Source organism: Burkholderia sp. SIMBA_051, assembly GCF_046534915.1.
Taxonomy (GTDB): domain Bacteria; phylum Pseudomonadota; class Gammaproteobacteria; order Burkholderiales; family Burkholderiaceae; genus Burkholderia; species Burkholderia ambifaria.
The window spans coordinates 56,954-114,624 of record NZ_JAWRXS010000004.1; the positions used below are offsets into that span (position 1 = coordinate 56,954).

A 57,671-nucleotide genomic window follows, 5' to 3' on the forward strand; every position below is an offset into this window, starting at 1 on the left:
CGCCACGGCCGACGTGCTGCTCGTCGACGATCTCGTGAACCCCGACGTGCTGCGCCACGCGCGCGCCGACGCCCTGATCGAGCACGTCGGCAAGCGCGGCGGCCACGCGTCGACGCCGCAGGAAACGATCGTCGCCGCGATGCTCGCGCATCTGCGCGCGGGCCGCAGCGTCGCGCGGCTCAAGGGCGGCGATCCGTTCGTATTCGGCCGCGGCGGCGAGGAATTGCTCGCGCTCGGCGCGGCCGGGTTCCCGGTCGAGGTGGTGAACGGCATCACGGCCGGGATCGCCGCCCCGGCCGCGCTCGGCATTCCGGTCACGCATCGCGGCGACGCGCAGGGCGTGATCTTCGTCACGGGCCACGGCGCGGGCGCGGACGAACCCGACTGGCGCGCGCTGGCCGCGACGCGGATGACGATCGTGATCTACATGGGCATTCGCCGGCTCGACACCATTGCAGCCGCGCTGCGTGACGGCGGCGTGGCCGGCGACACGCCGTGCGCGGCGATCGAGAACGCGACGCGTGACGGGCAGCGGCACGTGCTCGCGACGCTCGACACGATCGTCGAACGCGTGGGCGCGACCGGTATCGGTTCGCCCGCGATCGTCGTGATCGGCCGCGTCGCGGCGCTCGCCGACGATCCCGCGGTGCGCGCGGCGCTTGGCGGACGCGCATGATGCGCGTCGCGCTCGGCGTCGGCTTCCGCGCGGGCGTGACGGCCGCGCAACTCGATGCCGCGATCCGCGCGGCGCTGGCAAGCCACCCGGGCGCCGAGCCGGCGGTCGTCGCGACGCTCGCCGACAAGGCGCGTGCCCGGCCGCTGCGCACGCTGTGCGCGCGGCGCGGCTGGCCGCTCGTCGCGTTCGACGCGGCGCAGCTCGCGCAGTGCCCCGAACCGGCATTGAGCGGCCCGTCGGCCGCCGCGCTGGCGCGTTTCGGCGTCGCGGGCGTGGCCGAGCCGTGCGCGCAACTCGCGGCGCCGCAGGGCCGGCTGCTCGGCCCCAAATCCAGCCGGAACGGCGTGACGGTCGCGCTCGCCGGCCCGCTCTGAACCCTTTGTTTCGCTTTCGACAGGACGACTCCCGATGAAGACCGATGCCGAATCCCATCAGCGGATGGCCGAACGCCGCCGTGCCGGCCATGAAAAGAAGCAGGCTGCCGCCACCCAGGAAAAGGGCCTGCTGATCGTCAACACCGGCAACGGCAAGGGCAAGAGCACGGCCGCCTTCGGCATGGCCGTGCGCGTGCTCGGCCATGGCATGCGGCTCGGCGTCGTGCAGTTCATCAAGGGCGCGCTGCACACGTCCGAGCGCGACTTCCTCGGCGCGGTCGCGCAATGCGACTTCGTGACGATGGGCGACGGCTATACGTGGAATACGCAGAACCGCGACGCCGACGTCGCCACCGCCCGCAAGGGCTGGGACGAGGCGCGCCGGATGATCGAAAGCGGCGAGTACCGGATGGTGATCCTCGACGAGCTGAACACCGTGCTGAAGTACGAATATCTGCCGCTCGACGAAGTGCTCGCGACGCTCGTCGCGCGGCCGGAGTCGGTGCACGTCGTCGTCACGGGCCGGCATGCGCCCGATGCACTGATCGATGCGGCCGACCTCGTCACGGAAATGCGGCTCGTCAAGCATCCGTACAAGGAGCAAGGCGTGAAGGCGCAGCCCGGCGTGGAGTTCTGAGCGATGCCGGCCTGCCCCGCGCTGTTCGTCAGCGCGCCCGCGTCCGGCCAGGGCAAGACGTCGGTGACGGCCGGCCTCGCGCGGCTGCACCGCCGGCTCGGCCGGTGCGTGCGCGTGTTCAAGACGGGGCCGGATTTTCTCGATCCGATGCTGCTCGAGCGCGCGAGCGGCGCGCCCGTGCACGCGCTCGACCTCGGGATGGTCGGTGAAGCCGGCTGCCGCGCGCTGCTCGCCGATGCCGCGCGCAACGCGGATCTGATCCTGATCGAAGGCGTGATGGGGCTGTTCGACGGCACGCCGAGCAGCGCCGATCTCGCGGCCGCGTTCGGCGTGCCGGTCGTCGCGGTGATTTCCGCGAAGGCGATGGCGCAGACGTTCGCGGCAATCGCGTTCGGGCTCGCGCGGTTCCGGCCGGAGGTGCCGTTTCACGGCGTGCTCGCGAACCGCGTCGGGTCGCCGCGACACGCGGAACTGTTGCGGCAGGCGCTGCCGGACGACCTGCGCTGGCTGGGGCACGTGCCGGCCGATGCGGGCATCGCGCTGCCGGAACGGCATCTCGGCCTGCACCAGCCGGCCGACATCGGCGATCTCGACGCGCGGCTCGAGCGTGCGGCCGACGTGCTCGCGCAGACGGCGCTCGCCGACTTGCCGCCTGCCGTCTCGTTCGCGGAACCGGAAGCCCGCGCCCCGCTGCCGCGCGCGCTCGCCGGCAAGCGCATCGCGATCGCGCGCGACGCGGCGTTTTCGTTCATCTATCCGGCCAATCTCGCGCTGCTCGATACGCTCGGTGCGCAGCTGCGGTTCTTTTCGCCGCTGGCCGACGAACCCGTGCCCGACGCGTGCGACGCGCTGTTCCTGCCGGGCGGTTATCCGGAACTGCATGCGGCGACGCTCGCGGCGAATGCCGTGGCCGCGCGGACAATTCGCGCGCATGCGGCGGCCGGCCGACCGATCGTCGCGGAATGCGGGGGAATGGTGTATCTGTGCGAGTCGCTGACCGACGTCGAAGGCGCGACGACATCGATGCTCGGGCTGCTGTCAGGCCATGCGACGATGCAGCGCCGGTTCGCGGCGCTCGGCATGCAGCAGCTGGATACGCGCAGCGGGCCGATGCGCGGTCATACGTTTCATTATTCGCGGCTCGACACGCCGCTGGCGCCGGTGGCCGCCGCCGCCCGGCCCGACGGGGAACCCGGCAGCGGCGAAGCCGTGTATCGCACGGGTTCGATCGTCGCGACGTACATGCACATGTACTGGCCGTCGAATCCGGATGCGGCGATGGCGTTGTTCAGCGGGGCTGGGTTCTAGCTCGGCACATGCCGCGATTGAACCGATTCCCCGCATTCATCGTCACACCAGAAACGCCTCGGACAGCTTGACCCAGTACGACGCGCCGGTCGGCAGTACCGCGTCGTTGAAGTCGTAGCCGGGGTTGTGCACCATGCAGCCGCCCTCGCCGTCACCGTTGCCGATGATCAGGTAGCAGCCGGGCCGCTTCTCGAGCAGGAACGCGAAATCCTCGCTGCCGGTGAGCGGCACCATCTCGTCGATCAGATTCGCTTCGCCCACCCACTCGCGCGCGACGTCGCGTGCGAACGTGGTCATCTGCGCATCGTTGACGAGCACCGGGTAGCGGCGCTGGTAGTCGATCGTCGCGGTCGCGCCGAACACGGCCGCCTGCGCATGAACGACTTCCTTGATGCGCGCCTCGAGCAGGTCGCGCACCTCGGGCTTCAGCGCGCGCACCGACAGGCGCATCTGGGCGCGATCGGGAATCACGTTCGGCGCGTCGCCCGCATGGATCGCGCCGACCGTGACGATCGCCATGTCGAGCGGCGACACGTTGCGCGACACGATCGTCTGCAGCGCGATGACGATCTGCGCGCACACCACGACCGAATCGATCGCCTTGTGCGGCACCGCGCCGTGGCCGCCGCGCCCCTGCACGTCGACGATCACGGTATCCGACGACGCCATGAACGGCCCCGGCAGGAAGCCGAACTTGCCCGTCGGGAAGCCCGGCATGTTGTGCATCGCGAAGATCGCGTCGCACGGGAACTGCTCGAACAGCCCGTCGTCGAGCATTTTCTTCGCGCCGCCGAGCCCTTCCTCGGCCGGCTGAAAAATCAGGTTCAGCGTGCCGGAAAAGCGCCGCTCGCGCGCCAGGTGCTTCGCGGCCGCGAGCAGCATCGCCGTGTGGCCGTCGTGGCCGCACGCGTGCATCTTGCCGGGGATCGTGCTCTGGTACGGCAGGCCGGTCGACTCGTGGATCGGCAGCGCGTCCATGTCGGCGCGCAGGCCGAGGCGCTGCGTGCCGTTGCCGACCTTCAGCTGCGCGACCACGCCCGTGCCGCCGAGCCCGCGGTGCACCGTGTAGCCCCATGCCTGCAACTGCTCGGCAACGAGGTCGCTGGTCGCGAATTCCTCGAAGCCCAGTTCGGGGTGGGCATGAATGCGGTGCCGGATTTCGATCATTTCGTCGGCGAGGCCTGCGGGGATCACGCTGTGCGTCACGGTGTCGTCTCCTGGATTTGGTGGGGAATGTGCGGGCAAGGATAGTCCGTTGAGCAGCAACCGGACAGACAGAAAGTCGTCGTGGAGGCAACCGGGGGTTGCTAGCGCCTCATCGCCGCACATGAGAAATCGCCTGCTGGCGGAACCGGCCATCCGGGCGACTGCCGCGCATGAGCCGGATTCGCGACACTGGCTGTTCGGTCTCGATTTCTCAGGTGGGGGTTGCGTTGATTGTCGGTTGCCATTCCGGAATAATTCCGTCACATCAATGGGTTGAGCGTTCTTGTTCATTTTTTGACGGCTGTACATTTTTTGTGTACGCTGACAAAAAAGTGAACAAGCGATCCCTCCCGATGCCCGAGAACGCCACCCTGTCGATAGCGGAACAGCACGTGCTCGACGAAGCTTGCGCCGCGTTCGAACGCGCGACCCGACGCTTTAACGCACGGCCGGTGCGTGTGCCGGCCGCATCCCGTGCGCATGCCGACGCGATGATCCGCTTCGGCATCGGCGGGCAGACCTTCGAGATGCCGGCCGCCGTGAGCGTTGGCGTCGAATCGGTACAGGACGCCCGCGCGGCGCTGCATCGGCGCAGCGACGCCACGTTGTCTGGCGAGCGGCAACTAATGCTGGTCGCGCCATACGTGTCGGCCGAGCTGGCCGCCCGCCTGACCGATCAAGGCATCCCGTTTCTCGATACCGCCGGCAACGCGAGTCTGATCCTGCCGGAGGCGACCGTGCTGATCTCCGGCCGGCCGAAACCTTCCCGCACGCCGCGCCGGCAGGCGTCGCGCGCGACCACGCCCAAGGGGCTCGCCGTGATGTTCGCGCTCGCGACGCAGCCGGGCCTCGTCGCGCAACCGTACCGGGCGATCGCCGCCGCGTCGGGCGTCGCGCTCGGCACGGTCAATCTCGCGCTGGACGACCTGCTCGCGCGCGGCTTCGTCGCGCAGCGGCGCAATGGCGAGCGCCTGATGCCCGACTGGCCGCGCTTCGTGCAGGAATGGGTCGCGCTGTATCCGAGCCGCCTGCGTGCGAAACTGCCGGCCCGGCGGTTTGCCGCCGTCACGCCAGACTGGTGGCGCGACTTCGATTTCGCGGCCTTCGATGCGCGGCTCGGCGGCGAACCGGCGGCCGACCTGCTGACGCACGACCTGAAGCCAGCCGCGGTCACCGTCTATACGCACGGCGCCGTGTCGAACCGTATGCTGCTCCAGGCGCGCCTGCGCCCGGACGAGCACGGCGACGTCGAACTGCTCGAAGCGTTCTGGCCGCCGTCGCCGGCGCTCGACTGGCGCGAGCAGGACGTGCCGCTCGTGCCGCCGCTGCTGATCTACGCGGATCTCGTCTCGTCCGGAGACAGCCGCAATCTTGCCGCCGCCGAACACATCCATGACCGATACCTCGCCCACCCGCCCGCTTGAAGTCGACGTGCGCCGGCCGCTCGAGCCGGCGGCCGCCGCGCTGCTGCAGGCGGTCGGTATGACCTGCGTGCAACTCGACACGGCATTCGTCGTCGCCGGCGCAACCGCGCGCGACATCCTGATGTGGCATGTCCACGGCATCCGGCCGGTACGTGCGACGCGCGACGTCGACGTCGCGGTGTGCGCGGTGAGCTGGCCGTTTCACGAGCGGCTCGTCGATGCGCTCGTCGCGACCGGGCAATTCGCGCGCGCGCCGAAGCATCAGCAGACCGTCAACTCACGCATCATCGCCATTCGATGACGACCGTCTCCTCGACGCTGACGCCCCTGACCTCTGCAACCGTGGCGTGGCATACCGAGCACATGCACCGCCCGCTCGGCACGGTCGAGAAGCTCGGCAAAGAGCCTGCGTCACGCGAATACCTGCGCAGCATCGCCCCAGCGTCACTGCAAGGTATCAATCTGCGTGGCGGCTTCGATTTTCCGAACGCCGACTATGTGGATCGGTTCATCCCGAGCTTCATGGTGGCGCGTCGTCACCGTCGCACCACACACGTTGAGATCTCGTTGACGGCCCGATGGTCGAAGCTCTGACGACCGATACAGCCGCGACAGCCTGTAGAGTGGGTTGCAGAGTTGCTCCAAGGCGAGCATCACCTCGTTGACCAGAATTTTCTATGGCGTCGGCGAGCGAAAAACTCGGCGCCCGACAAATTTGTCGCCGAATCACCTCCTCTCAAGCCCATACGGTCACAGCACGGTTATCGCGGTGCTGATAAAGCTACTTGCATGGCGGCCGGCCATCTCAATAATTGACCGTCCGGTCGGTCGTGTCTACGATCGTGATTAATAAGCAGGTACGTAGATGCACACGCCGCTGAATCCGTGCGGTTCCATTGATATGGAACGCGTGGATTTGCTGAAAATTCCAATCTGAGAGAGAACACGATCAATGAGCGCCGAGCGTCAACCCTTGTCACTGTCCGAAGAGCGGCCAATGAATGCGAGACAGGCCATCGCAACGCTGGTCGATCCTGATACGTTCACAGAGTTGCACGGCCTGGTAGAACACGACTCGCGACACTTCGGCGCTGAACACCGCACGGTGCCGGGTGACGGTTTAATTGCAGGCCATGGAAAAGTCGACGGTCGCACAGTTCTCGTATATGCGCACGACCGCACGTTTCTGAGTGGCAGTTCCGGTCGTATGCATGCCGTGAAAATATCCAGCCTGCTTGATCTCGCCATGCGCATAGGCGCACCTGTCATCGGATTGAACGAATCGTCAGGCATCAGAATTCACGAAGGCGTTGATGCAGGCACCCAATTTTCCGATGTGTTTTACAAGACAGTGAAAGCATCCGGTGTTGTGCCGCAGATCTCGGTGATATTCGGTGACTGCGCCGGCGGCGCCTCATATACGCCGGCCTTGACAGATTTCGTTGTCATGGCCGGCGATGATGCTTCGATGTTCCTTACCGGACCATCCGTCATTCAGTCCGCGACCGGTGAAAGTGTCACCAAGGCCGAGATCGGAGGTAGTCGCATGCATGCTGAGGTTACGGGTCTCGCCCACTTCCATGCTGAAGGGCGACTTCACGCCCTCACCCTCACACGCGAGTTGCTCGGCTATCTTCCGCAGAACAATTCGACTCACCCGCCGTTCAGGGATGAGGGCGACATAGCATGTCGCGCAACCGAACAACTGGGGCGCATTATTCCTTCGGTTAATTCGGAACCCTACAGCGTGCTCGACGTAATCCGGGAAATTGCCGATAACGGCCAATTTCTGGAAATCCAGCGAGAATTCGCTCCAAATATTATTTGTGCCTTTGCTCACATTGCGGGTAGATGCGTCGGCATCGTTGCAAACCAGCCGGCCTGCAAGGGAGGGTGTCTGGATGTTAACTCATCCATCAAAGCGGCTCGATTCGTAAGGACGTGCGCTTCGTTTGACATACCGCTCCTTACGCTGATTGACGTGCCTGGGTATTTGCCCGGCCTGGAGCAGGAAACCGGTGGAATTATCGGTGCCGGTGCGAAGTTACTGCATGCGTACTGTGAGGCCAGCGTTCCCAAAATTGCAATCGTGTTGCGTAAAGCGTACGGAGGGGCCTATCCCACGCTCGCAAACGCGTCGGCGACAGACTTTATTTTTGCACTACCTCGAGCGGAAATTGCTGTCATGGGGCCGGAGGCGGCTGTATCCGTAATCTTCAGACGCGAACTCGAGAACGCCGAACACCCCCCTCAACGGCGATCCGAGCTGATTCGCGAATATCGTGAGGCCCACGCGAGCAGTGCATATTCTGCACGACGAGGATATATCGACAACATCATTGCTCCGGAAGAGGTCCGAAACACACTCATATCAAGTTTTGATTTGTTGTCCGAAAAAATCTCCAGTGACCCGAAGCGTCGCCACTCGAACATCCAATTGTGATGGACATGATATGAAAATCCCCCGACTTCCAGATAACGACTACAGCACGGATGCAATCGCGACCCGCCTTCACTGGTTGGAAGATTGCACCGGCCGATCCTTTCCGCACCTGTCCGGGAAAAGCTATCCGACCGAATTGGTAAACGGGACGTGCGAGAACGTTGTTGGCTTTGTTGGTGTACCGGTTGGCGTGGCCGGGCCTGTCAGAATTAACGGTGTTCGTGCGCAAGGAGATTTCGTCGTCCCGCTTGCGACAACGGAGGGCACTCTTGTTGCTTCGTTTTCGCGCGGCATGCGCATTATTACGGCCAGCGGCGGATGCAATGTTGTTGCACCTGAGAGCTCCAATGCGTCAACCGAGGGAAACGTATATCGTTTTCTGGGCGATGCGCTGACAAAAGTCTCTGCTGTCGTTCTTCGAGACGCATCTCTGGCAACGCGTTTTGATGCGTGGTTTCGAGCCAATGCCGCTGCAATCGCCGACGCCGCGAACGCCACAAGCCGTTATGCGCGGTTGAGAGAAATCAGCCCGCTGTTCCAAGGCGAACTAGTGGGCCTCTCGTTTGTGTACGAGACCGGACAGGCAATGGGGCTGAATATGGCAACGAAAGCCAATGAGGCAGCCTGCCAATACATCTTGGCCAATGCCAGAGATCTGGTCTGTGACTACTACAACACCCTCGGTGGCGACAAGCGATTTGTGCCAGATGAAGCGAAGGGACGCTATGTCGCAGCCAATGTTCTCATCCCGAAAGAGGTAATCGAGGAAACAATGCGCACAACCGCCGTGCGAATGAGTCGGTTCCTCGGTGCGTGCAACACCCTTCTCGCGCAGCGCGGGGTAACCGCCCCCAACATACACGTTTCAAACGCGCTGACAGCGTTATTTATTGCATGCGGGCAAGACCCTGCGTTCGTTACCGTGTCGTTTAGGAACGCCTGCACTGCATTTGAACCACGAGAGAACGGCGATCTACTCGCGTCGGTCACCCTACCAAACATGATCGTTGGCACCGTGGGCGGTGGCACTCGCCTTCCTGTGCAACAGGAATGTCTCACGATGATCGAATGTGACGGCGATGCACGCAAGCTGGCGGAAATAGCCGCATCCGTAGCCCTCGCTGGAGAGATTTCGGTCGCCGGAGCCATCACGGCAAAGGAGTTCACGCGGGCACATACTACGCTCGGTCGCGGCGTGAGCGACGCGCCAGTGTCTGTGGGAGCGAAGGCATGATCCGAAAGCTGCTGCTGTGCTGCCGCGGAGAAATCGCAATGCGATTTGTTCGAACCTGCCGCGAGCTTGGAATCGAAACGACTGTTGCCTACCCGGTTGAAGACATGGGAGCGCCGTACGTAATGGCTGCGAATCAGCGCATTCCTCTGCAGGCTCGCACGCCATCCGAAGCGATCCCCGAAGTCATCGCTGCAGCGAGGTTCGCCCAGGCGGACGCGATCGCGCCAGGATACGGCCCGCTTGCGGAAAACGCTGAGTTTGCCGAACTCTGCGCTGCAGAGGGTTTTGTCTTTGTCGGCCCCAATGCGAACGCAATCCGTCTCTCGGGCGACAAGTTACAGGCCAAGACGGCAGCTGAACAGGCTGGCGCGCCCGTGATTCCAGGCGCGATGATGCCGAAGGACGCCGAGACCTGCGTGTCAATTGCGCGGCGGATCGGTTTTCCGGTCATATTAAAAGCTGTATTGGGTGGTGGCGGACGCGGAATCCGAGTCGCCCACGACGAGAAGGAATTTGTCACCGCACTTCAGGAAGTTCGGCGTGAGGCATACAGTGCCTTCGGAAGCGACGAGGTATACATCGAGCGATTTCTTGGCGAACAGGTTCGGCACATTGAGGTTCAGGTAGTTGCGGACCAACATGGGCGGGTAGTACACCTGGGCGACCGGGAGTGCAGCGTCCAGAGGCGTCGTCAGAAACTGGTCGAGGAAGCGCCTGCACCAAATCTGGACGACCATATTCGCCAGAGCTTGCACCTTTCGGCGTTGAATATCGCAAAGACAATTGGATACGACAGTGCAGGCACCGTTGAGTATCTCGTCGACCCGAGTGGAAGTTTCTATTTCATCGAGATGAACGCCCGCATCCAAGTCGAGCATTCGGTGACGGAGTCTATTTGCGGCATCGACATTGTGGAGCAAATGATCCGTTCGGCTAGTGGCCAGCCCATGACGCTTGAACAGGAAAGCATCCACTTCGCTGGTCACGCCATTGAATTCCGGATATGCGCAGAGGATCCGCTGGAGAATTTCTTCCCGGCTGCAGGCGCGGTGTCGTCCTACATCGTTCCGGAGGGGCCAGGGATTCGTGTCGATTCCGGGGTCGCGTGCGGCACGGTGCAGTCCCTGCGTTTTGACAGCCTGTGTGCGAAGATCATCGCCCACGGTCGGGATCGTTCGCAGGCCCTATTCCGTGCCACCGAGGCCCTGCGGGAACTCCGGGTAACAGGGTTTCCAACAAACGTTCCCTTTCACCGCTGGTTGCTCCAACATCCAGACTTCGCACGTGGCGTCTATAACCTGGGATTGGTGGGTGAGTACAGCGTCACCCCAGCACAGAAAGCGGCGATCCGCATGGAGTTGGCCGTTATTGCCGCTATATCGGCCTTCCTGACGAAGCGCATGAAGCCGTCCGCTGAATCGGTGCGACAGAATCCGGCCGCGTCGCTCTGGCGACGACGTAACGAGCCGCGCTCGTACGTTGACTCAATCTAGGAGTGTACTCGTGTCGAATTTCAACAAAACAGGACGCCGTAGATCTGCCGTTTTCAATGTCACACGTGAAACTGAACCGAACGAACTCGTTGAAATAACACCTGATAGTCAAAATGCGAATATTATCGACGCGACTATTGGCGAGACGAAGTTCCGGATTGAGATACTGCACCTCAACAAGCGAACAGACGAGCCGGGCGTGCCGAACCATTTGTACTCCACGGTAAATGGAGTTCCGCGCGAATTCACTCTCAGCAAGGCCGCCGATGGCCGGACACATGTGCTCGCTGATGGCTATTCATCCAACTTTGCGGTTCAACCGGGCACGAAGCGGGCGCCCTCCATGTTGCAGCCCGGTAAGCCAGGCCAAAAGTCGCCGCTGATTACCTCTCCGATGCCGGCTACCGTGCTGGAAGTTCTCGTCGAGGTGGGCAGCCATGTCCGGTTCAATCAACCCGTGATGCGCGTGGAAGCCATGAAAATGATTACCACGCTGACTGCCCCCGTTGCCGGTATTGTGCGAGAGATCACCGTTGCGGAACGCCAGACTGTTGCGGCCGGCCAGACATTGGCTCGGGTAGAAGAATAGACCGTGGCGGCTATAGCGACATTGCAGCGCGCCTGAAGCACACCGCCGATTTACATTAAAGCTGGAGTACACACGTGACTCTCGAAAAACGCATTGCAACGCATGTAATTAACGCAACTCCTGAAAGCGTCGGCCCGTTGGCCATTCAGACCGCCCATACGTCGCTGATCGACATACTCGGCGTAACGCTGGCTGGATCATGCGACCCTGGAGTAAAACTTCTTGCCGATATCGTTGAGCAATGGGGCGGTGCAGAACAATGTATCGTTCTGGGACGCACCCGTGCCCTGCCGGCGCCTGCTGCCGCGCTGTTAAATGGCGCGGCTTCTCGGGTGTTCGACTTTGATGACGTGGTCGATTCCTTGGGGACACACCCGAGCGTGGCGATTTTCCCACCTCTGCTCGCCGTGGCCGAACTGTCCCGCAAGCCAATCAGTGGACTTGAGTTTCTGATGGCGTTCGCCATCGGACAGGATTTGTCCGTCCGGTTTGGAAACGCTCGCCATCAAACACTTCTCGAAAGTGGTCGTTACGACCTGAGCAAAGTGATCGCGGCAACAGCGGCAGCCGGCAAGCTGTTTGGGTTGGGAGAGGACGCGCTTGTTCATGCAATGGGGATCGCGTACACATCGGCTCTTGGCGAAACACAATGCATGATTGACGGTGCATCGGCTGTCTTTTACCAGCAAGGCCTCGTTGCATCAAATGCGATAAAGGCAGTTTTGCTTGCTGCCGCCGGGTTTAGCGGCGCAAAGCAGTTTCTGACTGGCCGCTGGGGCTACTATTCTGCTTTCGAGCCGGGTTCGAACCTTGCAATTATTGAGGATCGCCTCGGCACGGACTTCAAGAACGTTGACCATATCGCCTTCAAGCCATATCCGACGTGTCGTCCAAATACATCAGCCGTGGCACTCGCCCGCTCCATCGTTGGGCAGAAAACATATTGCGCAGATGAAATCGATCGTATTGAAGTCAGGACAAACCAGCAGATTCGGGACCTGGTGTGTTTGCCTATCGAGCAAAAGCAATCTCCGTCCAGCGTAGTGGAAGCCAGATTTAGCGTCGCATATAACGTCGCAACTATTCTGCACGCCGGAGATCTATTCGTAGACGATTTCACCGACGATGCCATTCGGCGTGAAGAAATCTTGGCGATCAGCCGGAAGGTGCAATCACTACACGACCCGGAATGCGAAGACGTCCAGCTTGGGGCGCATGGGAGAATCAAGATCGACATCTACCTTAAAAATGGGACGTCCATGAAGGGCTCCATCGACTATCCCAAAGGAAATCCCAAGAACCCGATGACCCCAGATGAGATTGATCAAAAATTCATTAAATGCGTCAAGCACACTGGGGATGCGCGACTGATCCAGAACGCCTGTGCGATCCTGTCGCTGCTGCACAGACTTCCTCGCGGCAAGGACACCATAAGCGACCTCACATCACTGCTCTGATCCGGGTCAAGCAAGTTGAGACCTCGAATCCGACGTTTCAGGGAAATTTCATGCAAATGAATTCAAGCTATAAGGTAGGCGAAAGCACCTCGCAACTTGTTACGTTCGATGTCGATTCCGTACGTCAGTTTGCAACGCTGGCCGGAGACATGAGTCCCCTGCACCACGACGAAGCGTTTGCAAAAACAACCAGGTTCGGCGGCCTGATCGTGAGCGGCACACACTATTCCGCGATGATGATGGGAATGGTCGCGACTTTTCTGACAGAGCGCAGAGCAGGTCTCGGCCTGGAGTTCGAGTTCCAGTTCCGCAAGGCGGTCGCGGTAGGCGAAGCCGTCCGGATGGAATGGCACATTGTGGCAGTCGAAGCCAACTCCAAGCTCAAAGGTGACGTTATTACGCTCGAAGGTTCGTTGGTCAACGAGAACGGGGACGTTTGCGTTCTCGCCAAATCGAGAAGCCTCAGCATGCCGAAGGAATCACTCGCCGCGGAGTAGCATCCCGCCCGGCCCGGGCAACACCGCGGTCACTCAAACGTGCTGCCGCGCGACAACACCGCCATCGTGTATTCGCCGCCCTAGGCCGAGGCTGTCCAGTCTTCGAGCGACAACCCCGCGACACGGCTGAATTCGCGACTGTTGTTCGTTACAAGCACGGCACCGGCCGCGATCGCATGACCGGCGATCGACGCGTCGTTCGCGCCGATCGGCGTGCCACGTGCGGCAAGGTCGACGCGAATCGCGGTCGTTGCATCGACCGCCGCGGTATCCCACGACAGCACGCCATCCAGCCGCGAAACAAAGGCCGTCACGAGTTCCGCATGCTTCGGCGAAGCCTTTCTGCCGACTGCGCCGAACCGCATCTCGGCATAGGTGATCGCCGACACGACGATCCGGTGCTGCGCATTGACGCACGACTGCAACCGGGACAACACCGCGGACGGCCGCTCGCGCATGATGAACGAACAGATATTCGTATCGAGCATGTAGAGCGTCGTCACCGGTTCGACTCCGTCGGTGCATCGTCATCGGCGCCGGGCAGGTCGAAACGACCAAGTTCGACGACCGTCGGGCGTTCGACGAGGAAGTCGGCATCGGCCCGTGGTTCAGTCGCGAACGACAGCCACGTCGGCCGCACCGGACGCAGCAGCAACGTGTCGCCCTCGCGGCGGATCTCGAGTTCCGTCACACCCTCGAACTCCATGTCCTTCGGGATGCGGATTGCCTGGTTACGGGCGTTCTTGAAAATGGAAACGGTGCGCATGAGCCACTCCACAGGAGTACGATGCGCCCATTTTATGCATATGCCGGCATATGTCAATGTCGGGGAACGTGCTCCGGGGATCGCGCCCGATGCTATCGCGGGTGTGCTTGCCATGTCGGTTCGACCTGTGGGTGATGAGGATGCAATCCATTCTTCCTCATGCCGCCCGCCCGATCCATATCCCGAACGGCCGATGTCGGCGGCTCTTCAACCCACGCGAAACGTCGTCGCTTGCGAATTGACGCATCGACGCATCGACGCTTCGCGCCCCCGCTCCATCACGGCAACCGGAAAGTGTCAAAGAACGTTTCGCGCTCCATCACGGTGAGCGCCGCCCGCTTGTGCGGGAAGTCGAACTCCTTCAGCGTGTAGAACCCGAGCCGATGCATGTACGCGATATGCCGCACGTGATCGACGCGCGGCTCGCCGACGAGCCGCTGCGTGCGCGGTTCGTCGACGAACATGTAGTGCAGCACCCCGCTCCACCATGCATGCAGCTTGCCCGCGCTCTGGAAGCGCGAGTCGCCGATCAGCAGATGCAGCCCGCGATCGTAGTCATGCGCGTCGTAGAACGGCGCGAGGCGGTCCTCCTTCGCCCAGTAGAACTCGAAATAGCCGAACGGCGTGTCGTCGAAATAGCCGATCATCGGATGCATGTGCGGATCGGCGAGCCGCTCCGCGAGATACGCGGCGTGCTCGTCGCGCGTGCCGCGCTGATCCCAGAAATGCGCGACGCGATCGAGGTTCATCCAGTCGCTGAACAACTGTGCATGCTCGTCGATGTCGACGGTGCGCAGGCTGAACGTCATCCCGACCTGCGGCATGTAGCGCGCATAGATCTCGCCGGCCGGCGACGGCGGCCGCACCGGATGCCGGTGGCCGTTCGTGATCGCGTAGTGCAGCGGCATCCCGCCCGATGCAGGCGCCTTCAGCCATGGCTGCGGGTTCTGCCAGAACGTCGCGCGCGATGCGCTCAGGCGCAGCCGGTCGCCGGCGACCTGCGCGCCGTCGATCACGCCCTCGCGCACCGCGCGCGCGACGTACGACGCGACGGCCGCCGGCGCGGCGCCGCCGAGCGGCACCGACACCGTCGCCGCGTCGTGCCGCGTGTCCGTGTTGAACAGCGCGACGAATTCCGCGAGCAGCGCGCCCGGCGGATCGTCGGGCCGCCACGCGTCGAGCGTGCGCTCGGCGGTGGCCGCCGCATGCGCGGGCGCCGCGCCGTCCAGCGCCGCGGCTACCTCGCCTTCGACGGCGTCCGCCGTGCCGGCCGGTTTCGTGAGTGTGTCTTCCATCACAGTGCTCCCGCGTCGTGGCGGTCGGCGAGGATGTGCAGCCCCCGCTCGAGCGCCGGAAACAGGCTGCGCTGGAAGTTGTTCCAGCGCAGTTCGAGAATCGTGTCGTCCGGCGCGATCGGCGTGTCGAGCACGTCGCAGATCACCTCGCCGGAATCGATGCCGTTGTCGACGTAGTGGAACGATGCGCCCGTCATCGTCACCGGCTCGACGCGCGACGTCGTGCCGCTCGCCCAGTCGACCCGTTCGCCGCGCGCGCCGTGCAGCGCATCGAGCGTCGCCCACGCGCCGCGCCGCTGGTACGGCGAATCGTCGGCCGTGATGCCGGGGTGGATGTTCGCGATGCGGCGGTGAAAGCGCGCGCCGGGGCGCACGAGCTCGTCGAGGATCACGAGCAGCCCGTCGAGCACGACCACGTCGGCGTCGAGTTCGAGCAGGCGTTCGAGCAGGCGGCGCTCGAACGCCTGCTTGCCCGTCACGCGCTCGCGCGCGTCGCGCGGCAGCCGGCGGTACGTCGACGCGATCGTGCAGAACAGTTCGTCGACCGGCCGGCCCTGCACGGTCAGCCCGTCGGGCAGGATCCACGGGCGGCCCGGCGTGCGCGCGAAGCCGTAGTCGGCGACCTTCGCGCGATCGGCGGGCGAGCCTTCGTCGTCGTCGACGATCACGCCCTTGAGCGTGTAGCGCTCGCCGAGCGGCGAGTCGTTCAGGCGCTCGACGAGGAATTCGAGCGGCGCCTTCATGTAGCGCGTGCCGCCCTGGTAAGCAACCGGCTGGCCGGCGCGATCGGCCGCGCCATTGCGCAGCGACTGGATGTAGACGAGATTTTTCTTCGGCATGGAGGCGTCGTGGAAAAAGCGGACGACGGCGCCGCGGCCCGCCCCCACCGGCCCGAAGGCCGGCCGGCGCGCCGCGGCGCGCGGCGTCACCAGTTGTATTTCGCGGTGGCGATCACCGTACGGTCGGTACCGAAAATGCACACGCTCGTCGACTGGCAACCGCTGATGTAGTGGCGGTTGAACAGGTTCGTCCCGTTCACGGCAAAGCGCCAGTTACGCGTGTCGTAGTGCACGCCCGCATCGAACAGCGTGTAGCTCGATACCGTCAGCGAGTTGTCCGCCGCACCGGCCGCCGCGCTCTGGTAACGCACGCCGCCGCCGAGGCCGAAGCCCGTGAGCGGCCCCGTGTGCCACGTCCAGTCGGCCCACAGCGACGCCATCTGGCGCGGCCGCGGAATGTCGACCGGCCAGTTGTTCAGCGATGCGTCGTTGGCCTTCACGTTCTTCACGTCCTGGTACACGTAGGACGCGATCAGCGACAGGTTCCGCGTGAGCTTGCCGGTCGCGCTCAGCTCGATGCCGCGCGAACGCACTTCGCCGGTCTGGATCGACGTCGTACCGGACGGATCGAGATTCAGCGGCGTCGACGTGAGCACGTTGGTCTGGTTGATCTGGTAGATCGCCGCGTTCAGCATCAGGTTCTTGCCCGGCGGCTGCCAGCGCAGGCCGGCCTCGATCTGCTTGCCGCGCGTGGGCTGCGGCAGGCCGCCGCCGTACAGGTTCACGCCGATCAGCGGGTTGAACGACGTCGCGTAGCTGATGTACGGCGACAGCCCGTAGTCGCCCTGGTACGTAAGGCCCACGCGGCCGGTGAACGCCGTGATGTCGGCCTTCGACTGCGTGCCGCCCGCGCGGTCGTCCAGCCGCTGGTTGACCCAGTCCTCGCGGCCGCCGAGCGTCAGCGTCCAGCGGTTCCACTTGACCTGGTCCTGCACGTACAGCCCGAACGTGTTCATCGTCGTGTACGTGTTGGTACGGTACGTGGTGTTCGGCGGCGAGAACACGGACAGCGTGACCGGCGTGTAGACCGGGTTGTAGATGTTCAGCGTCGGCGCGGCGGCCAGCCATTCGCTGTCGGTCGCGGTCTGCCGGTTGTACTGGAAGCCGAGCAGCAGCGTGTGCTCGAGCGGCCCGGTGCCGAAGCGGCCCTGCAGGTTGTTGTCGATGTCGAAGCGGCTGTAGTTCGTCTGGAACACGCCGGCCCAGCGGTTGATGTCGGTCAGGCTGCCGTCCGCGAAGCCCGCGCCGAACACCGACCCGTTGTCGAGCGACAGGTGCATCCAGCGCACGTTCTGCCGGAACGTCCACATCGAGTTCAGGTTGCGCTCGAACTGATAGCCGAGCGACCACTGCTTCTTGCGGTAGTAGTTGAAATTCGGGTCGCCGCCGTAGACATCCTTGTCGATTTGCCCGTTCGGGTTCGGCAGTACCGTGCCTTGCGCCGGCAGGAAGTTCGACGAGATGTCGCCCCAGTCCTGCAGGTACGTGGCCGACAGCGTCAGCGACGTATCGGCGTCGGGGCGCCAGCGGAACGTCGGTGCGAGCGCGACGCGCTGGTCGTTGTTCGGGCCCGTCAGCGCGTTGCCGTCGCGCGCGACGCCGACGAACCGGTATGCATACTTGCCGTCCGCGTCGAGCTTGTCGCCGACGTCGATCATGAACTGCTTGCGCGCATAGTTGCCGAACTGCACGCCGGCTTCGCGCACGCGCTCGCCGTCGGCCGTCTTGGTCTGCACGTCGATGATCGCGCCGGGGTCGCCCGCGCCGTACAGCACCGACGTCGGCCCGCGCAGCACGGTGATGCTGTCGATCATGTACGGATCGACGCGCCAGCTCGACAGGTTCAGCGTGTTCGGCACCTGCAGGCCGTTCACGTAGGCCGTCGGCGTGAAGCCGCGCAGCGCCGCGTACCAGTCGGAACGGTTGTCCGACCCGTACGACGAGAAGCCCGGCACGTAGCGCAGCGCCGCGTTCACGTCGGTCGCGCCGGTCATCTCGATCTGCTGCGTGGTGACGACGTTGATCGTCTGCGGAATTTCATTGATCGACGTATCGGTCTTGGTGCCGGTCCGGCTGCGCTTCGCGACGAGACCGACCGTGCCGTCGCCTTCCGAGCCCGCGTTGACGTTGATCGCCGGCAGCGTGCCGGTCGCCGGGCCGTTCGGCGAGCCGTTCGGCGCGCTGGTCGCCCCAGCCGCCGTACCGTTGCGCGCGCTGTCGGCCGACGTCGCCGCACCCGCGTTCACGGCCGGCGCCGTCTGCGCGAATGCGTGCCCTGCCGCCATCCCGAACGTCACGCTCGCCGCGGCCGCGATCGCACGCAAACGCGTGCCTGTTGCCCACTCCATCTTTCTCTGCTCCACTTTTTTGATGCGGTCTCCGACCGCTCCTTTGTCAAAGAGCGAAAGCCATGCGGCCCGCGCTCGCCCCGTTTTGATGTCGTTGTTCATGCAGTGCCCGGGCCGCGCCATCGTCATGGGCGGGCGCGATCCCGTCTTCGAGCGACGCGCAGATCTCGTCCGCGCGGCGTGCCAGCACCGACAGCAGCGTGTCGGACAGGCCGTGACTGTCTTCGCAGCAGCCTTGCAGGTAGATGCGCGGCGCGAAGTGCTCGGGCGTCGCGAGCAGGTAGTCGCGCGTGACGTCGCCGCGCGTGAGCGCATCGCCGAGGTGCGGCGCGAGCCCTTCGAGCAGCGCCGAATGCGTGTCGCGCCGATAGCCGGTCGCGAGCACCAGCGCGTCGAAGCGCTCGACGCGCGTCGCGCCGTTCATCCGGTCGCGCAGCGTCAGCTCGATGCGGCCGTCGGCGGTGCGCACCGCGCCTTCGATCGCGCTGTTCGCGAGCAGCGCATGACGCGGCGTGCCGTCGATGCGCTGCAGGTACAGCATTTCGTAGATCTGCTCGATCAGCGGCCGGTCGACCACCGCGTAGTTGGTGTCGCGGTAGCGCTCGAGCAGCGCGCGGCGTGCATCGTGCGGCTGCGCGTAGACGACGTCGGTGAACTCGGGGCTGAAGATCTCGTTGACGAACGGGCTGTCGTCGGCCGGCTTCAACGCGCCCGCGCGCATCACGAGGTTCGCGTCGACATGCGGGAAGCGGCGCGCGAGATCGATGAACACCTCGGCTGCGCTCTGCCCCGCGCCGATCACCGCGACGCGGCGGCGCTCGCCGTCGGGGGACGCGACCAGCCGGTCGATGTCGGTCAGGTACGACGACGAATGGATCACGCGATCGCGGCCGAGCGCGGCGAACGCATCCGGCACCGCCGGCGTGCCGCCGACGCCGACCGACAGCGCACGCGTCACGCGCTGGCGCTCGCGGCCGGTCGCGTCGCGCGACAGCACGCGCAACGCGTCGATCCGCGCGCCGTCGCCGCGCACCGGCTCGATCGCCATGACGGTCTCGCTGTAATGGACGTGCGCGTCGAACGCATCGGCGACCCAGCTCAGGTAGTCGTGGAATTCGACGCGGGTCGGATAGAAGTTCTTCAGATTGACGAATTCGTTCAGCCGGCCGCGTTCGAACAGGTAGTTGATGAACGTGTAGCGGCTCTTCGGATCGCGCATCGTGACGAGATCCTTCAGAAACGAGATCTGCATCCGGCAGTCGTCGAGCAGCATGCCGCGGTGCCAGCCGAATTCGGGCTGCCGCTCGATGAAGCAATGGGCGAGCGGACGCGCCGCGCGCCGCTCCTCCAGACGGATGGCCAGCGCCAGATTCGACGGCCCGAAGCCGACGCCGATCAGGTCGAATACGGTTTCTCTCTGCATGTCTCTCAGCTCCCTTGTCGGTGAAACCGGCCCGTCAGACGTGACGGCCGGAAAAGAAGGTCTCGCGCAGCGTGCGCATCCACAGCGGCTGTGCGTCGGCGAGCGTCAGACGGCGCTGCCGCGCGAAGCCATGCCGCGCGAGGGTGTCGACGACCCGCGCGCGGCCGGGCGGGACCGCGCAGCCGACCGCTTCGGTGCGCGGGTCGTCGAGAAACAGGTAATGCACGACGGACGGCAGCCAGCCGGCCACGCAATGCGGGCCACGCCAGCGCGATTCGCCGACCAGCATCCGCAGCCCGCGGTCGTAATCGCGCGCGCCGACGTGCGGCGCGAGCGGGTCTTCCTTCAGCCAGAACGCCTCGATATACGCGAACGGTTCGCCGTCGAAGCAGCCGACGAGCGGCGTGACGTGCGGATCGGCATCGGGCGCCGTGCCGTGGGCGCCGGGCTGCGTGCCCGGCCAGCCGTCGCGCACGCGCGGCTCGTCGAACCAGCGCGCGACGCGTGCGGCGTCCTCGCCCGGTTGCCAGCCGCGCAACGTGAAGCGCACGCCGAGCGCCGGCAGGTCGCGCGCATACACGTCGCCGCGCGGCGCGGGCGGCCGGCGCGGATGACGCCGGCCGTCGGTCAGCATCGGCAGCGTCGCGCACGGCAGCGGCGTGCCGACGCGCCACAGATCGGCCTGCTGCGCCCAGCCTTCGCGCATGCACAGGCCGCCGTCGGCGAGCACGCCGCTCGCGCGCAGCGCATCGAGCGCGACCGCCGGCCACGCGGCCGGGTCGAGCCGGATCGCCGCGCGGCGCGCGTCGTCGGAAAACGCGGCGGCGAGCGCGGCCAGCAGCGCACGGCGCTGGTCGGCCGGCGCCGCGCGATGGTTGTACGCGACGAGGCGCAAGGTGCCGTCGTCCGCGAGTTGCGCGCGCAGCAGCTGCGCGCCGATGCCGTCGCCCTGCGCGACGCGGATCTCCGCGTCGTCGCGTGCGGCAAACAGGCCGTCCGCGAACGCGAGACGGCACGTGTCGGGCATCGTGAAGCCGTCCGGACGCACTTCAGCCAGCATCGCGCACCTCCTGCTCCGTTTCGGCCGAAGCCTCGATTCGCGCGGCGAGCGCCGCGAGCGTCGGCGACGCGAACACGTCGGCAACCGTCAGCGCATGACCGGCGCGGCCGGCCGCGTCGACGAAGCGCACGACGTCGAACGACGTCGCACCGGCCTCGAACAGGTCGGCGTCGGGTGCGGGCGCGGCCGTCGCGAACGTGTCCGACCACAACGCGGCGAGCGCGGCCGCCGCGTTCGGTGCGGCGTCGCTCGACGCCGTGACGCGCGGCGTGACGCCCGCCGGCGCCTGCGCGGCGAACAGCGCATCGGGCACCCCGAGCGCCGCTTCCGGCGCACCGGCAAAACGCGCGACTTCGTCGTGATAGAGATCGACGAGCGCATCGACGAAGCGACCGTCGAGCAGTTCGTCCGCATACGAGAACGCGGCGCTCACGCGCCCGTCCGGATGCTCGACGACGTCCAGCTCCAGCGTGAACACCACGCGATGGCGCACGTCGTTGAATTCGGCGAGCGCCAGGCCGGCCCAGTCGCGCGCGGCGGCGCCGGTCGGGCGCAGGTAGTTGAACATCACCTGGAACAGCGGATTGGCGTGCGCGGCACGCGGCGCGCGCAGCGCCGCGACGACGTCGGCGAACGGCACGTCGGCATGCGCATACGCGGCAAGCGCCGTATCGCGCACCTGCGCGAGCACGTCCGTGCGGCTGGCCGCCGCATTGAGCCGCGTGCGCACGACCACGGAATTGATGAACAGGCCAAGCGCATCGCGCGCCGCATCGCCCGTCAGCTCGCGCGTCGACGCGAGCACGCCGACCGGCTGGTCGGCCGCGCCGGTCACGCGGAACAGCGCGGTGTTGAGCGCCGCGTGCAGCAGCATCGGCAGCGTCGCGTGCGCGGCCGACGCGGCGTCGCGCGCGGCACGGATCAGCGCCGCGTCGAACTCGAACGCGATGCGAGCCGCACGCCATTGCGGGACGGCCGGCGCGTTGGCGCGCCGCGGCAGCACGGACGACGGCAGGTCGGCCAGCGCGTCGCGCCAGTACGCGACGCGGGTGGGATGGCACGGCGCGGGCAGCACGAGCGATGTGTTTTCCGTCGTCGACGCTACCGGTGCCGCCGCAGCCGAAGCGTCGCCCCGCACGAGCGCGACATAGCGCGCACGCACCGCGTCGAGCCACAGCTCGATCGAATCGCCGTCCGACACGATGTGATGGATCGTCACCGACAGCACGTGATCGTCCGCGCCGAGCCGCAGCACGCGTGCGCGCCACAATGGCGCGTCGGCCGCGAGATCGAACGGCGCGAGCGCATCGGCGTCGGTGAGCGCCGCCGCGCGGGCGAGCGCGTCGGGTTGCGCGGACAGGTCGACGAGCGGCAGCGCGACGGTTGCCGCGGCGTCGATGCGCTGGCCCGGCAGCATGCCGTCGCGCGCGACGAGCCGTGCGCGCAGCGCCGGATGCGCGGCGGCCGCCGCCGAAAACGCCGCGCGCAGCGCATCGACGTCGAGCGGACCGCGCACGCGCAGCGCGACCGGGATGTTGTAAGCGGCGCTGTCCGGCTGCGCACGCCACAGAAACCACAGGCCGAGCTGCGCGGGCGACAGCGGCCATACGCCATGCGCATCCGGTTTGACCACCGCGACGCCCGGCGCCGCGGCGCCGGCGTGCGCGGCACGCGGCGCGTCGGCCACCTGGCGCGCGTATTGCGCGAGCACCGGCGCTTCGAACAGCGCCCGCACCGGCACGTCGCGGCCGAGCCGCTCGGCGACACGCGTCGCGACGCGCACCGCCGCCAGCGAATGGCCGCCGAGTTCGAAGAAGTGATCACCGCGGCCGACGCGTTCGACGTTCAGCACGTCGCGCCAGATCGCCGCGAGCGCGGCTTCGTCGCCGTCGTGCGGCGCTTCGTATGCGCGTTCGACGCGCACCGGGGCCGGCAGCCGCGCACGGTCGACCTTGCTGTTCGCGTTGCGCGGCAGCGCATCGAGCACGATCAGCTGCGCGGGCACCATGTAGTCGGGCAGCGTGCGGCGCAAGTGCGCGTCGAGGGTCGCGGCCTCGACCGGCTGGGCGGCGGCCTGCGCATCGGCGCTCAGTTCGACGTACGCGACGAGCTGCGCGTGCGCGCCCTGCCCGTGCACGACCGCGCACGCTTCGCGCACCGCGTCGTGCGCGGCCAGCTGGGCCTCGATCTCGCCGAGTTCGATGCGCAGCCCGCGCAGCTTCACCTGGTGATCGACGCGGCCGATGAAGTCGAACACGCCGTCCGCGCGGCGTCGCACGAGGTCGCCCGTGCGGTACAGGCGCGCACCCGGCGCGCCGTACGGATCCGGCACGAAGCGCTCGGCCGTCAGCGCGGGACGATCGAGGTAGCCGCGCGCGACGCCGATCCCCTCGCCGCCGAGGTACAGTTCGCCGATCACGCCGACCGGCAGCGGATGCAGCCGCTCGTCGAGCACGTGCGCGGTGCGCGCGCCGACCAGCGTGCCGATCGGCAGATAGGCGGCGTCACCCAGCTTCGCGAGATCGTCGCCGGGACGGAACATCCACAGCGTCGGCGTGATCACGGTTTCGGTCGGGCCGTAGCCATTGACCACGCGCACGTTCGGCATCGCGCGGCGCAGCATCGCGAACGCTTCGCGCGACGTCGCTTCGCCGCCGACGGTCAGCGAGCGCAGCGTCGGCGGCGCCCCGTGCGCGAGCGCCCATTCGGCGAGCTGAGCCGCGCAGCCGGGCGGCACGTAGGTCATCGTCACGCCGTCGCGGATCATCATCGCGCAGGTCTGCGCGGGCGGCCACAGCACGTCGGCCGTCACCGACACGGCGGCACCCGACAGGTATTGAGAAAACCAGCCTTCGTGCGCGCCGTCGAAGTTGACCGACTGGAACAGCAGGAACACGTCGTTCTCGCCCGCGCCGTAGCGCTCGGCAATCGCCACGCAATGCCGTGCGAAGGCCGCGTGATCGACGATCACGCCCTTCGGTTTGCCGGTCGAGCCCGACGTGTAGATCGCATACGCCGCATGGCCGGGCAGCACGTCCGGCAGCGCGACGTCCGCCGCCGCGTCGAGCGCGTCGACTTCGTCCGCGCGCCAGATGCGCAGTGCCGGCAGCTCGGGCAGCGAGGCGACGCTCGCGCCGTCGGTCAGCACGTGCGCGATGCCCGCATCGCCGACGATCTGCGCGAGCCGTTCGCGCGGATGAGCCGGATCGAGCGGCACGAACGCGGCGCCCGACTTCAGCACCGCGATCAGCGCGACCAGTAGATCGACCGACCGCTGCAGCGCGACGCCGACGCGCATTTCGGGCCGCACGCCGGCCGCGACGAGATTGCGCGCGATGCGGGCCGCGCGCGCGTCGACCTCGCCGCGCGTCAGCGCGCGATCGATGTCGGCGACGCCGCGTGCGTCGGGCCGGGCCTGCGCATGCGCGGCGATGCGCACGTGCACCGGCACGAACGGCTCGGCTTCGGCCGCGCCTGCCGGTGCATTCCACGCGAAGAGTTGCGCGCGTTCATCGGCCGGCAGCCAGTCGAGGTCGCCGATCGGCAACTCGGGGCGAGCGAGCGCGTCGCCGAGCAGCGTGACGAAGCGTGAGGCGAGCCGCGCGATCGCGTCCGCATCGAACAGGTCGAGCGCGTAGATGAATGCAGCATCGAACGTGCCGTCGGGCGTCGCCTCGACGGCCAGCGTCAGGTCGAATTTCGCGGACGGCGTGCCGGACGGCAGCAATGCGGCCGACGCCGTGCCGAGCGCCGGCAGCGCGCGGCGCTCGCCGTACGCGGCCATTACCTGGAACAGCGGATGGTGGCTGGCGCTGCGCGGCACGCCAAGCGCGTCGACGACCTGCTCGAACGGCACGTCCTGGTGCATCTGCGCATCGACGAGCGCGCGCTGCGTGCGCGCGACCAGCGACGAGAAATCACCGTGCGCCGGCACGTCGACGTCGATCGCGAGCGTATTGACGAAGAAGCCGATCAGGCCGGCCGTTTCCGCGCGCTCGCGATTCGCGGCCGGCACGCCGACGCAGATCCGCGTGTCGCCGGTCGCACGCGCGAGCAGCGCGTCGAGCGCCGCGAGCAGCACCGCGAACGGCGTTGCGCCCGATGCGGCCGCGAACGCACGGAGCCGTGCACCGATATGGGCGTCGAGCGAAAACACATGACGCGCACCGCGCGCGCTGCGGCGTGCGGGCCGCGCGGCCGCACCGGGCAGCGTGAGCACGCCGCGCTGCGGATCGAGCCGTTCGCGCCAGAACCCCAGCTGGCGATCGCGCTCGCCGGCATCGAGCCAGCGGCGCTGCCACAACGCATAGTCCGCGTACTGGATCGGCAGCGGCGCGAGCGGCACCGGCTTGCCCGACGCATACGCGCGATAGAACGCCGCGAGCTCGTCCAGCATCACGCCCGACGACCAGCCGTCCGACACGATGTGGTGCACGGTCAGCGCGAGCCAGTGATGCGTCGCGTCGAAGCGGATCAGGTGTGCGCGCACGAGCGGCGCCGCGCCGAGATCGAACGCATCGGCTTCGTCGGCCGCGGCGACGCTTTCGGCGCGCGCGACGCGCTGCGCATCGGGCACTGCCTCGAGATCGGTCTCGCGCCACGGGCAGCGCAGCGGCGGATGAATCGTCTGCGCGACGCCGTCCTCCGCTTCGTCGAAGGTCGTACGCAGCGCTTCATGGCGCGCGATCAGCGCATCGCACGCGAGCCGCAGCGCGTGCGCGTCGAGCGGGCCCGTCAGCGCGAGCCGCTCGGTGATGTGATATGCGTCCGGCGCGTCGATCAGCCGCGCGTGCAGCCACAGCCGCGTCTGCGCGAACGACGCCGGCACGCGATCGCTGCGCGGCGTGCGCGGCGGGATCGGCAGCACGCGAAAATCGATGCCGGCCGCGCCGAGCTTGTCGATGAACACCGCGCGCTGCGCGTCGGGCAGTTGCGCGAAACGCGTCGCGAGCGCGAGCCAGTCGGGTTGAACCTTCGTCATCCGTCGTCCTTATTGGGTTTCCAGTTCGCCGAGCAGCGCGTCGATCGCGCTCGCCGCGTCGGTCTCGCCCTGTGCCGCGCAGGCCGCGTCGATCGCATCCGCGCAGCGTGCGAGCGTGCGGGTGTCGAACAGCGTGCGCAGCGGCAGCGCGAGACCCCAGTGCAGGTTCGCCTGCGCATGGGCCTGCGTCGCGAGCAGCGAGTGGCCGCCGAGCAGGAAGAAATCGTCGTCGCGGCCGATCGCGTCCACATGCAGCACGCGCTGCCAGATCGCGGCGAGCGCGCGCTCCGTGTCGGTCGCGAGTTCGACGGCCGCGGCCGCCTCGCGCACCGGCGCCGGCAACGCATGGCGGTCGCACTTGCCGTTCGGCGTGACCGGCAGCGCGTCGAGCTCGATCAGTTGCGACGGCACCATGTACGCCGGCAACTGCGCGCGCAGCGAATCCAGCAGTGCCGCCCGGTCGAGCGAAGCCGCGTCGCCGCGTGCGACATAGCCGATCAGCTGCTCGTCGCGCACGATCACGACCGCGTCGTGCACGCCCGGCGCCATGCGCAGCAACGCCTCGATTTCACCGGGCTCGATCCGCTGGCCGCGCAGCTTCACCTGCGTGTCGACGCGGCCGAGGTAGTCGAGTGCGCCATCGGCGCGGCGCCGTGCGAGGTCGCCGGTGCGATACATGCGCGCGCCCGGCACGAACGGATCGGGCACGAAGCGCTCGGCGGTCAGCCCCGGGCGGCCGAGATAGCCGCGCGCGAGGCCCGCGCCCGCCAGATACAGTTCGCCGGTCGCGCCGGCCGGCACCGGCTGCCATGCCGCGTCGAGCACGTGCAGCTGCAGGTTCGCGATCGGATGGCCGATCGGCACCGCGACGGCGTTCGCGTCGTCGGGGCCGCAGGTCCAGTGCGACACGTCGATCGCGGCTTCCGTCGGCCCGTACAGGTTCACGAGCGTCGCGTTCGGCATGAGCCGTGCGACCTTCGCGACGAGTTCGGGCGCGAGCGCTTCGCCGCTCGCGACGATCAGGCGCACGCTGTCGCATTGCGCGGCGGCCGAGAAATCGTCGAGATACGCGGCGAACGCGGCCAGCATCGACGGCACGAAGTGCAGCACCGTCACGCCGTGCGCATGGATCGCGGCCGCGAGGCGGGCCGGATCGCGGTGGTCGCCGGGCGCGGCGATCGCGAGCTTCGCGCCGATCGCGAGCGGCCACACGAATTCCCATACCGACACGTCGAAGCCGAACGGCGTCTTGTGCAGCACGACGTCGTCGCGCGTGAGCCGGTACGCGTGCTGCATCCACGCGATCCGGTTCGCGAGCGCGCCGTGCGAGTTGCCGGCGCCCTTCGGCTTGCCGGTCGAGCCGGACGTATAGATCAGGTACGCGAGCCGGGCGTCGTCGATGTCGGTGTCGGCTGCGGCTTCGTTCGCTCCGTTCGCTTCGCCTGCTTCGTCGGCGAGCAGATCGGCCACCGTCAGCAGCTGCGTCGTCGCGTCGTCACCGAGCGCGGCCTCCACCTGCTCGCGCAGATGAGCCTGCGTGATCGCGACCGCCGGCCGCGCGTCGCGCAGCAGGTATGCGATGCGCTCGGCCGGATAGTCGGGATCGACCGGCAGGTACGCCGCGCCGGCCTTCAGCACGCCGACGAGCGCCGTCACCATGTCGAACGAGCGCTCGACGCACAACGCCACGGGCGTATCGGGCCGCACGCCGCGCCGGCGCAATGCGGCGGCGACGCGCGTCGTGTTCAGGTCGAGTTCGCGATAGGTCGCGCGTTGCACGGCGCCGTCGGCATCCGCGTATTCGAGCGCGATCGCGTCGGGCGTCGCCTGTGCGGCGGCCGCGAATTGCAGATGCAGCGGCTGCCGCTGTGCGTGCGGCCACGTCCGCGCGGTGTCCTGCGCGCGCGCCAGTGCGGCGCGCGCCGCGTCGTCGGCGATCGACAGCGTGCCGAGCAGCGCATCCGGCGTGCGGGCCAGCGCGTCGAGCGCGCATGCGAACGCGCGGTGCCAGGTCTCGACCTGGTGCGCATCGACGCGCGCGGTGTCGTAGCCGTAGTCGATCGTCAGCTCGGCACCGCTCTCGATCACGAGCGTCAGCGCGAAATCGGTCGCTTCGATGCTGCGCACGTCGCTCAGCGCGAGCGCGCGCGGATCGGCGTCGCGCACGGTCTCGTCGACCGGATAGTTCTCGAATACGACCAGCGTGTCGAACAGGGCGCCGCCGGCGCCGCGCGCCCAGCGCTGGATATCGGCGAGCGGCGTGTGCTCATGCTCGGCGGCGGCCGCGTTCTCGCGTTGCAGCGCCTGCAACCAGTCGGCCGCGCGCTGCTGCGGCGCCGGCGCCGTGATCACCGGCAGCGTGTTGATGAAGAGGCCGAGCACCGTGTCGACGTCCGCGAGCGCATCGGGACGACCCGCGACGGTCGCGCCGAACGCGACGGCCGGCTGGTGGGTCATGCGCTGCAGCGCGAGCGCCCACGCGCCCTGCACCAGCGTGTTGATGGTCAGCTTCAACGCACGCGCCGTTTGTGCGATGCGCGCCGTCGCATCCGCATCGATCGTCGCGCGCCACGTGACCATCTCGGCGTCGGCGCGATCGGCCACGCGTTCGGCGATCAACGTCGGCGCGTCGAGCCGCGCGAGCCGGTCGGTCCAGAAGCGTTCGTCCGCGGCACGATCGCGGGTGCCGAGCCACGCGATGAAGTCGCGATAGCGCAGCGCCGGGCGGCTCGCGAACGGCGACACCGCATCGGGGTCGCGATAGTCGCGCAGCACGTCCGCGAGCAGCCGCGCGGTGCTCCAGCCGTCGAGCAACACGTGATGACGCGTCCAGACGACGCGCCACGCGTCATCCGTCACGCGGATCAGCGTGAGCCGCATCAACGGCGGCTCGCGCCAGTCGAAGCCGCGGGCGCGGTCGGCCGCGAGCCACGCGTCGAAATCGGCGTCGAGCGTGTCGTCGCGCGTGCGCCAGTCGAGCTGCTCGACCGGCATCTGCGCATGGCGATGCACGCATTGCAGCGGCGCGGCCTCGTCGGGCATCACGCTGGTGCGCAGGATGTCGTGGCGCGCGACGGACGCGCCGAACGCGGCCGCGAGCCGGTCGGCGTCGAGCGCCGTCGCGATCGCGACGAGCTGGTTCACGTAGCTGGCGTGCCCGGGCGCGAACAGCGCATGGAACAGGATCCCCTGCTGCATCGGCGACAGCGGATACACGTCGTCGATCGTGCGCCAGTCGAGCGGCGCGCGTTCGATCGCGGCCTGCGTGAGGCCGGCGGCCTGCGCGAGCGGGAAATCGCCCGGCGTCGCGCCGCCGCCGCGATGCGCGACCCGCGACGCGCAGGCATCGGCGAGTTCGCGCAGTGCGGCGGCAAAGCGCGCCGCGAATGCGTCGATCGTCGCGCGCTCGAACTGCGGCGCGCCGTATACCCAGTGAACCTTCAGCGTGCGTGCGCCGTCGCGGTCGGTATCGAGGTACGCATGGATCGCGAGCGTGTTGCCGAGCGGGCCTTCACGGTCGCGCTCGATGCCGATGCCGCCGAAGCGCGGCACGAGCGTCGCGTCGCGCGGCGCGTCGAACTGGCCGAGATAGTTGAACGTGACGCGCGGACGCGGCACGGCGGCCAGCGCCGCACGCGTCGCCGCATCGCCGTAGTGCGCGAGCACGCCGAAGCCGAGCCCCTTGTGCGGCACCGCGCGCAATGCATCCTTGACCGCGCACAGCGTGTCGCGCGCGGTGGCTTCGACCGGCAGCGTCACTGGATAGTGGCTCGTCAGCCAGCCGATCGTGCGGCTCGCGTCCGCATCGTCGAACAGCGCCTCGCGGCCATGGCCTTCGAGTTCGACGCGGCACGACGCGGCGCCGCCGGCACCGGCCAGCGCCATGGCGAGCGCCGCGCCCAGCAGTTCGATCGTCTGCGTGCGATACGCGGCGTGGGCGTCGGTCAGCGCGGCGCGGGTCAATGCCGCGTCGATCGTCTGCACGACGACGGCCGCATCGGCGTTCGTCGCCGGTGCGTCGGGATGATCGGGCACGAGGTCGTCGCCCCGGGCCATGCCGGCCCAGTATGCGGTTTCAGCGACGAACGGCGAGGCGGGCTGCGTCGCGGCACGCGCGAGGCGGGCGGCCCATGCATCCGCGCGCAGGCCCGGCTGCGACAGGCGAGCCGGCGCGCCCTCGCATGCGGCGCGATACGCGGCGTCCAGGTCGTCGAGCAGGATGCGCCACGACACACCGTCGACGATCGCATGGTGGATCGCCAGATACAGTTGCGTCGAACCGTCCGGCAGCCGCGCCGCGCACGCGCAGGCGAGCGGCCCGCGGCCGAGGTCGAGGCGGCACTGCAATGCGTCGAAGCGCGCCAGTGCGTCGGCTTCGTCGCGGGCTGCGACTTCGACGAACGGCAGCGCGTCGTACGGCTTCGCCGCATCGCTCGCGTGCCACTTGCCGTCCGCGCCGCGCGCGAAGCGCTGACGGAATGCGTCGTGATGGGTCAGCAACGCATCGAACGCACGCGCGAACGCATCGGCGTCGAACGGGCCGCGCACGTCGAACGCGACCGACTGGTTCCAGTGGCCTGGATGCGGCACGTCGAGCGCGAAGAAACGCTGCTGCGCGGGCGTCAGGATCGCCTCGGCAGCCGGTGCGGACTGCGCCGGCGCAGGCGTCGGCGTTGCAGCAGCGGCGTCCCCGGTCTTCGCGATACGTGCGAGTTCGGCGACCGTCGGGCCGTCGAACAGCTGCTTCGGCGTGAAGCGCACGCCGCGCTTGCGGGCGCGCGCGATCACCTGCAGCACGAGGATCGAGTCGCCGCCGAGTTCGAAGAAGTTGTCGTCGCGACCGACGTGCGGCGCCTTCAGCACCGCTTGCCAGACTTCGGCGAGCGCCGTCTCGACCGGGCCCTGCGGCGCGTCGCCTGAGGCCGTCGCCACCGGCGCGGCCGCCCGTTCGCGCAGCGCCGCGCGATCGATCTTGCCGTTCGCGGTCACCGGCAGGCCGGCGAGCGCGACGAATTGCGCGGGCACCATGTAGTCGGGCAGCGTCGCGCCGAGCGCCGCGCGCACGGCGGCCTCGTCGAATGCCGCGCCGTCACGCATCACGACGAACGTCGCGAGCCGCAGGCGGCCGTCGTGCTCGATCGCAAGCGTCTCGGCCTGCGCGATCGGGCCGGCCGCGCGCACCGCCGCGCTCACCTCGCCCGGCTCGACGCGATAGCCGCGAATCTTCACCTGATCGTCGATGCGGCCGAGGAACGCGAGACGGCCGTCCGTGCGCAGCCGCACGCGGTCACCGGTGCGATACAGGCGTGCACCGGGCGTGAACGGATCGGGCACGAAACGCTCGGCGGTCTGCGCCGGCCGGTTCAGGTAGCCGCGCGCCACGCCCGGCCCGCCCAGATACAGCTCGCCCGTCGCACCGGCCGGCACGCACGCGCCGAACGCGTCCAGCACCAGCGCGCGCGCATTCGGCAGCGGCACGCCGAGCGGCACGCCGCTCGCCGGATCGCGCGCATCGGCCGCGATCGACGCGGTGTCGCAGGCAATCGCGCCGACGGTCGCTTCGGTCGGCCCGTAATGGTTGATCACGCGGCAGGCCGGCGCGAGCGCGGCCAGGCGCGCAACGAGCGCCCACGTCAGCGTTTCGCCGCCGGTCACGAGCGCGTGGCGCGGCAGCACGTCGGCCGGCACGCGCGCGTCGAGCAGCGCCTGCAGATGGCTCGGCACGATCTTCAGCACGCCGACGTCACGGCCGCGCATTTCCTGCGCGAACAGGTCCGGATCGAACGCGCACGCGGCCGGCAGCAGATGCAGCGTGCGGCCCGCGCACAGCGCGCCGAACAGCGTCGTGTGGCCGAGGTCCGCGGCGACGGTCGACACCATCGCGAACGATGCGTCCGGCGCGAACGCGAGTTCGTCGAGCATCCCCTGCACGTAATCGGCCAGTGCGCCGTGCGACACGACGACGCCCTTCGGCGTGCCGGTCGAGCCCGACGTATAGATCAGATAGGCGCCCTGTTCCGGATGCGGCGCGACGCGCACGCCGGCCGCATGGGCGAGCGTCGCGTCCTGCGCGAGCGTGTCGACGTCGAGCGGCTGGACGTCGGTGCCGGCCGGCCACGCGGCCACATCCGCGACGAGCGCGCGGCGTGCGCCGCAATCGGCGGCCGCGGCCGCCAGGCGCGCGGCCGGCTGCGCGGGGTCGAGCAGCACGGCCAGCGCGCCGGCCTTCAGCGCGCCGAGCAGGCCGACGACGAAGCGCGCCGAACGCTCGATGCAGACGATGACGGGCGCTTCGGCCGTCACGCCGTGCAGTTTCAGTGCGTGCGCGATGCGGTTCGATGCGTCGTCGAGTTCGGCAAACGTCAGCGACGCCGACGCATCGGCCAGCGCGACGCGATGCGGATAGGCGGCCGCCTGCCGCGCGAATGCAGCGACGATGTCCGCGTGTTCGACGCTCAGTGCACGGCCGTCGCGCGGCTGGCGCGTCGCCGGCGACGCATCGCACGGCAGCGCGGCCGTCGCGCATTGCGGTTCATGTGCGGCGCACGCGAGCAGCGCCGCATAGCTGTCGAGCCATGCGCGCGCGGTATCGGCGTCGATGCAGTCGGTCGCGTAGGCGGCGACGAGTTCGATCCCGTTCGCGTCGTCGGTGAAGTCCAGCGCGAAGTCGAAGCGCGCGGCGAGATCGGGGCCCGGCGTCGCCACCGCGGTCGCGCCCGGCAGCACGCTGTCGTGCCGCGCATCGAACTGCTGCGCGAATTTCACGCGCAGCCATTCGTCGCCGCGCTTGACGGGCGGCTTCACCGCATCGACGACGCGCTCGAACGGCACGTCCTGGTGCGCGACCGCGTCGAGCGCCGCCGTGCGCGCCGCGTCGACCAGCGCGCGGAACGGCAGCGTCGGCGCCACGCGCACGCGCAGCGCGACCGTATTCAGGAACAGGCCGAGCAGCGCGCGGGTTTCCGGGCGCTGACGATGCGCGACCGGCACCGCGACGACCACGTCCGTTTCGCCGGTCAGGCGCGACAGCCATGCGTCGAGCGCGGCCAGCAGCACCGTGAAGACGGTGGCCTGCGCGTCGCGCGCAAGACACCGCACGTCGGCCGCGACCGCGTCGGGCAGGCGGACCGACACGCGCGCGCCCTGCAGCGTGCGCGTCGCGCCCGGCTGGCGGTCGACCGGCAGCGCGAGCGGGCCCGGCACGTCGCGCAATGCGCGGCGCCAGTAGTCGAGCTGACGTTCGCCTTCGCCGCCGGCGAGCATGTCGCGCTGCCAGTCCGCGTAGTCGGCATACTGGATCGGCAGTTCGGGCAACGACGGCTCGCGGCCTTGCGCGTACGCGCGGTACGCGGCCGACAGCTCGTCGAATGCGCAGCGCGAGCTCCAGCCGTCGGTGATCGCGTGGTGCGCGGTCAGCAGCAGCCGGTGGCGATCGTCGGCGAGCACGACGAGCGTCGCGCGCAGCAGCGGCCCGCGCGACAGATCGAACGGCGCGCCGGCGTCGCGCTCGGCAATGCGGGCCGCTTCCGCGTCGCGTGCCGCCGGCGGTTGCTCGCGCAGGTCGAGCGTCGTGATCGCCACCGGCAGATGTGCATGGATACGCTGCATCACGATGCCGTCGTCGTTGTCGACGAGCGTCGTGCGCCACGCGTCGTGCCGCTCGATCACGTGGTCGAGCGCGCGCTGCAGCGCAGCGCGGTCGAGCGCGCCGTCGATCGTCCAGTGCGCGGCGATGTGATAGGCAGCGCTTGCGTCGCGCGTCTGCGCGAGTACCCAGAAGCGTTGTTGCGCGAGCGATGCCGCGCGATCGACATACGGCACATCGCTATCGGCCGGCGCACGGCGCGCGGCGATCGCGGCCAGCGGTTCGCCCGTTTCGCGTTCCGCGCGATCGACGTGCGCGGCGAGTTCGGCCAGTGACGGATCGGCGAACAGCATGTCGAGCCGCAGGTTCACGCGCAACGCGGCGCGAATCGCGGCCTGCAGTTGCATCGCGGCGAGCGAATCGGCGCCCAGCGCGAAGAAGCGGTCGTCGCGCGACGGCGTCGTGTCGAGGCCGAGCAGCGTCTGCCAGAAGCCGGCAATCTGCGCTTCGGTCGGCGTGCGCGGTGCGTCGCCCGCCTGTTGTTCGGTGTCGCGCGCGGCGGCAATGCGCTCGCGCAGCGCGGCACGGTCGATCTTGCCGTTCAACGTATACGGCAGCGCATCGCAGCGCACGAACCGGTGCGGCTGCCACGCGGCCGGCAACTGCGCGCCCACGTGCGCCTTCAGCGCCGCATCGTCGGCGGCCGCGCGCAGCGCGACGCACGCGATCAGCCGCGTCGGCCCGTTGCCAGTTTCGGCGATCACGGCCGCGTCGGCCACGGCCGGATGCGTGCGCAGGCACGCGGCGATTTCCGCAGGCTCCACGCGCACGCCGCGCACCTGGACCTGGTCGTCGAGACGGCCGAGATAATCGAATGCCCCGTCGGCGCGCAGCCGCGCGAGGTCGCCAGTGCGGTACACGCGCGCACCGGGCTCGCCGTGCGCATCGGGAATGAAGCGTTCGGCCGTCAGCGCCGGGCGGCCGTGATAGCCGCGCGCGATGCACACGCCGCCGAGGAGCAGCTCGCCGCCCTCGCCCGACTCACCGGCCTCGTCGCCATCGATGCGCGCGACACGCGGACCGATCACGCGGCCGATCGGCAGCGACGCATACGCATCGTTGGCGGCCAGCTCGGGCGTGTCGCCCGGCTCGACCGGCCACAGCATCGGCGAAATAACGGCCTCGGTCGGCCCGTAACCGTTGATCAGGCGCACCGACGGGAAGGTGCGGCGCACGAATTCGAATGCCTGCTGCGGCAGCGCTTCGCCGCCGAACGCGAGCACGCGCAGGGCCGGCGGCACGCCATCGCGCGCAGCGAGCGCCGCGAATTCGCGCAGGTAGGCCGGCGGAAACGCAGCGACGCTCACCGATTCGCGCACCATCAGCGCATGGGCGGCGTCCGGCGCGAACGGCTGCGGCGGCGCAATCGTCACGCTCGCGCCGACCGCGAGCGGCGCGAGCCAGCATTCGTGCGCGGCGTCGAAATTGACCGACGCGAAATGCAGCAGGCGGTCGCCGCCTTCGATCGGCAGCGCGGCCGCGAGCGCGTCGCAATGCGCGGCGAGCGGCCCGTGCTCGACGACCACCGCCTTCGGCGTGCCGGTCGAGCCCGACGTATAGATCATGTAGGCGGCCGCGCGCGGATGCACCGGCACGTCTTCGTCGTCGGCGTACGCGGTGGCATCCGCGCCGTCACCGGTGGCCGACATCGCGTCGAACGCGTGTTCGAACGGCGCGCCGAGCGCCGCGCGGCCGGCCGCATCGACGATCCCGTGACGCAGCTGCGCATCGCGCACGATCCAGTCGAGGCGCGCGGCCGGATGACGCGGGTCGAGCGGCACGAACACGCCGCCCGCCTTCAGCACGGCCAGCAGCGCGACGAACAGCTCGCACGAGCGTTCGACGCAGACGCCGACCCGCACTTCCGCGCCGACCCCGGCCGCGCGCAGTTGACGGGCCAGGTGCGACGCACGCGCGTCGAGCGCGCCGCGCGACAGGCGCAGGTCGTTCTGGAAAGGCGCGGCGAGCGCGGGTGCGTCGGGCGCACGGCGCGCCAGTTCGCGAATTCGATGGTGCAACGCAGTCGGGAAACTCGTCATGTGCGTGAAGTCCTTCGGTCCGGCCGCTTCGGCCAAGTCTCGGGGCCGCAAGGGGCGGCTTCACTGGTGTGACGAACGGCGCGGCCGGTTTTTTACCGTTTTGCGTGCAAAGTCCAAATAGATGCATTTTTTGACGATGCGGCTAAATATTTGCGCGGCCCGTTCGTCTATCAGGAAGGAAAGCCGCAACCGGGCCCGGCCCGCGCGCTGCTTTCGCGTCAGTCTTGCCGTTTCCGCACGGTTTGCTTGCCCTTCATTTACCGACGTTGCCGATGACAGCCGCCCACGAGCCTTCTTCCCCGCCGTCCCTCGACGCCTCCCCCGGCCGCCCCGCGGCCCGCCTGATCCTCGCGCTGCTGCGCGAAAGCCGCGCGTCGCTCGCGCTGGCACTCGTCGCCTGCGTGCTCAACGGCGTCGCGAGCGTGCTGCTCGTCGCGACGCTGAACCGCGCGCTCGCGCAGCCCGGCGCGGCCGATGCGTCGCTTGCGTGGCGCTTCGCGCTGTGCGCGGTGATCGCGCTCGTCACGCGGATCGTGTCGGGCACGCTGTTCGCCCGGCTGTCGCAGGACACGATGGCGCGGCTGCGCGTGCATCTCGCGCGGCGCGTCGGCGCGGCCGAGCTGCGCGACATCGAGCGGATCGGCGCGGCGCCCGTGCAGTCGGTACTGACCGACGACGCGACCAACGTGTCGATGCTGTTCTTCGCGCTGCCGAACCTGGTGATGCACGGCTCGATCGTGTTCGGCTGCCTCGGCTATCTCGCGTGGCTGTCGTGGCCGGTGTGCCTGCTCGCGCTGACCGCGATCATCGCGGGCTCGCTCGGCTATCACACCGGCGATCGCCGCGCGATCGCGTCGCTCGAAGCGGCCGGCCAGGCGCAGGACCGCCTGTTCGGCTATCTCGGCTCGCTGTTCTCCGGCGCGAAGGAGCTGAAGCTGCACGACGCGCGCGCGCGCCAGTTCGTCGACGGCCAGCTCGGCGCCGCGATCGGCGAGGTGCGCGACCACCGTCGCCGCGCGTTCAGCGCGTATGCGGTCGGCGTCGGCTGGATCATCTTCCTGTTCTACGTGTTCCTCGGCGCGGCCGCGTTCTGGCCGCAGCTTGGCGTGCATGCCGATGCCGGTACGGCGGCCGGCTACGTCGTCGTGTTCCTGTTCATGCTGGTACCGCTCGACGGGCTGCTGAACAATCTGCCGACCGTCAACGCGGCGCGCGTGTCGCTCGGGCGCATCGAAGGCGTGATGGCCGAGTTCGGCGCGCTGCGCACGGTGCCGCCGGCCAGCGACGCGCCCGACGTGCCGCCGGCCGGCGCCGTCACGCTGCGCGGCGTCACGCATGCATACTTCCACGAGCGCGACGAGCGGATGTTCCGCATCGGGCCGATCGACCTGACGATCCGGCCGGGCGAGCTCGTGTTCATCGTCGGCGGCAACGGCAGCGGCAAGACGACCCTCGCGAAGGTGCTGACCGGGCTCTACGAGCCGGAGGAAGGCACGATCGAGGTCGAGGGCCGCACGATCGGCTGGCGCGAGCGCGCCGCGTACCGGCAGCGCTTCAGTGCGGTGTTCAACGACTTCCACCTGTTCGATGCGCTGCTCGGCATCGTCGATCCGGACGATCCGGCGCGCACGCAGGCCGATGCGCGCGCGAACGCGCTGGTCGCGAAGCTCGCGCTCGATCACAAGGTGAAGGTCGTCGATGGCGCGTTCTCGAACCGTGCGCTGTCGACCGGGCAACGCAAGCGGCTCGCGCTCGTCGTCGCGTATCTGGAAGACCGCCCGTTCTACCTGTTCGACGAATGGGCGGCCGACCAGGATCCGTCGTTCAAGGCCGTGTTCTACGAGCAGCTGTTGCCCGAGCTGCGCGCACGCGGCAAGGCCGTGATCGTGATCACGCACGACGACCGCTATTTCGATCTCGCCGATCGGCTGCTGAAGCTCGACAACGGTCAGATCGTCAGCGACACGACGCCCGCGCGTTCACGCGCACAAGCGGGTGTCGATGCGCTGAGTGCGTAAGCATGGTGTGAACACCAGCCGCCTGCGCGCAGTGGTTGCGGCGCGCGGGCGGTGTCCGGTTGGAAGGATCGGGAAGGTTTGGAAAATCGGGAAAGGCCACGGGAATGTTGCAGCCCGTTCGGGCAGCATACGGACGGCAAACGCGGTTCCGACCACACCGCCCCGCCCGCTCACGACGCGCTGCTGCCGTTCAACGCACGACGGCCGGCAGCTTCAGCATCGTATCGGTCATCACGTCGGCCAGCTTGAGCGCCGACATCGGCCCGCCGAACCCCCAGATATTGCGCTCGATGAGCGCGATCCGGTGGTCGCGCAACGCGGGCACGAAACGCCACACCGGCGAATCGAGTTTCGACGACAGCGGCACGTCCATCCCCGTTGCGGTGACGAACAGCACGGCGAGATCGCGCTGCCGGAGCAAATCGGCGGACGTCACGTAAACCGTGCCTTCCCGCGTCGGTTTCTTCGGCCACGGATCGAGCCCGAGCGCGCGCGCCAGTCCCGCCGACGTGCTGTTGCCCGTATAGGCCCAGTAGCGGTCGGGCAGACCGAGATCCTGCAGCAACGCGATGCGCTCACCACTGCGCCCCGCCGCCTTGAGCCGCGCCGCATTGCGTGCGATTCCCGCGTCGAGTTGCGCTTCCACCGCTTTCGCGCGCGCGTCGCGCCCGGTGACGGCGCCGATCGTCCGGAAGATCTCCCGCATCCAGTCGAGCTGCGTGACGGGCACGCCGTCTTCCGACACGTTCGGGCTGAACTGGAACAGGATCGTCGGCGCGATCCGGTCGAGCGCGGCGAAGATCGGCGCATGCCGGAAGCCGACGCCGATGATGAGATCGGGCTTCACCGCGGCGATCGCCTCGAGCCCCGGCTCCTGGCGCGAGCCGATGTCGGTCACGTGCGCGAGCCGGTCGCTCCCGTAGCCGAGCCAGCCCGGATAGAACGCCGTATCGGCCATGCCGACCGGCACGAGGTCGAGCGCGATCACGCTTTCCGCGAACATGAAGTCGAGCGCGACCACGCGTTGCGGCCGCACGGGCATCGTCGCGCTCGCCTGCGATACGACGGGGTTGCCGGCGAGCGAGCGGCCCTGTGGCGAGGCCGTGCTGCCCGGCCCGCCGTGCGCGTCGTCAGCGAATGCGACGGCCGGTGCAACCAGCGCGCCGCAGCACGCGGCGCCGAGCGCGGCCAGTGCGCCGAGCGCATGGCGGCGGCCGGCACGCGTCACCGGATCGCGTCCTGCCCGGTCAGCGCCGCGTCGTCCATCGTCAATAGCAGGGGGCAGCTTCCACACAGTTGCGTTTCTCCAGGAATTTCATAGCGCAGGCAGCACACGCGGCGTGCGCGAAACGGTGTCGGCAGCAGCGGCGAGCGCGGCACGGCATCGCGCACCGGCAGGCGCAGCGGATTCGGCTCGCCGTGCACGCAGGACGCGCCGAACAGCCAGTCCGCATCACGAACGGGATCCGCCACGCACGGCAGCGACCGGTACGTGTCGAGCAGATAGTCGAGCAGGTTGCCCGCGTTGCTCCACAGCACGCGCGGCGTGACGCGGCCCATTGCCGCGAGCAGGTCGATCACCGCGCCGAGATGCGCGACGAGCCCCGCATAGCGCGGCGCGGGCTCGCTGCACGGCGCGCCGAGCGCGTCCGGCGCGAAATACAGCGCGGCCGGCATCCCGTCGTCGAGCGCGACGAACGTGCGCTCCGGCGCCATGTCGAGCGGCCGGCCGAGCGTCAGCGCGGCCACCACGCCGGCGGGCGCCGCGCGGCCGAAGTAGTACTTGCTCCATTGCGACATCAGCGCGCGCGCATGCTGCGCCGGATCGCCGCCGTAGTGGCACACCATCGCGTCGAGCACCGCGTCGCGATGCTCGGGCAGCGCGCTCACGGGCACGACGATCCGGCCCGGCGCGTGCGTGTCGTCGGGCATCCCGAGCCATACGACGTCGAGATGCTCGGCGAACGGTTCCGGCGCGAACGCGGAAAAGCGCGTGGCGCATGCGCCGTCGAGCGCCGGTGTCATCGCCCCGTGCGCCGGGCGCGGCGCCCCTCGAGGATCAGCAGGCCGAGCAGGTACGGCGCGCCGATCAGCGCGGTCAGCACGCCGGCCGGCACTTCGCGCGGCGCGACGACCGTGCGGGCCGCCAGATCGGCGAGGCCGAGGATCAGCGCGCCGCAAGCGGCCGCGAGCCACAGCCGCGTGCGATGCCGGCGTGCGCCGAGCATCGACGCGACGTGCGGCGCCATCAGCCCGATGAAGCCGACCGGCCCGACGGCCGCGACGGCCGCGCAAGCCGCGAGCGTCGCGATCGTCAGCGCGAGCGGCCGCAACGCGGCGACCGGCAGCCCGAGCGCGGCCGCCTGGTCGTCGCCGAGCGCGAGCATGTCGAGCGGCCGCGCGAGCCACGCGAATACGGGAACCGCGAGCACGCACCACGGCAGCAGCATCGACACCTCGCCCCAGCTGCGGCCGTACGTGCCGCCGACGAGCCAGACGACGAAGCGCGCGGGCTGCACGCTTTCCTGCGTGATCAGCCATTGCGCGAGCGTGGTCCACAGCGCGCCGATCGCGATGCCGGTCAGCGCGACCGCGAGCGGTGCGTAACGATGCCGATGATTCAGCGCGAGCGTGATCGCGAGCGACAGCCCACCGCCGATCAACGCGGCCGCGGCAAGCGTCACGTGGCCCATCAGCGGCCACGTCGACAACGCGAACAGCGTGACGAGCCCCGCCCCCTGCGTGACGCCGAGCACTTCGGGGCCGGCGAGCGGGTTGCGCACGACGCTCTGCATCGCGACGCCGCTCACGGCCAGCAGCGCGCCCGCGAGGAGCGCGCACAGCAGCCGCGGCATGCGCAGGTCGATCAGCATCCGCGCGAGCGGATCGTGGCCCGACAGCGCGGCGGACCAGCGCGCGGGCGACAACCATTCGGGGCCGGCCGACACGCCGACGAACAGCGCGAGCACGCCGGCCGCGACGAACAGCACGGTACGCAGCGGCCAGCCGAGCCCTTCGAGCCAGCCGACCAAGCGTGTCGAGCCGCTGCCGGCCGCGCGTTCGGCTTGCGCATGCAGCACGCCCGACCACGCGGCGCCGCGCCGGATCATCGCGAGCATCAGCGGCGTGCCTACGAGCGCGATCGCGACACCCGTCGACAGCGTCGCGTCGAGGCCCGATGCGAGCACCGCGCTGTCGGTAACCAGCACGAGCGCACCGCCCGCGAGCGCCGACAACGGCACCAGCACGCCGAGCCGAGCCGCGCGGGCCCCGCGCACCTGGCGCAGCAGGTTCGGCGCGACGAGCCCGACATACGACAGCGGGCCCGCGATACTGACCGCGACGCTCGTGAACGCGACCGCGACGATCGTCGCGGCGAGCCGCGTCGCATCGACACGCACGCCGGCCGCGGCCGCCGCCTCGTCGCCGAGCGCGAGCGGATTCAGCGGCCGGATCACCAACGGCAGCGCAAGCAGCGGCACGACGAGCCAGCGCGCGGCGAGCGCGAGCCCGGTCGCGCCCGGTTGATAGAGACTGCCGTTGGTCCACAGCGCGGCGCCCGCGATGTTCTGCTCGAAGAACGCGAGCACGAGCGTCGACAGCGCCGCGAACAGCAGCATGCAGACGCTGCCCGCGAGCACGAGCCGCAGCGGCGTCGCGCGCCAGCCGCCGGCCGCGACGATCGCGCATGCGGCGGCGATCAGTCCGCAGACGAACAGCAGCGGCACCGATGCGACACCGGCGAGCGCCGGCACCAGCATCGCCGCGAGCAGGCCGAGCTGCGCGCCGCCCGTCACGCCGAGCAGGTCGGGCGACGCGAGCGGATTGCGCGTGAGCGACTGGAACAGCGCGCCCGCGATGCCGAGACAGCCGCCCGCGACGAGCGCGGCCGCGACGCGCGGCAGGTTGAGATCGAACAGGAACACGCCCGCGAGCGCGGCGGCGTCGCTGCCCGGCACGGCGTTCCACCACACGCGCAGGTCCGGCGCGACGCGCAGCACCGCCAGCACGGCGATCAGCACGACGAGGCCGAACGCGATCGCACCGGCGCGGCGGCCGGATACCGTGCGCTGCCCGCTCGCCGCGAGCCGCTGGCGTCCCGCGACCGTCGTCATACGGCGATATCCCGGTCGACCGCGTGCTCGAACGCGTGCGGCGTGCCGGATGCCGGCGGCCCGTAGGCCGGCACGCACATCGGCGCGCCCGTCTGCGGATGCGCGAGCTTCAGCATGTCGACGCCGAACGCGGCGCGCAGCTGCGCCGGCTCCAGCATCGCGTCGGGCGAACCCTGCGCGACGAGGCGGCCGGCCCGCATCAGCACGATCTCGTCGCTATACGCGGCCGCCTGGTTCAGGTCGTGCAGGACCCACACGATCGTCAGCCCGCGCGCGCGGTTCAGCGCGCGCAGCGCGTCGAGGATGTCGAGCTGGTGATGGATGTCGAGATAGGTCGTCGGCTCGTCGAGCAGCACGATCGGCGCCTGCTGCGCGAGCGCCATCGCAATCCACGCACGCTGGCGCTCGCCGCCCGACAGCGCGCCGACGTCACGCTCGGCGTCGCCGGCAAGGCCGCTCGTGTCGAGTGCCTCGTCGATCGCCGCATGGTCGGCACGCGACAGCCCGCGCAGGAAGCCGCCATACGCATAACGGCCGTACGCGACGAGCTCGCGCACGGTCAGCCCCGAAGGAATCTGGTTGAACTGCGCGAGCATCGTGAGCTCGCGCGCGAGCGCGCGACGGCGAAACGACGCGAGCGGCCTGCCGTTCACGTCGACGTGGCCCGCACGCACGGGCTGCAGGCCCGCGAGCGTACGCAGCAGCGTGCTCTTGCCGCAGCCGTTCGGGCCGCACAGCGCCGTCACGCGGCCGGCCGCGATCGACAGGTCCAGCCCGTCGATCACGACATGGTCGCGATAACCCACCGTCAATCCGCGCGCGGCAAGCGCGGCGGTACTACGCGTCATCGGTCCTCCGTTCGGTCGCGCGCGGGACCGTGTAGCTCTGCGCCATCGCCACGACCACCTTGCGCGGCCCTTCGAACGGGTCGCGCGCATGCGCGGTCAGCATGTTGTCGAGCATCAGCACGTCGCCCGTGCGCCACGGGAACACGATGCGCTGGCGTTCGAGCACCCCGCGGATCTCCGCGAGCGCGTCGGCCTCGAGCGGCGCGCCGTCGCCGTAATACACGTTGCGCGGCACGTTCTCGAGCCCGACCGCATCGACGAGCGCTTCCTGCATGTCGTCGTCGAGCGCGGACAGGTGAAACAGGTTCGCCTGGTTGAACCACACGCGGTCGCCGGTGCGCGGATGGCGCGCGACGGCCTGGCAGCGTTCGCGCGTGCGCAGCAGCAGTTCGCCGTCGTCGTCGGTGCGCCACGTGCATTCGATCCCGCGCGCCGCGCACATCCGCTCGACCTCGGCCGGCTCGTCGGTGCCGAACGACTGCTGCCACGGCAGGTCGAGCCCCTGGCCGAAATTGCGCACGTACAGCAGCTCGCGCTGCTCGAAGCGCGCGACGAGCGCCGGATCGAGCGCGCGATAAACCGCGCGGCTGTCCGCGATCGGCGTCGCCCCGCCCTTCGGCGCCGCGAGCGCGCAATGGAACCAGATCCGCAGCGGCCACTCGCGCGTGTACGACTGCTCGTTGTGCAGCGGAATCGCGCGGTGCGGCGGGTATTCGGTCGACGTGTAGACGGCGCCTTCGACCTGACTGCGCGGCGTCGACGCGTATTCATAGCCGATCAGCGGATCGCCGAACGATGCCGCGAACTGCTGGAACGCATCGATCGACGGCACGTGAAAGCCCGTGAACAGCACACCGCCCGCCCGTTCGAGCGTGTCGGCCGCGATGGCGCGCGCCAGCGGCGCGACTTCGTCGATCGACATGCCGTCGGCGCTACGCGGCGACACGACGGTGGGCAGCCCCGGCTCGATACGCAGGTCGTCGAGCGTCGGCAACGAAAGCAGGGTCATGCAACGTCCTCTTCAGGTGGCGCGCCGCCAAGCGCGGCGCAACGGGTCACGACGCGCGCGTCGCACGCTCGCCGTCCATCGCGCGGCGCAGGCTCGCGGGGCGCATGTCGGTCCAGACCGTCTCGATGTGCGCGAGGCAGTCGGCCTTCGGGCCGCGCACGCCGACCTCGCGCCAGCCGGCCGGCACGGGCCGGAACGTCGGCCAGATCGAATACTGTTCTTCGTCGTTGATGACGACCGTGTAGACCAGGTCGTCGGTGTCGGCGGAAGGCGTCGTGGCTTGCGTCATGATCGGAAAAAAGCGGGAGACGGTTGAAGGAAGCGAAGCGGCGAACTGTCGAATCGGCCGCTCCTGTCTTGAAGACGATTGGCCGGCGCGATTTTTTACCGGCGCCGCGCGCGACCGCCGAGAAACACCGGACACGCGACCCCGCGATGGCACGCGTCGAGACACTCCGCGCAGTGGCGCTCCGCGTCGCGCACCATGAAATGCACCAGCGTCTGCGACACGTTTAGCGCGCGCGCCGCGGTCTGCAGCGTCTCCTCGCGCAGCCGCACCATCTCGAACGCCGCGCGGCTGCGCGCCGGCAGGTCGTCGAGCGCGGCCCACACGCGGCGCAGCGTGTCGCGCGTCATCAGTGCGGCTTCCGGCGTCGGTTCCGGCGACGGCACGTCGAAGCCGTCGTCCTCTTCCGTGTGATAGACGTTCTCGAGGCTTTGCCGGCGGCACGCGTCGATCGATGCATTGCGCACCATCCGCGTCACGTACGCGACCGGCTGGCGCACCGCGTCCTGGTTCGGGAATTCGACGAGCTTCACGAATACGTCGTGGACGACGTCCTCGGCGCGGCTCGCGCAGCCGACGAAGCCGCGCGCTACGTTGACGAGCATCGCGCGATGGGCAATCAGCACGTCGAGCAGCGCGCCCTGCGCACGCGGTTCCTTGGCACGACGCGCACGCGGCGCGGGGCGCGACGGCAGGTCCGGATAACCGCCGAGGAACGGGTTCGCCGCTGCCGCTGCCGGGCGTTCGAGCACTTCCGCCATTGCCATCGATCTGCTCCGTCGAATTCCGAGATAAGGCAATTTAACGTAAACGCAAATCATTCTCAATGCGATTACCGAATTCCCCTTCCGCTTGTCGGGATTTGTCTGATCAATCGATGAAATCGGCGTTTTGGCGGATGGGCCAGGAGCGACGGAGCCCGCCGCATTCAGATAGCTTTCTGCGTGAAAGGTGGTGCCCGAGGTCGGAAACCTACCCCGCACCCATGCCGGTGGCGCCACCGTGCCGGTTGGACGGCACATTCACGCGATGCGCACCGTCAGCGTGGCGCCGGCAAAAGCTTTCACATTTCCAACGATAAGCCTACCGCCGTCATGTACCGTAGCAACTTATTACCACGCGAAATTTTGGGGGCTCGTACGATCGAATTGCTGTTTCCAAGGGAGAACGACATGAAATCCATCGTGTTATCCGCTGTCATGGTTGGCGCGCTGTCGAGCGTGATGCTGACCGGTTGCGTCGCCTACCCTGGCCCGGCTGAAGTGACGATCGGCTGGCATGGCGATCGCTACTGGGACGGACAACGCTACTGGGAGCGCCACGACTGGGAAGCGCGGCATCCGCGTGGTTATGACGATCGCCGGGACGACCGTCGCGACGAGCGCCGTGACGAACGCAGGGACGACGAGCGCCCGCGGTGGTAATGCCTTCCCCTCCCGTGCCCCGATACCGAACGACAGGACCTCGACATGAAGACACTACTGAAAACCCTGACCGCCGCGGCCGTTGCCGCCGCCGTGCTCGTGCCGGCCATCGCCGAAGCGCATCCGTACCGCGTGTGCCACTTCGAGCATCACCATCACAAGGTGTGCCGCTGGGTGCGTTGAGCATCGCACCGCGCGGTTGAGCAACAAGCGCCGGCATGCCGGCGCTTTTTTTCATCGCGTGCAGGTGGCACGTCGCGTCAATAGATGAACAACCGGATCGTTGCGGTCGCATCGAATCGCCCGATCTTCGGCGGACCGAACGATTTCAGCACCGCGTCCATCAACACGCTTTGATTCATCACGTTGGACGCGAACTGCGCCAGCGTGAACTGCTGATTGAACGGAATGGCCTTGCCCTGGCTGTCCTCGATGCCGATACCGAAATTGCTGTCCTTCGCCGGCACCAGCAAGCCGTTCTGCACCGGAAAGCTCGTTTCGAAATACCCGTCGACCCGCACCGCGACGTTGCATTTCTTGGTCAATGACAACGAGAACCGCTTGCGCGGCACCGCCGGCATGAAGCCGTTACCGGCCGCCTGCACCTGCCCGAAGTTGACGACGCCCGGTTCGGGCGTGACGAGCACGTCGACGAAACACGGCGTCGGCTTGAGGTTGCGCAGGCCGCTCAGCCGGTACTGGAAGCTCGGGCTGTACGCATTGAGCCCGAACTCGCCGTCGAACTGGAAGACCGTGTAGATGTCGCTCGGTGGCTGGACCCAGTTGCCCTTCTTGCGCACGACGACCTGATAGTCGATGCTGATGCGGGTCTGCTGGCACCGCCCGCGGTCGAAATCGTACCGGCTGCACGGCGGCACCGAATAGCCGGTAAACACGCCGCCGCCGCGATTGCTCGTCTTGTCGAAATAGTCGATGCCGCGGTAGCGGATGCCGATCTCGAGCCCCCACGCGGCCGGGTCCGTGCGATTCGGGTTCGCGTAGAAATAGATGTTGTCGACGACTCTCAGGCTGCCGGCGTCACCGAGATCCTTGTAGCAATACCCCGTCGTCGTGCGCACCGGAGAAACCCAGATCACGTACCCGTCCGGCGCGTCGGTCGGATACGACGCCACGCCGCCGATCGGCTCGGTCAGCGAGGTCGCGCCGCTGTTGGTGAGGCACCGCAACGCCCACGCGGGCTGCGCCGCCACAACGAACAACGCGAGCACGATCCAGCGCAACCATGCCGCCGGCATGTGCCGTTCATGCACGGCGCCGCTCATCGCTTCACGCTCTTGCAAGCCCCCGCGTCACACGCATATTCGACCGCCACCTGGCCGCCGTAATCGTCGATATGCGTGATGAACAGCGTCGACGGCGTCGCGGCCTTGAACGGCACGTCGGCCGTGCTCATCGGGTCCACCATCACGGGCTCGATCGGCACCGGCGTCTTCTGCGCGCCCGCCGTCACGTCGACCACCGTCACGTGATACGGCGTCGGATTGTCGAACACGAGCCGGTGCGCGGCCGCGTCGACGCGCAGCGTCATCGGCAGCGTCCAGTCCTCGTCGCGCGCCGGCTGCACTCCCTTCGGCCGATAGAACAGCTTCATCTGCGTATGCAGCGCGATCTGCAGCGTGTTCGGCGTATCGGTCTTCGGCGGCACTTCGCGGATGTTCAGATAGAACACCGATTCGCGATCGGCCGGCAGCGCGGCCCCGGGCAGCTTCGCGATGCGCAGCACGTTGCGCTCGTTCGCCTCGACGCGCTGCAGCGGCGGCACGACCATCAGCGGCGACGTGATCTTGTTGCCGCGCGTGTCCTCGAGCCATGACTGCACGAGATACGGATACGTCGTGCTCTTGTTGGTGATCGTGACGATCGCGGCCGGTTCGCCTTCGTTGAAGATCACGCGCGTGCGGTCCGGCACGATCGCCGCGTGCGCGGCGCCGGCGAGCAGCGCGCTGGCCACGGCCAGCATGCACGATGCTCGGCGCGGGAAGGAAAGAGAGAAAACAGGGTTCATGCGGGATCCGTGAAATCATCGGTCGACCCGTGCGGCCGCTGCATGCGACTCGCCGGGCGGCTGGCACGTCACCGGAATCGGCGTGCCTTCGAGTTGAAGCTGGTTCGGCAGTGCATTCACCGCGCACAGCGTGCGTTCGCCTGCCCGCACCACCAGCGCGGATTTCGGCTGCACCTGGGTCAGGAACGCGGCGCCGGCTTCGCCGACGATGCCGAGCTCCTTGCCGTTCGCCGCGTCCTGCACGGATGCGCCGAACGGCAGCGGCTTGCCGGCCGCATCGGTCAGCGTCAGATACAGGTTGCTGCCGCGCGCGGCGGAAAACTTCACGAAGCCGATCGCGCCGTCGGTCAGCACCATGCGCTGGATCGGGTTCGACACCTGCACCTCGAGCGGCAGCTTCTCGACGTTGACGGTCGCGTCGTACACGTTGTACGGCGAGATCCCGTCGAGCACCGCATAGCCGCGCGAGTCGGTATGCGTGAGCGTGCCGGACAGCGGCACGTCGGGCACGCCGTCGGTCGATACCAGCAGCCGCGTATCGCCCGCGTTGCCGTTCGCATGCGCGGACACGCCGTACTGCGTCGCGACGAGCGAGCCGTCGACTTCGAGCGACGCGGCCGCATACGCGTTGGCGAGCGTCGACGCCTGCGCGCTCAGCTGGTAAGTCGACGTGCGCTGGCGGAAGCTCGCGTTCGCCGACGCGCGGCCGTCGGTCGCGCCCGCGTTGATCTGGTAGGTGCGGCCGGCCGGATCGTCGTAGATGTAGCCCGCGTTCGCGCTCGTGCTGCCGCTGCCCGTCGTCAGGTTCGACGTGACGGTGTGGCGGCCGCCGAGCGGCAGCGTCGCGGTCACCGAGAACTGGTTGCCGCTCGCGCCCGCGCTTTGCGTGCGGAACGCCGACACGCTGACGTTCAGGTTGCGCAATACGCCGATCGAGAATGCGCGCGTGAGCGTGAGGCCGACGCGCTGCTCCGACGCGCGGGCCCAGTAGGTCGTCTGGTCGTACGAGAAATAGGTCGACGTGTCGCCGAAGCGCTTCGACATCGTCGCCGAGTAGCGTTGCTTGCTGTTCGCGAGGCCGTACGCGGTCGGGTCGCCCGAGAACTGCGCGAAGTTGGTGTACTCGCGTTCGGAGAAGCGATAGCCGAAGAAGCGCACGTCCGCGTCGAGCCCGTCGAAGTGCTTCGAATAATTGATGCGATACGAGTTGCCGTTGCGCGTCGCGCCGTTCCACCACAGGTGGGCACGCGCATGCGTGACATCGGCCGATACCGCGCCGAACGTGCCGAAATCGCGGCCGACGCCCAGTGCGATCGACGTATAGCCCGACGCGGCGATGAAGCCGCCGTACAACGTGACGTCGAACGGCAACCCGTACGCGGCCTCGCCGAACCCGAAGAACGGCGTGATGCCGGCGCCGCCGAACTGCCGCGGCTTGCCGACGGCGGCCTTGTAGCGCAGCTGTCCGGTACGGGCGAGGAACGGCACCGCGGCCGTCGTCACCTGGAAGCGCTGCACGCTGCCGTCCTCTTCGTCGACCGTGACGTCGAGCGTGCCCTGCACGCTCGTGTTGATGTTCTGCAGCGCGAACGCGCCCGGCGACACGCGCGTCACGTACAGCACGCGGCCCGCCTGCGACACGGTCACGGTCGCGTTGGTGCGCGCGACGCCCGAGATCAGCGGCGCATAGCCGCGCAGCGAAGGCGGCAGCATGCGATCGTCGCTGCGGATCGACGCACCCGTCAGCGCGAACGTGTCGAAAATGTCCGAGCTCAGGTAGTCGTCGCCGAACGTCACCGTCGACTGGATCGACGGCAGCGCGCGAAACGCGTAAAGCCGGCTGAAGCGGAACGTGCGGTCCGCATACGCCGTGTTGCCTACGTTCGACTGCGCCTGGTAGTCGCCGCGCAAGCGCCATGCATCCCAGTTCGCGCCGATCGTTCCATAGGCCTGGATCGAATTCGTCTGTCCGCCGCCCGAACCGAAGTTGCGGTTCGTGTTCGCGATCACGCGATAGTCGAGCATCGCGCCGGCAATCCCGTCGGACCAGCTCGACGGCGGCAGGTAGGTCGAATCGGTGAATTCGAGCGCGGCCTGCGGAATCGTGATCTTCAGCCGTCCGTCGCTCTTCAGGTAACGCACGGTCGCGCCCTCGATCGCGCCGAGATCGACGCAACGTCCGCCCTGCAAGCGCGGCAGGTCCTTCGCGAGCGACGGTTTCAGCCCGAACCGCGCGACGAGTTCCGGCGGCAGGCACGGCTTGCCCGCGCCGGATGCGTCGAGCGCGATGAACTGAATCGCCTGCAGCCCGTAGAACAGGTCGTTGACCTGCACGTCGAGCATGTACTCGCCCGGCAGCGTGAAGTCGGGCTGCGAGAACTGCGACAGGTCGACATTGCTCGTGCCGTCGATGTCGAGAAACGACGAATTGAATTCCGTCGCATGGCTCGGGCTGCCGACGACCAGCACGCAGACGCAAAGGAAGGAATGTCTGATTCGCACGCGGCGCTACCGGAAATCCGAGGAAGTAGAGACGTGAAGGAAAGGAAGACGGAGAAAGGGTGTGCACACCCCTTCTCCGATACGGCCGCTTACTGGTAGCGGACCGTGAAGTTGGCAACGCCGTCGGCCGTACCCGGCGTCACGCCGGCGGCCGTGGCTTCGTACATCGCCGCGAAGCGTGCGATGTTCGTGCCGTTTTGCAGCAGAGTCGGCGCCTTCTGTTCGGCGCCGTTGTCGAGGTATTCACCCGATGCGGACTGCAGGCGGATGCCCACGTTGGTTGCCGAACCGATCGTTGCGAGCAGCTTCGGCTGGCCCGCGCTCGACGTGCCCGTGAACGTGAAGTACGCGTTCTGCGCGATGCTGGTGTCGCAGTCGGTCAGCTTGATGTCGAACGACACCGCGTCCGACTTGTCGCCGGCTTGCTTGAACTTGTTGGTCGGCACCTTGCCGAGCTGCACGGTCTGGTTGACGGAGTTCGAATCGATGCCGCATGCGCCCGCGACGATCTCGCCCGTGAAGTTGATCGTGCCGGTGCCCGCTGCGAAGGCCGAGGTGGACAGGGCTGCGAGTGCGACCGCGCTCAGGAGGGATTTTTTCATGACGTTTTCCGTGAGAATTGCAAAGGGAACAGACGACGTGGCGGATACAAAAGGCAGCGTGTGGTTGGCTTCCGTCCGACACGAGGCGGCATTATCGAGATAAGCGTGAAGGGATTTTGTAAATCATTGTCAAATCTCAATGACAATCTTCGTTTTATGGGTTTCAAAACCCAATCCCTCCTGCCGGCAGTCAATTCCGATATTTTCGTCCGCAGTCCTTTTTTATTTTCCGGAACCAACTGAAAATTAAAGACATTTCCTTTTCGGGCTTGAAAACTCCCCGCTTCTCCTTGCTGGACATAGCCTTTCGAGATACCCGACGTGAAATGCCAAAACTCAGTCCGATTCCGCCATCGTTGTCCTATCGCAACGAAAGCATTCGATGATTTTCAACTGGCAGGAAATTAACGAGCAATATTCAATGCCGCGAAATTTTCGCGCAAACGATTGCGAAATTCGCACAAACGTTTTACCGCGACACTTTGTCGCCTCTTATTGTTCGCAATGCGCGAATTAATCGAATCGTCAACCCTGGATTAAAGCGGCGTGTAAAGCCGTGCGCGCCAAAACGACATCCGCGGCACTGGATGGAGTCGGAATAAGAGGAAGTCCGGCACGATCGGAGGCCGGCGGCGACGCGATCGGTCGCCGGGATGCGAGTCGAGTGGAAGGCGGCCCTTCAACCCGACTGCGTGGAGGAAAAACGGAGTCGACGAAGCGCGCATGCACGTGTCGTCGATCGTGGCCGGTGACCCGACAGCGGCAACACCGACCGCGGCAGCGGCGACGCATCGCGATGCGCCGCCGCCACCTGGCCGATGCCGGTCAAGCCATCACGCGGCAGCTTCGCCAGCGGTTGCCGGCGCCCAGCCGCCGCCCAGTGCACGATACAGCGCAATCGCATTCGCGAGCCGCAGCGCCTTGAGCCGGATCAGCTCATGCCCGGACTCGTACGTGCTGCGCTGCGCGTCGAGCAGTTCGAGATACGTCGCGACGCCGCCCGCATAGCGGCGCTGCGCGAGTTTCAGCCGCGCGCCGTCGGCCGCGTAGACGTCCTGCTGCGCGGCGAGCTGGCGATCGATCCAGTCGCGCGCAGCGAACGCATCGGCCACTTCGCGAAACGCGGTCTGCACGGTCTTCTCGTACTCGGCGACCGCGATGTGCTTGCGCGCACTCGCGACGTCGAGATTCGCGCGATTGCGACCGCCCGCGAAAATCGGCAGCGTGATGCGCGGCGCGAACGTCCACACGCTCGTGCCGGCCGCGAACAGGGTCGAGAACGCATCGCTGACCGAGCCGTAGTCGGTGGTCAGCGCGACGCGCGGGAAGAATGCCGCGCGCGCGGCGCCGATCTGCGCGTTCGCGGCCTTGAGCCGCGACTCGGCCTGCCGGATGTCCGGCCGCCGTTCGAGCAGCGCGCTCGGCGCGCCGGGCGCCACCGGCGCGATCGCGAGCGTGTCGAGCGCGGTGCCGTCGGCGGGCACGCCGCGCGCGAAATCGCCGGCGAGCAATTGCAGCGCGCGCACCGATTGCGCATGCTCGCGCTGCAGCGCGGCCTGCGATGCGCGCGCGGACGCGACCAGCATCTCGGCCGAACGCAGTTCGATCGCGTCGCTCGTGCCGGCCGCGTAGCGGCGCTGCGTGAGCGCGGCGATGCGCTCGCGCGCGTCGAGCGTGCGCTGGGCCAGCGCCAGTTGCTCGCGCAACGATCGCTCCGACACGTACGCCCCCGCGACTTCGGCGATCACGCCGATGCGCACCGTGCGCTGCGCGTCGGCCGTCGCGAAATACTCGGCGAGCGCCGCATCCGACAGGCTACGCACGCGGCCGAACAGGTCGAGCTCGTACGCGCTGACGCCGACGCCCGCGCGATACAGCCCGCTCACCGCGCTCTCGCGCACGACCGGGTCGTACTGGCGCGTGCGTTCGTAGCCGAGATTCGCGTCGACCGACGGCATCAGGTCCGCGCGCTGCACGCCGTACAGCGCACGCGCTTCGTCGAGCCGGCCGGCCGCGATCCGCAAGTCGCGATTGTTCGCGAGCGCGGCATCGATCCATGCCTGCAGCGCCGGATCGGTGAAATACGCGCGCCAGTCGTCGAGCAGCGCGGCGTCGGCCGTCGAAGCCGGGCCGACGCCCTGCTGCGTGTCGCCATCGACCGTCGCATAGCTGGCCGGCACCGGCGCCGCCGGCCGCTCGTAACGCGGCGCAAGCGAGCAGCCCGCGAGCGCGAGCACGGCGGCCAGCGCGAGCGGAAGCCTCGGTGCGGCCCATGCATTCAATGCAAACATCACTGCGAACCCTCCATCGTCGCCGGCTGCGCGCCGCCGCGCCGGCGCGGGCCGACGTCGAACAGGCGGCCGACGATCACGAAAAACAGCGGGACGAGAAACACCGCGAGCACCGTCGCCGTGATCATGCCGCCGAGCACGCCGGTGCCGATCGCCATCTGCGCGCCGGATGCGGCGCCCGACGCGAACGCGAGCGGCAGCACGCCGACGCCGAACGCGAGCGACGTCATCACGATCGGTCGCAGCCGCAGGCGTGCGGCCTCGAGCGCGGCGTCGACGAGCGACATGCGCTGCGCGACCAGGTCCTTCGCGACCTCGACGATCAGAATCGCGTTCTTTGCAGACAACCCGATCGTCGCGATCAGCCCCACCTTGAAATAGATGTCGTTCGGCATCGCGCGCAGCGTGACGCCGAGCACCGCGCCGATCACGCCGAGCGGGACGACCAGCATCACCGCGAACGGAATCGACCAGCTCTCGTACAGCGCCGCGAGCGCGAGGAACACGACGAGCACCGACAGCGCGAACAGCATCGGCGCCTGCGCGCCCGACAGCCGCTCCTCGAACGACTGCCCCGACCACGCGTGGCCGATGCCGGCCGGCAGCTTCGCGGCGATCCGCTCGATCGCGGCCATCGCTTCGCCGCTGCTGTGCCCGGGCGCGGCCGAGCCGTTGATCGTGAACGACGGATAACCGTTGTAGCGCGTGAGCTGCGGCGGCCCGAGCGTCCAGTGCAGCGTCGCGAACGCCGCGAGCGGCACCATCTCGCCGCCCGCGTTGCGTACGCGCAGCTTCTGCACGTCCGCCGGATCGAGCCGGTGCAGCCCGTCGGCCTGCACGATCACGCGGCGCACCTGCGTGCCATGCATGAAGTCGCCGATATAGTCGGAGCCGAACATCACCGCGAGCGTCGTGTTGATCTCGTCCATCGACACGCCGAGCGCCGACGCCTTCGCGCGATCGATGTCGAGCTTCAGCTGCGGCGCGTCCTGCGTGCCGGCGAACATCACGTCGGTGAGCGCCGGATCCTTGCCGCCCGCCGCGAGCAGTTGCTCGCGCGCGGCGCTGAACGCGGCGTAGTCGAGCCCGCCGCGGTTCTGCAGCCGGAAGTCGAAGCCGCTCGTCGAGCCGAGATCGGGCAGCGCCGGCGAGTTCATCGCGAACACCGTGGTGTTCGCCGTGCCCGCGAAGCGCTCGTTGATGCGCGCGACGATCGCCTGCACGTGATCGCGCGCGGCCTTGCGCTCCTTCCAGTTCTTCAGCGTGACGAAGATCATCCCGCCGTTCGGCCCTTCGCCGTACAGGTTGAAGCCGCCGAGCGCGAACGTGTACGCGGCCGGCTCGTCGCGGCGAATATACGATTCGACCTCGCGCACGCTCTGCATCGTTTCCGCGAGCGGCGTGCCCTGCGGCCGGATCACCATCACCATGAAGTTGCCCTGGTCCTCGTCGGGCAGGAACGCGCTCGGCAGTTGCGTGAGCATCAGCGCCGCGGCCGCGGTCAGCGCGCCGTACACGACCAGCCAGCGCAGCGGCTTCTTCAGCATCGCGCCGACGCGCGTCGCATAACGCTGCGTCGAACGCGCGACGAAGCCGTTGAACCAGCCGAAGAAGCCGCGCTTCTCGTGATGGTCGCCGGACACCGGCTTGAGCAGCGTCGCGCACAGCGCGGGCGTGAGCGACAGCGCGAGAAACGCCGAGAAGCCGATCGACACCGCGAGCGACAGCGCGAACTGCCGGTAGATGTTGCCCACCGCGCCGCCGAAGAACGCCATCGGCACGAACACCGACGTCAGCACCACGGTGATCCCGACGATCGCGCCGCTGATCTGCTGCATCGCCTTGACGGTCGCGTCGTAGGGCCCGAGGCCCTCCTCGACCATCAGCCGCTCGACGTTCTCGACGACGACGATCGCATCGTCGACCAGGATGCCGATCGCGAGCACCATCCCGAACATCGTCAGCACGTTGATCGAGAAGCCGGCCGCGTACATCACGCCGAACGTGCCCGCGAGCGCGACCGGCACGACGAGCGTCGGGATCAGCGTCGCGCGCAGGTTCTGCATGAACAGGAACATCACGAGGAACACCAGCACGCCGGCCTCGATCAGCGTCGTGACGACCTTGTTCATCGACACGCGCACGAACGACGACGTCTCGTACGGGATCTGGTACTTCACGCCCGGCGGGAAATATGCGGACAGCTCGTCCATCGTCGCGCGCACGCGCTTCTCGGTCGCCACCGCGTTCGAGCCCGGCGCGAGCTTGATGCCCATGCCGGTCGCGACCTTGCCGTTCACGTACGACGGATAGTTGTAGTCGTTGCCGCCGAACTCGATGCGCGCGACGTCGCGCAGGTGGAGCGCGGAGCCGTCCGGCTGCGTGCGCAGCGCGATCGCGCCGAAATCGGCCGGCGTCTTCAGCGGCGCATCGGCGAACACGGTCGCCGCGATCGGCGCGCTGTCCGGCACCGCGCTGCGGCCGATGTCGCCGACCGTCACGCGCGCGTTGTGCGCGCGCACGGCCGACGCGATGTCCGACGCGGTGAGGCCGTGACCGGCCAGCTTCACCGGATCGGGCCAGATCCGCATCGCGTATTCGGCGCCCCAGAACTGCACCTTGCCGACGCCGTCGACGCGGCGCAGCGCCTGCACGACGTTCGCCGACGCGTATTCGCCGAGCTGCACGTCGGTCATCCGGCCGTCGTCCGATGTGAGCGACACGACGAGCTGGATGTTGTCCGCGGCCTTCTCGACCTGGATGCCGTCGCGCCGCACCGGTTCGGGCAGCCGCGCCTCGACCGTCTTCAGCCGGTTCTGCACTTCGACGGCCGCGAGATCGGCGTTGACGCCCTGCTTGAACGTCAGGTACAGCGACGCGGCCCCGGCGCTGCTCGTCGCGGACGTATACAGCAGCCCCGGCGCGCCGTTCATTTCGCGCTCGATCAGCGCGGTCACCGATTCCTCGACGACCTGCGCGGACGCTCCCGGATACGTCGCATAGATGCTGACGACGGGCGGCGCGATGTCCGGGTATTGCGCGACGGGCAGCGCGCGGATCGCGAACGCGCCGCCGAGCATGATGAAGAGTGCGATCACCCACGCGAAGACGGGGCGATCGATGAAGAAACGTGCCATGTTGGTCTATTGAACCGGTCAGGTTTGACGGGCGGCCGCCGGTTGCGCGGCCTTCGTCGGCGATGCCTGCTCGACGGGCTTGACGGCGGTATCGGGCGCGAACTGCGCGGCGTTGTCGACGATCACGCGCTCGCCGCCCGACAGGCCGCGCGTGATGCGCCAGTCGCGTCCGCTCATCTGGTCGGCGACGACCTCGACGTCCTTCACCTTGCCGTTCGTGCCGACCACGCGCACCGACGTGCGCTCGGCCGTGCGCAGCAGCGCATCGCGCGGCACGAGGATCGCCCGCTGGTCGACCGCCGCGTCGAGCGCGATCCGCACATACGCGCCCGGCAGCAGCTCGCGCTCGGGGTTGGGGAACAGCGCGCGCATCGCGACGGTATCGGTGGTCGGATCGACCGCGAGATCGCTGAACAGCAGCTTGCCCTTCAGCGGATACGCGGTGCCGTCGGCGCGCCGCAGCGTCACCGTGACGTCGTGCTGCGCGATCCCCGTCGCGTGCCCGCTCTTCACCGCGCGACGCAATGCGTCGACGTCGGCCGCCGGCTGCGAGAAATTCACGTAGATCGGATCGAGCTGCTCGACGGTCGTGAGCGGCGTCGCCTGGTCCTGGCCGACGAGCGCGCCTTCGGTGACGAGCGCGCGTCGTGCGCGGCCCGAAATCGGCGCGGTGACGGTCGCATAGTCGAGCTGTAGCTGCGCGCGTGCGAGTTCGGCCTTCGCGGAAGCGACGTCGGCCTTCGCCCGCGTGTCGTCGGCGACGGCCTCGGTGTGATCGCGCTCGCTGACCGCGTGGTCGCGCACCAGATCGTCGTAGCGGCGGCGCTTGTCGCTCGCCGCGAGCGCGGCGGCCTGCGCCTTCGCGAGCGCACCCTGCGCGGCATCGCGCGCGGCCTTCAGCGGCGCGGGATCGATGCGGAACAGCACCGCGCCCTGCTTCACTTCCTGGCCTTCCTCGTAAGTCCGTGCGGTGACGATGCCCGCGACCCGTGCGCGCACTTGCGCTTGCCGATACGCGTCGAGCCGGCCCGGCAATTCGACGGTCATCGGCACGGCCGTCGGACGCACCGTCACGACCGTCGCGTTCTGAATGGCCTCCGGCGCCTTGTCCTTGTCGCCCTTTCCGCATCCCGCCACGGCCAGCATGGCCGCGAGCGCGACGGGCGCCAGCCGGAGGCGGCGCACGAGGGAGCGTTTGTTATTCATGTGTGACCTCGGAAACGTTCGCCGTCGATACAATGCGGCGGCTCAGGGTGGTCGATTATAATCAGTCACGACTGATTAAATACATCCGGTTGCCCCGCAACCGCCACACTGTCTCAATAAAACGACAGCGAACTGTAAGGAAATTCACGCCATGGCCCGCAAGACCCGGGAAGAATCGCTCGCCATCAAGCACCGGATCCTCGACGCCGCCGAGCTGGTCCTGCTCGAAAAAGGCGTCGCGCAAACCGCGATGGCGGACCTCGCCGAGGCCGCCGGGATGTCGCGGGGCGCCGTCTACGGCCACTACCGCAACAAGATGGAAGTGTGTCTCGCGCTGTGCGACCGCGCGTTCGCGCGGACCTCGGAAGGCTTCGACGCGGTCGACAGCCTGCCCGCGTTCGCGACGCTGCGCCGCGCGGCGTCGCACTACCTGCAGCAATGCGGGGAGCCGGGCTCGATGCAGCGCGTGCTGG

At 68.1% G+C, this 57,671-nt stretch carries 41 protein-coding genes (2 of these 41 running past the window's edge); 17 read left to right on the top strand and 24 right to left on the bottom strand.

Features of this window, described 5'->3' with window-relative positions; translation table 11 throughout:
- The 4 genes in view from cobA to SB771_RS10710 are tightly spaced (at most 34 nt apart) and all read left to right on the top strand, a layout consistent with a single transcriptional unit that may run on beyond the window.
- Positions 1–676, top strand: partial view of a uroporphyrinogen-III C-methyltransferase gene (gene cobA, locus SB771_RS10695; protein WP_244096782.1) — the 3' portion only. The gene continues 74 nt to the left of window position 1, outside the view; the window shows 676 of its 750 coding nt (coding positions 75–750); its start codon lies beyond the left edge, outside the window; it ends in the stop codon at positions 674–676.
- A complete protein-coding gene (locus tag SB771_RS10700) occupies positions 673–1,050 on the top strand; it encodes a cobalamin biosynthesis protein (protein WP_175660765.1) in 378 nt (125 codons plus the stop codon). The genes cobA and SB771_RS10700 overlap by 4 nt, the downstream gene beginning before the upstream one ends.
- 34 nt (positions 1,051–1,084) lie before the next feature.
- Complete coding sequence (gene cobO, locus SB771_RS10705) at positions 1,085–1,687, top strand: cob(I)yrinic acid a,c-diamide adenosyltransferase (RefSeq protein WP_175660764.1); 603 nt, start codon at positions 1,085–1,087, stop codon at positions 1,685–1,687.
- Positions 1,688–1,690: 3 nt separating this feature from the next.
- Positions 1,691–2,995, top strand: coding sequence for a cobyrinate a,c-diamide synthase (locus SB771_RS10710; protein WP_175660763.1), 1,305 nt, complete (start codon positions 1,691–1,693; stop codon positions 2,993–2,995).
- A gap of 42 nt (positions 2,996–3,037) precedes the next feature.
- On the opposite strand, the gene SB771_RS10715 is transcribed toward SB771_RS10710, so the two are convergent.
- The gene (locus SB771_RS10715) at positions 3,038–4,201 is read right to left on the bottom strand and encodes a M20 aminoacylase family protein (RefSeq protein ID WP_175660762.1); all 1,164 of its coding nucleotides are present in this window, start codon (positions 4,199–4,201) and stop codon (positions 3,038–3,040) included.
- 353 nt (positions 4,202–4,554) lie between these two features.
- Between SB771_RS10715 and SB771_RS10720 the strand changes: the two genes are divergently transcribed.
- The 9 genes from SB771_RS10720 to SB771_RS10760 all read left to right on the top strand — a co-directional run bounded on the left by SB771_RS10720 (position 4,555) and on the right by SB771_RS10760 (position 13,338).
- Complete coding sequence (locus SB771_RS10720) at positions 4,555–5,625, top strand: type IV toxin-antitoxin system AbiEi family antitoxin (protein ID WP_175660889.1); 1,071 nt, start codon at positions 4,555–4,557, stop codon at positions 5,623–5,625.
- Positions 5,594–5,926, top strand: coding sequence for a nucleotidyl transferase AbiEii/AbiGii toxin family protein (locus tag SB771_RS10725; RefSeq protein WP_410721173.1), 333 nt, complete (start codon positions 5,594–5,596; stop codon positions 5,924–5,926). The genes SB771_RS10720 and SB771_RS10725 overlap by 32 nt, the downstream gene beginning before the upstream one ends.
- Positions 5,923–6,219 (top strand): hypothetical protein, encoded by a 297-nt coding sequence (locus SB771_RS10730; protein WP_175660761.1) that lies wholly within the window; start codon positions 5,923–5,925, stop codon positions 6,217–6,219. Before SB771_RS10725 ends, SB771_RS10730 begins: the two co-directional genes overlap by 4 nt.
- Before the next feature lie 358 nt (positions 6,220–6,577).
- Positions 6,578–8,068: an acyl-CoA carboxylase subunit beta gene (locus SB771_RS10735; RefSeq protein WP_175705023.1), complete on the top strand. Its 1,491-nt coding sequence runs from the start codon at positions 6,578–6,580 to the stop codon at positions 8,066–8,068.
- A 10-nt stretch (positions 8,069–8,078) separates the two neighbouring features.
- Complete coding sequence (locus SB771_RS10740) at positions 8,079–9,302, top strand: hydroxymethylglutaryl-CoA reductase (RefSeq protein ID WP_175660759.1); 1,224 nt, start codon at positions 8,079–8,081, stop codon at positions 9,300–9,302.
- On the top strand, positions 9,299–10,795 hold the full coding sequence (locus SB771_RS10745; RefSeq protein WP_175660758.1) for an acetyl/propionyl/methylcrotonyl-CoA carboxylase subunit alpha: 1,497 nt from the start codon (positions 9,299–9,301) through the stop codon (positions 10,793–10,795). The genes SB771_RS10740 and SB771_RS10745 overlap by 4 nt, the downstream gene beginning before the upstream one ends.
- Before the next feature lie 10 nt (positions 10,796–10,805).
- Positions 10,806–11,384: an acetyl-CoA carboxylase biotin carboxyl carrier protein subunit gene (locus SB771_RS10750; protein ID WP_175660757.1), complete on the top strand. Its 579-nt coding sequence runs from the start codon at positions 10,806–10,808 to the stop codon at positions 11,382–11,384.
- A 74-nt stretch (positions 11,385–11,458) separates the two neighbouring features.
- Positions 11,459–12,841 (top strand): MmgE/PrpD family protein, encoded by a 1,383-nt coding sequence (locus tag SB771_RS10755; RefSeq protein ID WP_175660756.1) that lies wholly within the window; start codon positions 11,459–11,461, stop codon positions 12,839–12,841.
- A 56-nt stretch (positions 12,842–12,897) separates the two neighbouring features.
- Positions 12,898–13,338: a MaoC family dehydratase gene (locus SB771_RS10760; protein ID WP_105834506.1), complete on the top strand. Its 441-nt coding sequence runs from the start codon at positions 12,898–12,900 to the stop codon at positions 13,336–13,338.
- An 80-nt stretch (positions 13,339–13,418) separates the two neighbouring features.
- On the opposite strand, the gene SB771_RS10765 is transcribed toward SB771_RS10760, so the two are convergent.
- The 9 genes from SB771_RS10765 to SB771_RS10805 all read right to left on the bottom strand — a co-directional run bounded on the left by SB771_RS10765 (position 13,419) and on the right by SB771_RS10805 (position 35,734).
- The gene (locus SB771_RS10765) at positions 13,419–13,841 is read right to left on the bottom strand and encodes a type II toxin-antitoxin system VapC family toxin (RefSeq protein ID WP_175660755.1); all 423 of its coding nucleotides are present in this window, start codon (positions 13,839–13,841) and stop codon (positions 13,419–13,421) included.
- The gene (vapB, locus tag SB771_RS10770; RefSeq protein ID WP_105834378.1) at positions 13,838–14,104 is read right to left on the bottom strand and encodes a type II toxin-antitoxin system VapB family antitoxin; all 267 of its coding nucleotides are present in this window, start codon (positions 14,102–14,104) and stop codon (positions 13,838–13,840) included. Before vapB ends, SB771_RS10765 begins: the two co-directional genes overlap by 4 nt.
- A gap of 278 nt (positions 14,105–14,382) precedes the next feature.
- Positions 14,383–15,399, bottom strand: coding sequence for a GNAT family N-acetyltransferase (locus SB771_RS10775; protein ID WP_175660754.1), 1,017 nt, complete (start codon positions 15,397–15,399; stop codon positions 14,383–14,385).
- Positions 15,399–16,238, bottom strand: a complete 840-nt coding sequence (locus SB771_RS10780) for a formyltransferase family protein (protein WP_006755049.1) — start codon at positions 16,236–16,238, stop codon at positions 15,399–15,401. The genes SB771_RS10775 and SB771_RS10780 overlap by 1 nt, the downstream gene beginning before the upstream one ends.
- Before the next feature lie 86 nt (positions 16,239–16,324).
- Positions 16,325–18,586, bottom strand: coding sequence for a TonB-dependent siderophore receptor (locus SB771_RS10785; RefSeq protein WP_175660753.1), 2,262 nt, complete (start codon positions 18,584–18,586; stop codon positions 16,325–16,327).
- A 46-nt stretch (positions 18,587–18,632) separates the two neighbouring features.
- The gene (locus SB771_RS10790) at positions 18,633–20,009 is read right to left on the bottom strand and encodes a lysine N(6)-hydroxylase/L-ornithine N(5)-oxygenase family protein (RefSeq protein WP_175660752.1); all 1,377 of its coding nucleotides are present in this window, start codon (positions 20,007–20,009) and stop codon (positions 18,633–18,635) included.
- 34 nt (positions 20,010–20,043) lie between these two features.
- On the bottom strand, positions 20,044–21,069 hold the full coding sequence (locus SB771_RS10795; protein WP_175660751.1) for a GNAT family N-acetyltransferase: 1,026 nt from the start codon (positions 21,067–21,069) through the stop codon (positions 20,044–20,046).
- Positions 21,059–26,050, bottom strand: a complete 4,992-nt coding sequence (locus tag SB771_RS10800) for a non-ribosomal peptide synthetase (RefSeq protein WP_175660750.1) — start codon at positions 26,048–26,050, stop codon at positions 21,059–21,061. Before SB771_RS10800 ends, SB771_RS10795 begins: the two co-directional genes overlap by 11 nt.
- Before the next feature lie 9 nt (positions 26,051–26,059).
- Positions 26,060–35,734 carry a non-ribosomal peptide synthetase gene (locus tag SB771_RS10805; protein WP_175660749.1) on the bottom strand — a complete coding sequence of 3,225 codons (9,675 nt, stop codon included), beginning with the start codon at positions 35,732–35,734 and terminating at the stop codon, positions 26,060–26,062.
- Positions 35,735–36,006: 272 nt separating this feature from the next.
- On the opposite strand from SB771_RS10805, the gene SB771_RS10810 reads away from it, so the two are divergent.
- Positions 36,007–37,752, top strand: coding sequence for a cyclic peptide export ABC transporter (locus SB771_RS10810; RefSeq protein ID WP_175660748.1), 1,746 nt, complete (start codon positions 36,007–36,009; stop codon positions 37,750–37,752).
- A gap of 190 nt (positions 37,753–37,942) precedes the next feature.
- Here SB771_RS10810 and SB771_RS10815 read toward each other — a convergent pair whose 3' ends face one another.
- The 7 genes from SB771_RS10815 to SB771_RS10845 all read right to left on the bottom strand — a co-directional run bounded on the left by SB771_RS10815 (position 37,943) and on the right by SB771_RS10845 (position 44,777).
- On the bottom strand, positions 37,943–38,980 hold the full coding sequence (locus SB771_RS10815; protein WP_175660747.1) for an ABC transporter substrate-binding protein: 1,038 nt from the start codon (positions 38,978–38,980) through the stop codon (positions 37,943–37,945).
- Entirely contained in the window at positions 38,977–39,777 is an 801-nt protein-coding gene (fhuF, locus tag SB771_RS10820) for a siderophore-iron reductase FhuF (protein ID WP_175660746.1), read from the bottom strand. Before fhuF ends, SB771_RS10815 begins: the two co-directional genes overlap by 4 nt.
- Complete coding sequence (fhuB, locus tag SB771_RS10825) at positions 39,774–41,867, bottom strand: Fe(3+)-hydroxamate ABC transporter permease FhuB (RefSeq protein WP_175660745.1); 2,094 nt, start codon at positions 41,865–41,867, stop codon at positions 39,774–39,776. Before fhuB ends, fhuF begins: the two co-directional genes overlap by 4 nt.
- Positions 41,864–42,715 carry an ABC transporter ATP-binding protein gene (locus SB771_RS10830; RefSeq protein ID WP_175660744.1) on the bottom strand — a complete coding sequence of 284 codons (852 nt, stop codon included), beginning with the start codon at positions 42,713–42,715 and terminating at the stop codon, positions 41,864–41,866. Before SB771_RS10830 ends, fhuB begins: the two co-directional genes overlap by 4 nt.
- Positions 42,705–43,724, bottom strand: a complete 1,020-nt coding sequence (locus tag SB771_RS10835) for a TauD/TfdA family dioxygenase (RefSeq protein ID WP_175660743.1) — start codon at positions 43,722–43,724, stop codon at positions 42,705–42,707. The genes SB771_RS10830 and SB771_RS10835 overlap by 11 nt, the downstream gene beginning before the upstream one ends.
- Before the next feature lie 46 nt (positions 43,725–43,770).
- Positions 43,771–44,013: an MbtH family protein gene (locus SB771_RS10840; RefSeq protein ID WP_006753776.1), complete on the bottom strand. Its 243-nt coding sequence runs from the start codon at positions 44,011–44,013 to the stop codon at positions 43,771–43,773.
- A gap of 95 nt (positions 44,014–44,108) precedes the next feature.
- Positions 44,109–44,777 (bottom strand): RNA polymerase factor sigma-70, encoded by a 669-nt coding sequence (locus SB771_RS10845; RefSeq protein WP_175660742.1) that lies wholly within the window; start codon positions 44,775–44,777, stop codon positions 44,109–44,111.
- A 405-nt stretch (positions 44,778–45,182) separates the two neighbouring features.
- Between SB771_RS10845 and SB771_RS10850 the strand changes: the two genes are divergently transcribed.
- The gene (locus SB771_RS10850) at positions 45,183–45,434 is read left to right on the top strand and encodes a hypothetical protein (protein ID WP_011656816.1); all 252 of its coding nucleotides are present in this window, start codon (positions 45,183–45,185) and stop codon (positions 45,432–45,434) included.
- A gap of 45 nt (positions 45,435–45,479) precedes the next feature.
- Positions 45,480–45,617, top strand: a complete 138-nt coding sequence (locus SB771_RS10855) for an HHHH-motif protein (RefSeq protein ID WP_175660741.1) — start codon at positions 45,480–45,482, stop codon at positions 45,615–45,617.
- Positions 45,618–45,694: 77 nt separating this feature from the next.
- On the opposite strand, the gene SB771_RS10860 is transcribed toward SB771_RS10855, so the two are convergent.
- The 7 genes from SB771_RS10860 to SB771_RS10890 form a co-directional block, all read right to left on the bottom strand.
- Positions 45,695–46,717 carry a fimbrial protein gene (locus SB771_RS10860; RefSeq protein ID WP_175660740.1) on the bottom strand — a complete coding sequence of 341 codons (1,023 nt, stop codon included), beginning with the start codon at positions 46,715–46,717 and terminating at the stop codon, positions 45,695–45,697.
- Positions 46,714–47,460, bottom strand: a complete 747-nt coding sequence (locus SB771_RS10865) for a molecular chaperone (RefSeq protein ID WP_175660739.1) — start codon at positions 47,458–47,460, stop codon at positions 46,714–46,716. Before SB771_RS10865 ends, SB771_RS10860 begins: the two co-directional genes overlap by 4 nt.
- A 15-nt stretch (positions 47,461–47,475) precedes the next feature.
- On the bottom strand, positions 47,476–49,929 hold the full coding sequence (locus SB771_RS10870; protein WP_175705026.1) for a fimbria/pilus outer membrane usher protein: 2,454 nt from the start codon (positions 49,927–49,929) through the stop codon (positions 47,476–47,478).
- A 122-nt stretch (positions 49,930–50,051) separates the two neighbouring features.
- A complete protein-coding gene (locus tag SB771_RS10875; protein ID WP_011656811.1) occupies positions 50,052–50,564 on the bottom strand; it encodes a fimbrial protein in 513 nt (170 codons plus the stop codon).
- Between the two features lie 833 nt (positions 50,565–51,397).
- Positions 51,398–52,855, bottom strand: coding sequence for an efflux transporter outer membrane subunit (locus tag SB771_RS10880; RefSeq protein ID WP_175660738.1), 1,458 nt, complete (start codon positions 52,853–52,855; stop codon positions 51,398–51,400).
- Positions 52,855–55,992 (bottom strand): multidrug efflux RND transporter permease subunit, encoded by a 3,138-nt coding sequence (locus tag SB771_RS10885; RefSeq protein WP_175660737.1) that lies wholly within the window; start codon positions 55,990–55,992, stop codon positions 52,855–52,857. Before SB771_RS10885 ends, SB771_RS10880 begins: the two co-directional genes overlap by 1 nt.
- An 18-nt stretch (positions 55,993–56,010) precedes the next feature.
- Positions 56,011–57,198 carry a MexX/AxyX family multidrug efflux RND transporter periplasmic adaptor subunit gene (locus SB771_RS10890; protein WP_175660736.1) on the bottom strand — a complete coding sequence of 396 codons (1,188 nt, stop codon included), beginning with the start codon at positions 57,196–57,198 and terminating at the stop codon, positions 56,011–56,013.
- 151 nt (positions 57,199–57,349) lie between these two features.
- Here SB771_RS10890 and SB771_RS10895 point away from each other — a divergent pair, with 151 nt between their 5' ends.
- Positions 57,350–57,671: the 5' portion of a TetR family transcriptional regulator gene (locus SB771_RS10895; RefSeq protein WP_006753787.1), read on the top strand. Its footprint extends 326 nt past the window's final position; 322 of the gene's 648 nt are visible here — the first part of the coding sequence; the start codon lies at positions 57,350–57,352; its stop codon lies beyond the right edge, outside the window.

Coding starts and splice junctions, on each gene's coding strand:
- SB771_RS10700 (WP_175660765.1), top strand. CDS start 673: ATGATGCGCGTCGCGCTCGGCGTCGGCTTCCGCGCGGGCGTGACGGCC.
- cobO (WP_175660764.1), top strand. CDS start 1,085: ATGAAGACCGATGCCGAATCCCATCAGCGGATGGCCGAACGCCGCCGT.
- SB771_RS10710 (WP_175660763.1), top strand. CDS start 1,691: ATGCCGGCCTGCCCCGCGCTGTTCGTCAGCGCGCCCGCGTCCGGCCAG.
- SB771_RS10720 (WP_175660889.1), top strand. CDS start 4,555: ATGCCCGAGAACGCCACCCTGTCGATAGCGGAACAGCACGTGCTCGAC.
- SB771_RS10725 (WP_410721173.1), top strand. CDS start 5,594: ATGACCGATACCTCGCCCACCCGCCCGCTTGAAGTCGACGTGCGCCGG.
- SB771_RS10730 (WP_175660761.1), top strand. CDS start 5,923: ATGACGACCGTCTCCTCGACGCTGACGCCCCTGACCTCTGCAACCGTG.
- SB771_RS10735 (WP_175705023.1), top strand. CDS start 6,578: ATGAGCGCCGAGCGTCAACCCTTGTCACTGTCCGAAGAGCGGCCAATG.
- SB771_RS10740 (WP_175660759.1), top strand. CDS start 8,079: ATGAAAATCCCCCGACTTCCAGATAACGACTACAGCACGGATGCAATC.
- SB771_RS10745 (WP_175660758.1), top strand. CDS start 9,299: ATGATCCGAAAGCTGCTGCTGTGCTGCCGCGGAGAAATCGCAATGCGA.
- SB771_RS10760 (WP_105834506.1), top strand. CDS start 12,898: ATGAATTCAAGCTATAAGGTAGGCGAAAGCACCTCGCAACTTGTTACG.
- vapB (WP_105834378.1), bottom strand. CDS start 14,104: ATGCGCACCGTTTCCATTTTCAAGAACGCCCGTAACCAGGCAATCCGC.
- SB771_RS10775 (WP_175660754.1), bottom strand. CDS start 15,399: ATGGAAGACACACTCACGAAACCGGCCGGCACGGCGGACGCCGTCGAA.
- SB771_RS10780 (WP_006755049.1), bottom strand. CDS start 16,238: ATGCCGAAGAAAAATCTCGTCTACATCCAGTCGCTGCGCAATGGCGCG.
- SB771_RS10785 (WP_175660753.1), bottom strand. CDS start 18,586: ATGGAGTGGGCAACAGGCACGCGTTTGCGTGCGATCGCGGCCGCGGCG.
- SB771_RS10790 (WP_175660752.1), bottom strand. CDS start 20,009: ATGCAGAGAGAAACCGTATTCGACCTGATCGGCGTCGGCTTCGGGCCG.
- SB771_RS10795 (WP_175660751.1), bottom strand. CDS start 21,069: ATGCTGGCTGAAGTGCGTCCGGACGGCTTCACGATGCCCGACACGTGC.
- SB771_RS10800 (WP_175660750.1), bottom strand. CDS start 26,050: ATGACGAAGGTTCAACCCGACTGGCTCGCGCTCGCGACGCGTTTCGCG.
- SB771_RS10805 (WP_175660749.1), bottom strand. CDS start 35,734: ATGACGAGTTTCCCGACTGCGTTGCACCATCGAATTCGCGAACTGGCG.
- SB771_RS10810 (WP_175660748.1), top strand. CDS start 36,007: ATGACAGCCGCCCACGAGCCTTCTTCCCCGCCGTCCCTCGACGCCTCC.
- fhuF (WP_175660746.1), bottom strand. CDS start 39,777: ATGACACCGGCGCTCGACGGCGCATGCGCCACGCGCTTTTCCGCGTTC.
- fhuB (WP_175660745.1), bottom strand. CDS start 41,867: ATGACGACGGTCGCGGGACGCCAGCGGCTCGCGGCGAGCGGGCAGCGC.
- SB771_RS10830 (WP_175660744.1), bottom strand. CDS start 42,715: ATGACGCGTAGTACCGCCGCGCTTGCCGCGCGCGGATTGACGGTGGGT.
- SB771_RS10835 (WP_175660743.1), bottom strand. CDS start 43,724: ATGACCCTGCTTTCGTTGCCGACGCTCGACGACCTGCGTATCGAGCCG.
- SB771_RS10840 (WP_006753776.1), bottom strand. CDS start 44,013: ATGACGCAAGCCACGACGCCTTCCGCCGACACCGACGACCTGGTCTAC.
- SB771_RS10845 (WP_175660742.1), bottom strand. CDS start 44,777: ATGGCAATGGCGGAAGTGCTCGAACGCCCGGCAGCGGCAGCGGCGAAC.
- SB771_RS10850 (WP_011656816.1), top strand. CDS start 45,183: ATGAAATCCATCGTGTTATCCGCTGTCATGGTTGGCGCGCTGTCGAGC.
- SB771_RS10855 (WP_175660741.1), top strand. CDS start 45,480: ATGAAGACACTACTGAAAACCCTGACCGCCGCGGCCGTTGCCGCCGCC.
- SB771_RS10860 (WP_175660740.1), bottom strand. CDS start 46,717: ATGAGCGGCGCCGTGCATGAACGGCACATGCCGGCGGCATGGTTGCGC.
- SB771_RS10865 (WP_175660739.1), bottom strand. CDS start 47,460: ATGAACCCTGTTTTCTCTCTTTCCTTCCCGCGCCGAGCATCGTGCATG.
- SB771_RS10875 (WP_011656811.1), bottom strand. CDS start 50,564: ATGAAAAAATCCCTCCTGAGCGCGGTCGCACTCGCAGCCCTGTCCACC.
- SB771_RS10880 (WP_175660738.1), bottom strand. CDS start 52,855: ATGTTTGCATTGAATGCATGGGCCGCACCGAGGCTTCCGCTCGCGCTG.
- SB771_RS10885 (WP_175660737.1), bottom strand. CDS start 55,992: ATGGCACGTTTCTTCATCGATCGCCCCGTCTTCGCGTGGGTGATCGCA.
- SB771_RS10890 (WP_175660736.1), bottom strand. CDS start 57,198: ATGAATAACAAACGCTCCCTCGTGCGCCGCCTCCGGCTGGCGCCCGTC.